The organism is Streptomyces aureoversilis (assembly GCF_042657885.1).
GTDB classification, from domain to species: Bacteria; Actinomycetota; Actinomycetes; order Streptomycetales; family Streptomycetaceae; genus Streptomyces; species Streptomyces aureoversilis.
In genome coordinates, this window is the sequence record NZ_JBHSKJ010000018.1 from 114,165 (window position 1) to 171,019 (window position 56,855).

33 protein-coding genes and 1 tRNA gene (1 of these 34 only partly in view) are annotated in these 56,855 nt (G+C 74.3%); 13 read left to right on the forward strand and 21 right to left on the reverse strand.

Annotated elements, in window-relative coordinates:
- From ACFPP6_RS27565 to ACFPP6_RS27580, 4 genes are all read left to right on the forward strand, one after another.
- Positions 1-910, forward strand: partial view of an MMPL family transporter gene (locus ACFPP6_RS27565; RefSeq protein ID WP_382047755.1) — the 3' portion only. It extends 1,415 nt beyond the left edge of the window; only the last 910 of its 2,325 coding nucleotides appear in the window; the start codon falls outside the window, past its left edge; the stop codon is at positions 908-910.
- A gap of 67 nt (positions 911-977) precedes the next feature.
- Positions 978-1,523, forward strand: coding sequence for a TerD family protein (locus tag ACFPP6_RS27570; RefSeq protein ID WP_382047758.1), 546 nt, complete (start codon positions 978-980; stop codon positions 1,521-1,523).
- A gap of 180 nt (positions 1,524-1,703) precedes the next feature.
- Positions 1,704-2,111, forward strand: a complete 408-nt coding sequence (locus ACFPP6_RS27575; RefSeq protein ID WP_382047761.1) for a septal ring lytic transglycosylase RlpA family protein — start codon at positions 1,704-1,706, stop codon at positions 2,109-2,111.
- Positions 2,112-2,179: 68 nt separating this feature from the next.
- Positions 2,180-2,253: transfer RNA gene (locus ACFPP6_RS27580), tRNA-Lys, on the forward strand.
- A gap of 70 nt (positions 2,254-2,323) precedes the next feature.
- On the opposite strand, the gene ACFPP6_RS27585 is transcribed toward ACFPP6_RS27580, so the two are convergent.
- A complete protein-coding gene (locus tag ACFPP6_RS27585; protein WP_382047764.1) occupies positions 2,324-3,328 on the reverse strand; it encodes a trypsin-like serine peptidase in 1,005 nt (334 codons plus the stop codon).
- A 303-nt stretch (positions 3,329-3,631) separates the two neighbouring features.
- Here ACFPP6_RS27585 and ACFPP6_RS27590 point away from each other — a divergent pair, with 303 nt between their 5' ends.
- The 3 genes from ACFPP6_RS27590 to ACFPP6_RS27600 all read left to right on the forward strand — a co-directional run bounded on the left by ACFPP6_RS27590 (position 3,632) and on the right by ACFPP6_RS27600 (position 7,330).
- Complete coding sequence (locus tag ACFPP6_RS27590) at positions 3,632-5,530, forward strand: ABC transporter ATP-binding protein (RefSeq protein ID WP_382047767.1); 1,899 nt, start codon at positions 3,632-3,634, stop codon at positions 5,528-5,530.
- A gap of 63 nt (positions 5,531-5,593) precedes the next feature.
- A complete protein-coding gene (locus ACFPP6_RS27595; protein ID WP_382047769.1) occupies positions 5,594-6,799 on the forward strand; it encodes a serine hydrolase domain-containing protein in 1,206 nt (401 codons plus the stop codon).
- Positions 6,800-6,826: 27 nt separating this feature from the next.
- The gene (locus ACFPP6_RS27600) at positions 6,827-7,330 is read left to right on the forward strand and encodes a DinB family protein (protein WP_382047772.1); all 504 of its coding nucleotides are present in this window, start codon (positions 6,827-6,829) and stop codon (positions 7,328-7,330) included.
- Positions 7,331-7,384: 54 nt separating this feature from the next.
- On the opposite strand, the gene ACFPP6_RS27605 is transcribed toward ACFPP6_RS27600, so the two are convergent.
- Both ACFPP6_RS27605 and polX read right to left on the reverse strand, forming a co-directional pair.
- Positions 7,385-8,275: a DUF2268 domain-containing putative Zn-dependent protease gene (locus ACFPP6_RS27605; RefSeq protein ID WP_382047774.1), complete on the reverse strand. Its 891-nt coding sequence runs from the start codon at positions 8,273-8,275 to the stop codon at positions 7,385-7,387.
- A gap of 94 nt (positions 8,276-8,369) precedes the next feature.
- Positions 8,370-10,097, reverse strand: coding sequence for a DNA polymerase/3'-5' exonuclease PolX (polX, locus tag ACFPP6_RS27610; RefSeq protein ID WP_382047776.1), 1,728 nt, complete (start codon positions 10,095-10,097; stop codon positions 8,370-8,372).
- Between the two features lie 112 nt (positions 10,098-10,209).
- Here polX and ACFPP6_RS27615 point away from each other — a divergent pair, with 112 nt between their 5' ends.
- Entirely contained in the window at positions 10,210-11,190 is a 981-nt protein-coding gene (locus ACFPP6_RS27615) for a CapA family protein (protein ID WP_382047779.1), read from the forward strand.
- A gap of 77 nt (positions 11,191-11,267) precedes the next feature.
- Here the strand turns inward: ACFPP6_RS27615 and ACFPP6_RS27620 are convergent, their stop codons facing one another.
- A complete protein-coding gene (locus tag ACFPP6_RS27620) occupies positions 11,268-11,801 on the reverse strand; it encodes a hypothetical protein (RefSeq protein ID WP_382047838.1) in 534 nt (177 codons plus the stop codon).
- Positions 11,802-12,008: 207 nt separating this feature from the next.
- Here ACFPP6_RS27620 and ACFPP6_RS27625 point away from each other — a divergent pair, with 207 nt between their 5' ends.
- The 3 genes from ACFPP6_RS27625 to ACFPP6_RS27635 all read left to right on the forward strand — a co-directional run bounded on the left by ACFPP6_RS27625 (position 12,009) and on the right by ACFPP6_RS27635 (position 17,705).
- Positions 12,009-12,473: a hypothetical protein gene (locus ACFPP6_RS27625; RefSeq protein WP_382047781.1), complete on the forward strand. Its 465-nt coding sequence runs from the start codon at positions 12,009-12,011 to the stop codon at positions 12,471-12,473.
- Between the two features lie 278 nt (positions 12,474-12,751).
- Positions 12,752-14,809: a phosphocholine-specific phospholipase C gene (locus ACFPP6_RS27630; protein WP_382047783.1), complete on the forward strand. Its 2,058-nt coding sequence runs from the start codon at positions 12,752-12,754 to the stop codon at positions 14,807-14,809.
- A 298-nt stretch (positions 14,810-15,107) separates the two neighbouring features.
- The gene (locus tag ACFPP6_RS27635) at positions 15,108-17,705 is read left to right on the forward strand and encodes a SpoIIE family protein phosphatase (protein WP_382047840.1); all 2,598 of its coding nucleotides are present in this window, start codon (positions 15,108-15,110) and stop codon (positions 17,703-17,705) included.
- A gap of 78 nt (positions 17,706-17,783) precedes the next feature.
- On the opposite strand, the gene ACFPP6_RS27640 is transcribed toward ACFPP6_RS27635, so the two are convergent.
- Both ACFPP6_RS27640 and ACFPP6_RS27645 read right to left on the reverse strand, forming a co-directional pair.
- Positions 17,784-17,951 (reverse strand): CsbD family protein, encoded by a 168-nt coding sequence (locus ACFPP6_RS27640; RefSeq protein WP_382047786.1) that lies wholly within the window; start codon positions 17,949-17,951, stop codon positions 17,784-17,786.
- An 84-nt stretch (positions 17,952-18,035) separates the two neighbouring features.
- Positions 18,036-18,671 (reverse strand): LysE/ArgO family amino acid transporter, encoded by a 636-nt coding sequence (locus ACFPP6_RS27645; RefSeq protein WP_382047789.1) that lies wholly within the window; start codon positions 18,669-18,671, stop codon positions 18,036-18,038.
- Between the two features lie 259 nt (positions 18,672-18,930).
- Between ACFPP6_RS27645 and ACFPP6_RS27650 the strand changes: the two genes are divergently transcribed.
- Positions 18,931-19,989, forward strand: a complete 1,059-nt coding sequence (locus ACFPP6_RS27650) for an aldo/keto reductase (RefSeq protein ID WP_382047792.1) — start codon at positions 18,931-18,933, stop codon at positions 19,987-19,989.
- A gap of 31 nt (positions 19,990-20,020) precedes the next feature.
- Here the strand turns inward: ACFPP6_RS27650 and ACFPP6_RS27655 are convergent, their stop codons facing one another.
- Positions 20,021-20,233 carry a hypothetical protein gene (locus ACFPP6_RS27655; protein WP_382047794.1) on the reverse strand — a complete coding sequence of 71 codons (213 nt, stop codon included), beginning with the start codon at positions 20,231-20,233 and terminating at the stop codon, positions 20,021-20,023.
- A 155-nt stretch (positions 20,234-20,388) separates the two neighbouring features.
- Here ACFPP6_RS27655 and ACFPP6_RS27660 point away from each other — a divergent pair, with 155 nt between their 5' ends.
- A complete protein-coding gene (locus ACFPP6_RS27660) occupies positions 20,389-20,994 on the forward strand; it encodes a GNAT family N-acetyltransferase (protein WP_382047797.1) in 606 nt (201 codons plus the stop codon).
- Here the strand turns inward: ACFPP6_RS27660 and ACFPP6_RS27665 are convergent.
- The 14 genes from ACFPP6_RS27665 to ACFPP6_RS27730 all read right to left on the reverse strand — a co-directional run.
- Positions 20,946-22,061, reverse strand: coding sequence for a FecCD family ABC transporter permease (locus ACFPP6_RS27665; RefSeq protein ID WP_382047800.1), 1,116 nt, complete (start codon positions 22,059-22,061; stop codon positions 20,946-20,948). The genes ACFPP6_RS27660 and ACFPP6_RS27665 overlap by 49 nt on opposite strands.
- The gene (locus ACFPP6_RS27670) at positions 22,058-23,146 is read right to left on the reverse strand and encodes a FecCD family ABC transporter permease (RefSeq protein WP_382047803.1); all 1,089 of its coding nucleotides are present in this window, start codon (positions 23,144-23,146) and stop codon (positions 22,058-22,060) included. Before ACFPP6_RS27670 ends, ACFPP6_RS27665 begins: the two co-directional genes overlap by 4 nt.
- Entirely contained in the window at positions 23,143-23,976 is an 834-nt protein-coding gene (locus ACFPP6_RS27675) for a siderophore-interacting protein (protein ID WP_382047805.1), read from the reverse strand. Before ACFPP6_RS27675 ends, ACFPP6_RS27670 begins: the two co-directional genes overlap by 4 nt.
- Positions 23,977-24,119: 143 nt before the next feature.
- A complete protein-coding gene (locus tag ACFPP6_RS27680) occupies positions 24,120-25,832 on the reverse strand; it encodes an ABC transporter ATP-binding protein (protein WP_382047808.1) in 1,713 nt (570 codons plus the stop codon).
- The gene (locus ACFPP6_RS27685) at positions 25,825-27,861 is read right to left on the reverse strand and encodes an ABC transporter ATP-binding protein (protein ID WP_382047811.1); all 2,037 of its coding nucleotides are present in this window, start codon (positions 27,859-27,861) and stop codon (positions 25,825-25,827) included. The genes ACFPP6_RS27680 and ACFPP6_RS27685 overlap by 8 nt, the downstream gene beginning before the upstream one ends.
- A 100-nt stretch (positions 27,862-27,961) precedes the next feature.
- Complete coding sequence (locus ACFPP6_RS27690; protein WP_168095428.1) at positions 27,962-28,174, reverse strand: MbtH family protein; 213 nt, start codon at positions 28,172-28,174, stop codon at positions 27,962-27,964.
- Positions 28,175-28,220: 46 nt separating this feature from the next.
- Positions 28,221-37,898, reverse strand: coding sequence for a non-ribosomal peptide synthetase (locus ACFPP6_RS27695; RefSeq protein ID WP_382047814.1), 9,678 nt, complete (start codon positions 37,896-37,898; stop codon positions 28,221-28,223).
- A 56-nt stretch (positions 37,899-37,954) separates the two neighbouring features.
- Positions 37,955-50,917 carry an amino acid adenylation domain-containing protein gene (locus ACFPP6_RS27700; RefSeq protein WP_382047817.1) on the reverse strand — a complete coding sequence of 4,321 codons (12,963 nt, stop codon included), beginning with the start codon at positions 50,915-50,917 and terminating at the stop codon, positions 37,955-37,957.
- Positions 50,918-51,004: 87 nt separating this feature from the next.
- On the reverse strand, positions 51,005-51,988 hold the full coding sequence (locus tag ACFPP6_RS27705; protein ID WP_382047819.1) for an ABC transporter substrate-binding protein: 984 nt from the start codon (positions 51,986-51,988) through the stop codon (positions 51,005-51,007).
- 43 nt (positions 51,989-52,031) lie between these two features.
- Positions 52,032-52,268 (reverse strand): phosphopantetheine-binding protein, encoded by a 237-nt coding sequence (locus ACFPP6_RS27710; protein ID WP_382047822.1) that lies wholly within the window; start codon positions 52,266-52,268, stop codon positions 52,032-52,034.
- A 514-nt stretch (positions 52,269-52,782) separates the two neighbouring features.
- A complete protein-coding gene (locus ACFPP6_RS27715) occupies positions 52,783-54,219 on the reverse strand; it encodes a lysine N(6)-hydroxylase/L-ornithine N(5)-oxygenase family protein (protein WP_382047825.1) in 1,437 nt (478 codons plus the stop codon).
- 161 nt (positions 54,220-54,380) lie between these two features.
- Complete coding sequence (locus ACFPP6_RS27720) at positions 54,381-55,583, reverse strand: acetylornithine transaminase (protein WP_382047828.1); 1,203 nt, start codon at positions 55,581-55,583, stop codon at positions 54,381-54,383.
- Positions 55,580-56,512: an acetylglutamate kinase gene (gene argB, locus ACFPP6_RS27725; protein ID WP_382047831.1), complete on the reverse strand. Its 933-nt coding sequence runs from the start codon at positions 56,510-56,512 to the stop codon at positions 55,580-55,582. The genes ACFPP6_RS27720 and argB overlap by 4 nt, the downstream gene beginning before the upstream one ends.
- Positions 56,509-56,855, reverse strand: a 347-nt coding sequence (locus ACFPP6_RS27730) for a bifunctional ornithine acetyltransferase/N-acetylglutamate synthase (RefSeq protein ID WP_382047833.1), incomplete at its 5' end; no start/stop codon positions are given. The genes argB and ACFPP6_RS27730, both read right to left, overlap by 4 nt.

The following is a 56,855-nucleotide window of genomic DNA, read 5'->3' on the forward strand; positions in this document are numbered from 1 at the left end:
CGTCCTGGGTGTGCGGACCGCGACCGGCTCGTACGTGCTCGGCCGGGACGCCCCTCTGGCCTGCGCGGCCGAGGCCTCCCCCGCGCGCGGCACACTGCCGGGCTGCCCGGCCCTGCGGCACTTCACCTCGCCGGCGGGCACCTGGCTGGCCGTCGGCGGCGAGGCGGACCCGTACGCCCCCGCGTCCACGGCCCTCCTCGCCCGGCTGCAGGAGGCCCGGGCGCCGGCACCGCCGCTCGTCGGCGGCCCGACGGCCCAGTTCCGGGACGCCCGGAACACCCTCGCGCAGCGGCTGCCGTGGGCACTGGGGGCGATGGCCGTCGCCACGTTCGTGCTCCTCCTGGCCTTCACCCGGAGCGTGTTCCTGCCCCTGAAGGCACTCGCGCTCAACCTGCTCAGCCTGACCGCGACCTTCGGCGCGATGGTGTTCATCTTTCAGCAGGGCCATATGAAATGGCTGGTGGGGGACTTCACGGCCACGGGCACGGTCAGCGTCGTCATGCCCGTCGTCGCCTTCTGCCTGGCCTTCGGGCTGTCCCTGGACTACGAGATCCTGCTGCTGGCCCGCATCGGCGAGGCGCACGCCCGCACCGGCGACACCGTGCGGGCGACCGCCGCCGGACTCCAGGCGGCGGCGCCGCTGTTCACCGCGTCCGCGGCGCTCGTCCTGACGGTGCTGCTCGCCCTGGCGACGGCCGAGGTCGCGCTCATGAAGCTCCTCGCCGTCACGACCGCCCTGTCGGTCGTGCTCGACGCCGCGGTCATCCGCCCGCTCCTGGTGCCCGCCGTGATGCGGCTGGCAGGCCGCGCCAACTGGTGGCTGCCGACGCCGCCCCGGCGCGGCGCGCGCACCGTCCTGCCGCAGCCGTCGCCGTCGCCCGAAACGGTCGAGCCCTCCCACCCGGGGTAGCGGCACCGGCGGTTCCGGCGGCAAGGTGGGAGTGCACCAGGAACACGGAAGTGGGAGGGGATGTCAGGTGAGCGGACTCAACAAGGGGGCGGACGGCCTCAGCAAGGGGCTCGGCAAGGTCCAGGTGTCGCTGAGATGGGATCCGAGCGCGATGGGCCTGCCCGACAACGACCTGGACCTCATCGCGGCCACGTACACCGCGGACGAGCCGTACGGCAAGCCCGCGTATCTCGTGCACTTCGACAGCCGTTCGCCCGACGGCACCATTCTCCTCAACCGCGACAGCCGCACCGGCATGGGACTCGGCTCGGACGAGGTCATGACGCTGGAGCTCGACCGGCTGGCGCCCTTGTACGCCCGGGTCGTCGTCGGCGTGGCCATACAGCAGGGCGGCGGGCGCAAGACGTTCGGGGACGTGGCCAACACCGGCGTCCGCGTCACGGAGGGGTACACGGAGCTGGCCGCGGACGACTTCGCGGCGGTCGCCGGGGCCACGGCGGCGACGGTCGTGGAGTTCGTGCGCACCGGGCAGGGCGCGTGGGAGTGCCGCCCCGCCGTCCGCGGGTTCGACACCGACCCGGCGGCCTTCGCGGCGGTGATGGGCAGCGCCTGACCCGGGCGGGAGCGCCGCACGGCACGCGCACCCGCGCGCCCGGGCGGCACTCCCACGCACCTGGTCCTGCCGGCATGCCGCCGATCGGCTGCTCCGTCCTGCCCCGAGGACTGGAATCCGTCCGCAGCGGACACGATCTTCCAGACCCGAGGATCAGAGGAGCGAGGACCGAGGACCCCGATGACGCACCCCAGGACGCCCGGCCGCGCCCCTGTCACGGTGGCGCTGGCGGCGGTCCTGGTCTGTGCCGTCCCCCTCCTCGTCGGCGCGGACGAACGCGGCCCGCGGACGTGCGTCGCCTCGTGGTACGGCGCGCCGGAGGAGATGCTCGACGGCTGGCCCACCGCCAGCGGCGAGCCGTTCGACCCGCAGGCGATGACCGCCGCCAGCCGGGACCTGCCGTTCGGCACCCGCGTACGGGTCACCAACGCCGCCACCGGTGACGAGGTCATGGTCAGGATCAACGACCGGGGCCCGAGGGACACGAGCCGCTGCATCGACCTGTCGCGGGCGGCGTTCGAGGAGATCGCCGACACCGGCCAGGGCCTGGTCCGGGTGAGCCTCGAAACCCTCGGCGGCGTCGCATGAGCCGCGAGGGCCGTGACCGCTCCGGACCGTGGGCGATGCACCGTCATTCGTACGGTAGTATTTATTTCGCGCCGCTAGCTCAGTTGGTCAGAGCGGCTGACTCTTAATCAGCAGGTCCGGGGTTCGAGTCCCTGGTGGCGCACTTGTGAGGGAAGGGCCCCGCCGGAAGGCGGGGCCCTTCGCGTGTCGACGCGTGACGTCGGCGCAACGCGTCAGCTCGTCTGCGCCTGTTCGTACAGGGCCTTGGCCTCGTCGCCGAAGTACGGGCCGAACATCGTGTTCGGCAGGAACGTGTACCCGAAGCTGTTCACCGACGCCTGCAGGCCGGTGCCGGTCGCCTCGTCGAACGACGCGAACCACGGGCCGCCGCTGGAGCCACCCGTCATGTTGCAGCCCAGTCCGTGGTCCTTGGTGAGGAGGAAGTCCTTGGTGGAGTTCCCGCTGCAGTGGATGAGCTTCTTGCCGTCGTACGGGGACGCCGCGGGGTAGCCGAAGGCGTACATGGGCTTGTTGTAGGCGCCGTTGAACTGCAGGCCCTGCGCTCCGACGGTGTCCGCGAGCCGCTTGCCGCCCAGCGGCGCCACGACGGCCGCGCCGATGTCGTGGTTCATGTCCTCACTGGCCGTCCACTGCGGCGTGGCCAGCGTCTTGGTCGCCGCCCAGGTGCCGTAGGGCGTCTTCCCGTCGTCGTAGCCGGGGGCGAAGGTCCAGTTGGTGTGCCAGTTGCCCTGGTACTTGACGCAGTGCCCGGCCGTGATGACGGTGCTGGCGTTGCGGCTGGTGACGGCGTCGGCCGAGCAGGAGGCGTTGCGGCCCTGCATGGTGAAGAACACCCGGCCCGAGGTCTTGGCCACCGCGCCGCCACCGGTCCACGGGCCTCCCGGCTGCGGGAAGGAGGCGAGGGATCCGGCGGCCGGGGCGGTGGCGGCGACGGTGAACGTCTCGCCCCGGGCCACCGGCGCCGCGCCGCGGGCCGCCGCCGGGAGCGTGCCGGGTGCGAGGGAGGTGAGGTCGAGCGGGACGGCCGTGCGCATGCGTTCGGGCGTCCAGTAGTCGGCGACGGCCTGCCGGGCGTCCGGTGAGGCCGCGGCGGTGTGCACGGCCGGGGCCGGGGCTCCGCCCGGAGCGGGGTCGGCCGTCGCGGCCTGTGCGCCTGCGGCGACCAGGGCGCAGGCGGCCAGCAGCACACCTGCGGTCGTACGGCGGGATCGTCTCACGCGTACTCCTTCTGCGGTGCGGATACGGCACGTGCACGTACCGGGCGTGCGTGGTGCATGGTGCGCAGTGCGCATGGTGCGCGGCGCGCAGCGCACGGTGTGAGAGGCAGAGTGCCACGCGGCCCCGTTGATTGACAGGGGCGCGTCAAACGGTGGCGCACTCACCCCGAAGCCGTCGGCCAAAAGGCCCACCTTCGAGTGGATTAAGGGCGTTCAGCCGTAACTCGCCCGCGTCATACGGCATCGTGCAGGCGCTCACCATCGGAACCGGACCGTCGACACCCGCAACCAAGGGGAATCACGTTGCCCGCCGAGACCACCGAGGTACATGAGGAATTACGCTTCCGCTCCCCGACCCTGACCGCCTTCGAGAAGAGCCCGCTCACCGCCCGTGCGATGAGCCGGCGTCTGCCCCAGCTCGTCCGCAAGGCGCTGAACCTGGCCTGGCGCGTGGACAGACGAGCGGTCCTGACGCTCCTGGTCTGCCAGGTGCTGTCCGGGGCGTTCGAGGCCTTCGGCCTGCTGGCCACCAGCAGCACGATCACGGCGCTGATCACCTCCGGCCACATCGAGGACCGGCTCATGGACGCGCTGCCCTCGCTCGCCCTCCTCGCCGGGGCGGCCGGGACCCGGGCCCTGCTCGCCATCGCCGTCGCCAACATCTCCAGCCGGCTGGCCCCCCGGATCTCCCGCGAGGCCGAGCTCCAGATGCTCGACGCGGCGATCAACGCCGAACTCGCCGCCTACGACCACCCCGGCTTCAACGACAAGCGCGAAGCCGCCGACCGCGGCGCGGACGTCGCCCAGGACCTGCTCACCGAATCCCAGGACCTCATGGCCTGCCTGGCGTCGCTGATCGCGGCGGCCGGCGTGGTGACGCTCCTGCACCCGGTCCTGCTGCCGCTGCTCCTGCTGGCCACCCTCCCGCAGGGCATCGCGAGTGTGAAGGGGGCGCGGGTCCACTACCAGACCTCCCGCGCCCTGAGCGGCGACCGCCGCGTGCTCAACCACCTGCGGTGGCACGTCACCGACAAGGTCTTCGCCGACCAGTTGCGCTCGGGCACCATGGCCGAGTTCCTCCTCGGCCGCTACCGCTCGATCAGCAACCGCATCCACACCACCACCGACAAGGCGGTCCACCGGGGCGCGCGGTACGCCCTCGCGGGCGCCGTGGCCGGCGGTCTCGCCTCCGGCCTGGTGTGGGCCGCGCTCGCCCTCCTGCTGGGCACCGGGCACATGTCGCTCGCCTCGGCCGGCACGGCGGTCTTCGCCCTGCGGTCGGTCGGCTCGTCCCTGCGGGGCATGGTCTCCTACGGCGCCCGCCTCTTCCGCACCGGCCTCTACCTCGACGACTGGGCCGAGTTCATCGACGAGGCCGGCGGGCACCGGATGCAGCGCGGCACCCGGATCCCCGCGGCCCCCGCGGCCGTCCGCGCCGAGTCCCTCACCTTCTGCTACCCGGGCTCCGACCGCCCCTCCCTGGAGAAGGTCAGCCTGGAGGTGCGGCGCGGCGAAGTCGTGGCGCTGGTGGGGGAGAACGGTTCGGGGAAGACCACCCTCAGCAAGCTGCTGACCGGCCTGTACGTGCCCACCGAGGGCAGGGTCACCTGGGACGGCGTCGACTCCGGCGAACTCGACCCGCAGGCCATGTGGCGGCAGACCGCCGTCGTCCCGCAGGACTTCGCCCACTGGCCCCTGTCCGTCCGCGACAACATCACCCTCGGACAGGCGCACGACGGGGACGGCCTCGTCCTCCAGGCGGCCGCGCACGCGGGCGCCGACGAAGTCGTCAAGGAGCTCCGCAGCGGGCTCGACACCCTCCTCGCCCGCGAGTGGTACGGCGGGGTGGAGCTCTCCGGCGGCCAGTGGCAGCGCATCGCCATCGCGCGGGCCTTCTACCGCCCGGCGGGCCTGCTCGTCATGGACGAACCCACGAGCGCCCTGGACGCCCGGGCGGAGCACCGGATCTTCGCCGGGCTGCGCAAGATCGCCGAGGAACGGGCCGTCGTCCTCGTCACCCATCGCCTGGCCAACGTCGCGGTCGCCGACCGCATCGTCGTCCTCGACCACGGCCGGGTCATCCAGCTGGGCACCTTCGCCGAACTCGTCGAGGCCCCCGGCCTCTTCCGTGAGCTGTGGTCCCTGCAGAACGACCGGGGGCTCCCCACGACGCCGGAGGAGGTGAGCGGCGCCGTGCGCTGACCGCGCCACCGCCCGGGTCCGCCCTGTTCCCGAACCGCTGACCCCCACTGAAGGAGGGCTGTCATGACGAAGCGTCCGCGTTCACCGAGGACGGTCCGTACGGCACGAGCCGTACTGGCCGCGTTCCTGACGGCCGCCGCGATGGCGGGGGCCGCGCCGGCACCCGCTCCGGCGGGCGCCGCCGTCCACGTCCGGCCCGCCGCGCGCGGCGGAGGACACGAGCGCACCCAGGCCGCCCTGGACGCCGCCGTCAAGGCGGGAGTCCCCGGCGCCCTGGCGCGGGTCCGCGACGCGCACGGCACCTGGAACGGTGCCGCCGGCGTCGCCGACCTGCACGCCAAGCGGCCGAGGCGCGCCGTGGACCGCTTCCGCGCCGGGAGCATCGGCAAGCCCTTCACCGCCACCGTCCTCCTGCAGCTGGAGGCCGAGCACCGGCTCACCCTGGACGACACCGTCGAGAAGTGGCTGCCCGGCATGGTGCGGGGGCACGGGAACGACGGCCGCAGGATCACCCTGCGCCACCTCCTCCAGCAAACCAGCGGGCTCTTCGACTACACCAGGGACCCGGAAGTCCTGAGGAACCTCACCACCACCGCGTTCCTCAAGCACCGCTACGACCGCTGGACACCCCGGCGGATCGTGCGGACCGCGACGGCCCACGCGCCGGACTTCGCACCGGGCACCCGCTACGCGTACACCCCCACGGGCTACGTCCTCGCCGCCCTCGTCGTGGAGAAGGCGACCGGACGGTCCTACGAGGAGGAGGTGGAGCGCCGCATCATCGCACCGCTCGGACTGCGCTCCACCCGCCTGCCGCGCCACGAGCGCACGGTCCCGGCCCCCGCCGGACGCAGCTACAGCTGGTTCACCGACGACCCGGACCGCAGGATGCACGACGTCACCGACTTCGACCCCTCCCTGATCTGGGCCACGGGCGACCTGATCAGCACGGGGGCCGACCTCGACCGCTTCCTCACCGCCCTGCTGCAGGGCAGGCTGCTGCCGCCGGCGCAGCAGCGGGAGCTGAGGACGACCGTCCCCACCGGCGACGGCTCGGGCGCGTCGTACGGCCTGGGGCTGTTCCGCTACACGCTCTGCGGGACGGAAGTGTGGGGGCACACCGGCCTGTTCGTCGGGACGCAGAGCATCGCCTTCGTCTCGGCGGACACCCGGCACAGCCTCGTCCTCAACTTCAACACCGACACCCTGAGCGACACGGACGCCGCGGGGGACGTCTTCCAGGCGGAGTTCTGCCCCGCGTCGAGGTAGTCCGGCCCCTCTTGTCATGATGGCCGGATGAGTGATGATCAGCGCAAGGTACCTTCCAAGGTCGCCGACGACCGTGTGTCGCTGACCTCGTTCCTCGACTACCAGCGCGCCACCTTGGCCCTCAAGTGCCAGGGGCTGACCGGTGAGCAGCTGAAGGAGAAGGCAGTGCCGACATCGGGCCTGTCCCTGCTCGGCCTCGTCCGGCATGCGGCCGAGGTGGAGCGCGGCTGGTTCGGCATGGTGCTCCGCGGGGAGCAGCGCGCGGCTCTGTGGCCCGCGGTCGACGGCGACTTCGGCGAGTTCCACGTGGACGCCGCCGACGTGGAGGAGGCGTTCACTTTCTGGCGTGAGGCATGCGAGGATTCCCGCGCTGTCACGGATGCCTTCGTGTCCCTCGACGACACGGTGGAGTTCCGGGGGGAGACCGTCTCGCTGCGCTACGTCCTCACGCACATGATCGAGGAGTACGCACGCCACAACGGCCACGCGGACCTGCTGCGCGAAGCGATCGACGGCGCGGTCGGCGAGTAGGCGGCCGGGCGGTTCGCAAGGTCCGCCGCCCGGCCGCCTGCTTTTCCGTCGGCGTCACGCCCCGGTCGGCACGCCCGCGTTGGTGAGGATCTCGCGTGCCGGCAGGGCCGTGGAGCGGGCGGCGGTCAGGCCCGAGGCGGCGAGGTGGGCGTCGACGATCCGCAGGCCGACCCCGTACCCGGCGAAGTCCGGCAGCCCCACGGGATCCTGGCCCATGCGCTGCGCGGCGGCGTCGCCCAGCACGTACGCGGCCAGGTTCTGCATCCCCGCCACGTCGATGTCGTCAGTGATCTTCGCGTATGCGCTGTCGAGCCCGGCGCCGGTCAGCGTCTTCGACCACGGGCCCATGGCCTGCTCGCCGGCCAGCTCCCGTACGAAGGCCTCGGCCAGCCCCTCGGCGACGACGTGCTCCCCCACCGTGACGGTCACCGGGTTCCAGGTGACGTTCGCGTAGCGCACGTTGTGGTGGAACTCGTGCGCGGCGCCGTAGCCGATCTTCTCCAGGCTCGTGTCGGTGGGCCACATGATCAGCTCGATGGCTCCCGGGATCCCGCCCACACCGAAGTAGCCGGCGCTACGGCCCATGAGCTGGTCGTCGTCGGGGTTGCCGAGCACCACGACGACGTGGACGGTCTCGGCGTGCTCGATGCCGGGCACCGCGCCGTCGATCCGCTCCCACGCGGCGGCGAGCGTGTCCTCGATGCGGCTCCACACGCCCGCCTCCCGCATCTGCCGTACGGCGGGCAGGTAGCGCGGGTCGTCGCGATCGAGCCGGAAGCCGCTGCTGTGGCGGTGCATCTCGGCCAGGTCCACATCGCCCATCACGGGGGCCATCACGCCCTGGAGCGGGCTGAGCATTTCTCGCAGGGCGCCGGGCCGCTCTTCCAGCGGTCGCTGGAAGAGATCGAGCATGGCGGACGCCGTGTCGTGCACAACAATCTTCATGACTCGGGACCGTAGGCCCTGCCGTTACGGGAGGTTCAAGGCGCAGGGCGGCGGGGCGCGCGCCGAGCGAGGGCGCGACCCGCGGGGCTGTCCCTCATCCGCTCCGCCCAGGGCGCAGGAAGCGCCGTAGCTTCTGCAGCGGCCACGTGTTGATGACGTCGTCCTTCGTCAGCCATCCCCTCTGCGCCGTGCCCACCCCGTAGCGCATGTAGGGCAGATGGGTCACCGAGTGGGCGTCCGTGTTGATCGCGAACTTCACGCCGTAGCGCTTGGCGCGGAGGATGTCCTCGTCGCACAGGTCGAGTCGTTCGGGGTGGGCGTTGATCTCCAGGGCGGTGTTCGTGCGGGCGCAGGCTTCGAAGACCGCGTCGAAGTCGGCGTCGATGCCGCGCCGTTTGCCGATGAGCCGTGTCGTGGGGTGTCCGATGATGTTGACGTGCGGGTTCTCGCAGGCGCGCAGCAGGCGCCGGGTGAGTTCGCCGCGGGTCTGGTTGAAGTGCGAGTGCACCGAGGCGACGCACAGGTCGAAGCCCGCGAGGAAGTCGTCCGGCCAGTCCACTTCGCCGTCGGGGCCGATGTTGAGCTCGGTGCCGTGCAGCAGGTGCATCCTGCGGTGCTTCCCGTCGAGCTCGCGGACCCGCTTTCGCTGCGCGAGGATCTTGGCGTCCGTCATGCGCTGCATGTAAAGGTTCGGGGCGTGGTCCGTCACGGCGTAGTAGGCGTAGCCGCGCCCGGCCGCCGCGGTCACCATGTCCTGCAGCGTCGCCACGCCGTCCGTGAGGTCGGTGTGGGTGTGGAGGTCCCCTCGGATGTCGCCTTCCCCGATCAGCTCGGGCAGCTCGTCGCGCAGGCCGGCGGCGATCTCGCCGCGGTCCTCGCGGAGGGTCGGGGGGATCCAGGGCAGGCCGAGCCGGGCGTAGACCTCCTCCTCGGTCTCCGAGACGATCTTCTTGCCGCTCTTGGCGTGGAAGAGGCCGTACTCGGACAGCTTGTACTTGTGGCGGACCGCGATCTCGCGCACGCGGATGTTGTGCGCCTTGGAGCCGGTGAAGTACAGCAGTCCCGCTCCCCAGGCGTCCGCCGGCAGGACGCGCAGGTCGACCTGGAGGCCCTTCGTCGTACGGATGGAGGTCTTCTTCTCGCCGTGCGCGATGACCTCGGCGGTGATCGGCAGCTCGGTGATCGCCTCCATGAACGGGCCCGACCGCGCGGCCGCGACGAGGATGTCGATGTCCCCGATGGTCTCGCGCATCCGCCGCAGCGACCCCGCGTACGTGCACCGCTCGCACCCGTCGACCCCGGAGAGGTCGGCGACGATCTGTTCGGCGACGTCCATGGCGGCGTTCAGCAGGATGCGGTCGCCCGCCTGCTGCATCAGGGCGATGCCGTGGAGGATGTTCTCCTCGGTCTTGGCGCCGAAGCCCTTGAGGTCGCGGAGCTTCTCGTCGTGGATGGCGTCGAGGAGCTCGTCGACGGAGGAGATGTGGAGTTCCTCGTGGAGGAGCATGGCCTTCTTCGGGCCGAGCATGGGGATGGTGATCAGCTCGCGCACTCCGGCGGGGATGACCGCCCTGGCCTCCTCGACCATGGAGAGCCGGCCGGTCCGCAGGTATTCGAGGACCTTCTCGGCGATCGACTTGCCGACGCCGGGGATGTCGAGCAGCCCCTTGAGGTCGAGGCGGGAGACATCGGCGTGGTGGCCGCCGATCGCGCGGGCGGCCTTCTCGTAGGCGCGCGCCTTGTAGGCGTCGCCGCCGGTGATGGTGACGAGGTCGGCGTACTCCTGCAGCAGCGCCTCGACCTCTTCGTTGGGCCGGGCCATGGGTCTGCTGTTCCCCGCCGGTACGCATACGACACATTTCCGGCCTGAAAGTCACTTTTTCTACAATGAAACGCGTGGGCGTGGGGGCCCGGGGCGAGGAGGTGGTTGAACCATGAAGCTCGCACTCGCCGGCGACACGATGCTCGGCCGCAAAGTCGCCGAGCGCCTCGCCACGGACTCGCCGGAGAGCCTGTTCGCCGACGAGGTCGTGGCCGTGGCGCACGAGGCCGACCTCTTCGTCCTCAACCTGGAGTGCGCGGTCTCCGCGCGCGGCGAGCGCCGGCGCGACCCCTTCAAGCCGTTCTTCTTCCGGGCGCCGCCGGTGGCCACGCAGACGCTGCGGCACCTCGGCGTCGACTGCGTGAACCTGGCCAACAACCACGCCCTGGACTACGGCCCCGAGGCCCTGCTCGACACCGTCCGCCATCTGGCCGACGCCGGGATCGCCTGGGCGGGGGCCGGACGCGACGAGGAGGCGGCGCGGCGGCCCGCCGTCCTGGAGCGCTGCGGGCTGCGGTTCGGCGTCTTCGGGGTCACCGACCACCCGCACGACTTCGCGGCGGGCCCCGACCGGCCGGGAGTCGCCTACGTGCACCTGGAGGCCGGCGCCCCGGCCCGGCTCCTGAGCGCCGTCACCGCCCTCGGCACGGACATCACCCTCGTCACGCCGCACTGGGGCCCGAACATGACCTCCGGCCCGGCCGACTACATCCGCCGGGCCGCGCAGCAGTTCCTCGCCGCGGGCGCCACCCTCGTCGCCGGGCACTCCGCGCACGTCTTCCACGGCGTCCAGGACCGCGTGCTCTACGACCTCGGGGACTTCATCGACGATTACGCCACGGACGACCTGCTGCGCAACGACCTCGGTCTGCTCTTCCTCGTCTCGTTCGACGGCACCCGCCCCGTACGCGTCGAAGCGGTGCCCCTCGCACTCGACTTCTGCCGCACCCGGCTCGCCGACGCGGCCGAGACCCGCTGGATCACCCGGCGGTTCCGGCGGGCTTGCGCGGCCTTCGGCACGGACGTCGCGGAGGAGAACGGCCGCCTGGTGGTGGAGTGGGCCGGGCCGCCGGCGGCGGAACGGGCGGCCTAGGGCTTGCAACGCCGCCCGGCCCGGCCCGGCTGCCCGGCCCACCCCGGCCCTGCCCGGCTCGCCCCGGCCCGTGGAGGCTAGGCCCGCGCCCGGTGCCGCTTCGCGTAGGACCAGGTCACCGCGGTCATCAGGGCGGGGATGGCGAACAGCGGGGCGAAGACGCAGCCCCAGACGATATGCGCCGTGCTTCCCGTCATGTACGTCTGGCTCTCGACGGTGAAGGCGACCACGACCTGCCACAGCGCGACCAGGACCAGGACGCCCGAGACGGTCCAGGACAGCGCGGCGAGGGCCCGGGGGCGCAGCGGCCGCCACCGGTCGCCGACGAGCAGCAGCGGGAACAGCGCGGCCAGCTCGGACAGGACGGAGAGGCCGACGACGTAGGCGATGCCCCAGCCCGGGATGTCGAAGACGTCGCGCAGCACCTGGTCGCTGTAGCCCACGTGGACACCCGATGCCATGGCGATGCGCCACAGGCCGGACGGGAGTGCGCACAGGGCGATGGCGTGGGCGGCACGGCGAGCCCAGACAGGCGCGGGCGTGTGGACGGGTTGGGCGGGGAGCGTGGGGAGGGCGGGGAGGGGAGCGGTCGCTGTCGTCATGACGGACATGCTGGCCCTGAGCATGACAGCCCCGCATCGTCCGCTGCGGCGGTCCTCCTCCGCCTCGTGGAGGAGGACGGATCCACAGAGATCCACCGAGCGGCCACCCGAGGAGGCCTGGGGGCCCGGGAGGCACGGACGGCGCCCGGGAGGCTCGAAGGGCCCGGGAGGCCCGGAGTGCCTGCTTCCGCCGCAGGCGAAGCCCTAGCATCAGGCATGGCCGAACTCCCGCCCATGACCGCACACGTCTACTTCGACGCCGGCACCGGCGAGGCGGAGCGCAAGTCGCTGACCGACGGGCTGGCAGGGCTGGGGCTCGAGACGTACAGCGCGACGCTGGGGGCCCTCAGGGGCGAGACGCTCACCTGGCTCGTGCTCGTCGTACTGCCGCTCAGCGGCTTCCTGCAGAACGTCGGGCAGATCCTCGCCCAGGACGCCTGCACCGCGCTCAAGCGGATCCTGGGAGGTGTGCTGCGCCGCGCCCCGGGCGAGCCGCCCTCGCCGCCGCGCCCGCTCCTGCTGGAGGACACGCACTCGGCCACCCGGATCCTTGTCGAGGCGGACCTGCCCGTCGCCGCCTATCGGCAACTCCTCGAACTGGACCTGCAGTCCTGCACGGGCCGGACGCTCTCCTACGACCGGGAGCGCAACTGCTGGCGTACCGCGGGCGAGCATCCGTAACATCCGCCACCCGGCGCCGCCGTTTCCGGCCCTCATCGCGTCCCTCGCGAGGGCCCTCTTCACAAAGTCCCCTTCTTAAAGCCGCCTTCTCAAAGGCCCCTTCGCAAAGCTCCCTTCACAAAGGGCTCCCCTTCTCCCACGCCGTCCGCTACGTTCCCCTCTACGTTCGCCTCGCGTACCGCGCCCCGTCACACCGGCGACACGGCCCCTTCCCCGGCGCTCGCTGCTCTTGGAACACCCGGCTTCCAGCCCCGACTCCCCAAGAGGTCCTCAGACTCATGCCTGAACTCAACCGGCGGCGATTCCTCCAGATCGCCGGCGCGACCGCGGGCTACGCGGCCCTGTCGAGCAGCATCGACCGTGCCGCCGCCATCCCCGCCCGCCGCAGCGCCGGCACGATCCAGGACGTCGAGCACATCGTCGTCCTGATGCAGGAGAATCGTTCCTTCGATCACTACTTCGGCACGATGAAGGGCGTGCGCGGCTTCGGTGACCCGCGCCCGGTGTCCCTGCCCAGCGGCAAGCCGGTGTGGTACCAGTCGGACGGGTCCAGGGAGGTGCCGCCCTACCACCCGGACGCCGCGAACCTCGGCATGCAGTTCATCGCGGGCCTCAACCACGACTGGGCGGGCGGGCACAAGGCCTGGAACCAGGGCCGGTACGACCAGTGGCTGCCCGCCAAGGGCACCGGCACGATGGCCTACCTGACGCGGCAGGACATCCCGTTCCACTACGCGCTCGCCGACGCGTTCACCGTGTGCGACGCCTACCACTGCTCGTTCATCGGGGCCACCGACCCCAACCGCTACTACCTGTGGACGGGGCACACGGGCAACGACGGCAAGGGCGGCGGGCCGGTCCTCGGCAACGAGGAGGCCGGCTACGACTGGACGACGTACCCCGAGCGCCTGGAGAAGGCCGGCGTCTCGTGGAAGATCTACCAGGACGAGGGCGACGGCCTGGACAAGGCCGGTTCCTGGGGCTGGATCGAGGACGCCTACCGCGGCAACTACGGAGACAACTCCCTCCTCTACTTCAACAACTACCGCAACGCCAAGCCCGGCGACCCCCTCTACGACAAAGCGCGCACGGGCACGAACGTCAAGAAGGGCGACGGCTACTTCGACGTCCTCAAGGCCGACGTCAAGGCCGGCAAGCTGCCGCAGATCTCCTGGATCGCCGCGCCGGAGGCGTTCTCCGAGCACCCGAACTGGCCGGTCAACTACGGCGCCTGGTACATCTCCCGGGTCCTGGACGCCCTGACCTCCGACCCGGAGGTGTGGAGCAGAACGGCGCTGTTCATCACGTACGACGAGAACGACGGCTACTTCGACCACGTCCTGCCGCCGTTCCCGCCCGCCTCCGCCGCCCGGGGCGCCTCCACCGTGGACACCGCGCTCGACGTCTTCGCCGGGAACGCGCGCTACGGCGCCGGTCCCTACGGCCTGGGCCAGCGCGTGCCCATGCTCGTGGTCTCGCCGTGGAGCACGGGCGGCTTCGTGTGCTCGGAGGTCTTCGACCACACCTCCGTCATCCGCTTCATGGAGCGCCGCTTCGGGGTGCGCGAGCCGAACATCTCGCCGTGGCGGCGTGCCGTCTGCGGCGACCTGACCTCGGCCTTCGACTTCCGCCTCGCGGACGCGCGGCCCGCCGCGCTGCCGGACACCGCGGCCTACGAGCCGCCGGACCGCAAGCGGCACCCGGACTACGTGCCGAAGCCGCCGTCCGGCCCCTCCCTGCCCAAGCAGGAGAAGGGCTCGCGGCCCGCGCGCCCGCTGCCGTACGCGCCGCTGGTGGACGGGGCCGCGACCCCGTCGACCGGGCGCTTCACCCTCACCTTCGGCGGCGGCGACGCGGCGGGCGTGTGCTTCACGGTCACGTCCGGCAACCGCACGGACGGCCCTTGGACGTACACGGCCGGAGCCGGCAAGCAGCTCTCCGACACCTGGAACACGGCCTACTCGAAGGGCGTCTACGACCTGTCCGTCTTCGGCCCGAACGGCTTCCTGCGCACCTTCCGCGGGCCCGGCAGGGCGACCGGCCCGGAGGTGACCGCCCGCCACGACCCCCGCACCGGGGGTATCGGCCTGACGATGACGAACGCGGGGAGCACCGACTGCCACCTGACGGTCACCGACGCGTACGGCGGGAAGCGCGAGATCTTCACGGTACGGGCGGGCGGCCGGCTGGTCCACACGGTGGACCTGCGGCGCAGCAAGCGCTGGTACGACCTGACCGTGGTGTCGGACACGGACGGCACCTTCCTGCGCCGCTTCGCCGGGCACGTCGAGACCGGTGAGACGGGGGTGAGCGACCCGGCCATCGCCACGGTCTGAGCCGGGTCCCCGGCCCGGGGGCCCCGCCCCGGGCCGCCCCGGGCCCTCCCCCGGGGTCCCTGTGCGGCGGGTGACGGGGCCGCCACGGCGGCGGCTCCCGTTCGCGCCGCGGATGAGAGCGGGGTAGACATGGGATATGGCCCGAAACCGGGACCGCTCCTCGGGGCCCTCGGGCCGCTGGTTCACCGGTCGGCGCCGAGACAGCAGGCGTGAGCCGGGGCAGTCGCGCAACGGCTCACGGGCGCCGTCGCCCGGACGTCTCCGGTCGGTGGTGCGCAGCCGCAGCGTCGCCGGTCAGATGTTCCTGCTGCAGCTGCTGATCGTTCTGCTGCTCGTCGTCGCCGCGGTGGTCACGCTGGTGCTCCAGGCGCGGAGCGACCGATTCCAGGCGGCGCGCGACCGATCGCTCGCCGCCGCACAGGCGTTCGCCCACAGCCCCGGCCTGGTGGAGACCCTGCGCGGCCCCGACCCCAGCAAGGTGCTCCAGCCGCTGACCGAGGCCGCCCGCCAGGAGGCGGGCGTCGACTTCGTCGTCGTGACCAACCGGGACGGCGTCCGCTACACGCACCCCCGGCCCGAGCTCATCGGCAAGCAGTTCATCGGCACCATCGGCCCCTCGCAGGCCGGCCACGTCACCATCGAGAGCGTCGACGGCCCCCTGGGCGAGGAGGTGCAGGCCGTCGTCCCGGTGCAGGACGACCACGGCACAGTCGTCGGCCTCGTCTCCTCGGGGGTGAAGGTCAGCGCCGTGAGCAGCGCGGTCGACCGGCAGCTGCCGCTCGTGCTCGCCGCCGGCGGCGCCGCGCTGGCCCTCGCCACGGGCGGCGCGGCCCTGGTCAGCCGGCGTTTGCAGCGCCAGACGCACGGCCTCGGCCCGGCCGAGATGACCCGGATGTACGAACACCACGACGCGGTCCTGCACGCGGTGCGCGAGGGCGTGGTGATCGTCGGCGGCGACGGCCGCGTGATGCTCGCCAACGACGAGGCGCGCCGGCTCCTGGGCCTGCCGCAGGACGTGGAGGGCCGGGCCGTGGCCGAGCTCGACCTCGAACCCCGGATGGCCGAGCTGCTGGAGTCCCGGCGCGTCGCCAACGACGTGGTGCTGCCCGTGGGGGACCGGCTGCTGGCCGTGAACAACCGGCCGACGGACCGCCGGGGCGGGCCGCCGGGCAGCGTGGCGACCCTGCGCGACTCCACCGAGCTGCGCGCCCTCGCGGGAAAGGCCGAGGCCGCGCGCGAGCGGCTGAAGCTGCTGTACGACGCGAGCGTGGCCGTCGGGACGACCCTCGACGTCCAGCGCACCGCCGAGGAGCTCACCCAGGTGGCCTCTCCCCGGTTCACCGACTACGCCACCGTCGACCTCGCCGAGCCCGTCCTGCGCGGCGACGAGCCGCGGGCGGGGGTCGGCAGCGACGCCCCCGAGCTGCGGCGGGTGGCACTCAGCGGCATCCGCGACGACCACCCGCTGTACCGGGCGGGCGAGCTCCACCGGTTCGCTGCGCCCACCCCGCAGGCGATGGGCTTCCTCAGCGGGCAGGCCGTCCTCGTGCCCGACCTGGCGGCGTCCTCCGGCTGGCGCACCCAGGACGTCGAGCGCACGCAGGCCATACTGGACTACGGCTTCCACTCCCTCATCACCGTGCCGCTCAAGGCGCGCGGCGTGCTCATGGGCATCGCCAACTTCTGGCGGACCGGGGACAACGCCACCTTCGAGGAGGACGACCTGTCCCTGGCCGAGGAGCTGGCGGCGCGGGCGGCCGTGTGCATCGACAACGCCCGGCGCTTCACGCGCGAGCACGCCATGGCCGTGACCCTGCAGCACAGCCTGCTGCCGCGCGGCCTGCCCGAGCAGAACGCCCTCGACGTCGCCTACCGCTACCTGCCGGCCCAGGCCGGGGTGGGCGGCGACTGGTTCGACGTGATCCCGTTGCCGGGGGCCCGGGTGGCCCTGGTCGTCGGCGACGTCGTCGGCCACGGCCTGCACGCCGCCGCCACCATGGGCCGTCTGCGCACCGCCGTACAGAACTTCTCCGCCCTCGACCTGCCGCCCGACGAGCTGCTCGGGCACCTCGACGAGCTGGTCGGGCGCATCGACATGGAGTCCGCGGGGATGGGCGGGGAGGACGCGATCGCGGGCGCGACCTGCCTGTACGCGATCTACGACCCGGCCACGGGCGTCTGCGCCATGGCCCGGGCCGGCCACCCGCTGCCGGCCGTCGTCCACCCCGAGGGGGCGGTGGAGTTCCCCGAGCTCCCCGCCGGGCCGCCGCTGGGCCTGGGCGGGCTGCCCTTCGAGGCCGGGGAGCTGCGGCTGCGCGAGGGCAGCAGCCTCGTCCTCTACACCGACGGCCTCATCGAGGACCGCAAGCGGGACATCGACGCCGGCCTCGCGATCCTCACCTCCACGCTCGCCCACGCCGGCCGGACGCCGGACGAGGTCTGCGAGGAGGTGCTCAAGGCCCTGCTCCCCGCCCGGCAGCGCGACGACATCGCCCTCCTCGTCGCCCGGACCCGCATCCTGGACCCCGACCGGACCGCCGAGTGGGAGCTGCCCTCCGACCCCGCGGTCGTGGCGCGCGCCCGCGCCGACGTCACCCGGCAGCTGACGGAGTGGGGCCTGGACGAGGCCGCGTTCACCACCGAGCTGATCCTGAGCGAGCTCGTCACCAACGCCATCCGCCACGCCTCGGGCCCGGTCCGCGTCCGCATCGTCCGCGACCGCGCCCTGATCTGCGAGGTCGCCGACGGCAGCAGCACCTCGCCCCACCTGCGCTACGCCGCCGCGGAGGACGAGGGCGGCCGCGGCCTGTTCCTCGTCGCCCAGCTGGCGGAGCGCTGGGGGACGCGCTACACGCCGGAGGGGAAGGTCATCTGGGCGGAGCAGCCGCTGGCGTGAGGGGCCGGCACGGACACGGCGAAGGACGGGCCGGTGGGGCCGGCCCGTCCTTCGCCGTGCTGCCGTTGCCCGTACGGGTCAGCGGCCGCGCAGGTTCTTCTTGGCGTTCTCCGCGGTCTCCTGGACCTTGCCCGTCACCTTCTCGGCGCGGCCCTCGGCCTCCATGCGCCGGTCGCCCGTCACATTGCCGGTGGTCTCCTTGAGCTTGCCCTTGACCTGCTTGGCCTTCGCCTTGCCTTTGCCCATGACCGGGCCTCCCTGTGTGTGCAGTGAAGGGGTTTCTCCCGGAATCCACCCTGTGGCGGGTCCACGGGGTCCGCAACCGCAGTCTCACGGGGCCGTGACCAGCAGGCGCACGGCCAGGGCCGCGATGAGGGCCGTGGACAGCAGGGCCGTGCCGAGCCGCCCGCGCGGGCCGGCCAGGAACCGTCCGAGGACCGTCCCGCCGCCGGCGAGCAGCAGCTGCCAGGTGGCGGACGCGGTGAAGGCGGCGAGGACGAAGACCGCCTCGTCCGGGCGGGTCGCGGCGGCGTCCATGGCGCGGGCGCCGAGGACGAGTGCCGTGAAGTACACGACGGTGGCGGGGTTCAGCAGGGTGATGCCCAGCAGCGTGGCGTACGCGCGGAGCGGGCCGGACGGGGTCCCGTCGGCTCGGCCGAACGGCTGACGTCCCCGGTGGCGGCCGACGGCGGTGACGCCGGTGCGGGCGGCGAGTGCCAGGAGGACGAGCGCGGAGACCCAGCGCAGGGGTGTTTCGGCGGACCGGACGGCCGGGGCGAGTGCCCTGCCGCCCACCACGGCGGTCAGCGCGTACAGGCCGTCGGCCGTCGCGACGCCCAGGGCGGCGCACGCGCCGGTCCGCCACGGCGTCCGGGACGACAGGGCGACCAGGTAGGCCCCGACGGCGCCGACCGGCACGGCGATCCCGTAACCGGCGAGCAGCCCCGCGACCAGCGCCCCGCTCACGTCAGAACGGGCGTCGGCCTCCCCGCGGACCCGGACTGCTGCTGTCGGCCACGCACCGGGAGGGCGGTGACGGACGCAAGCGGCGGGGGGGTGGTGCGTGAGGTCATGGACCCGATCGTGGCGGCGGCGGGGGCGGCCGGGCAACGGGTTTTCGTGCTGAGCGCGCGCCTGCCCTGCGGAGTTTGCGCTCGAGCGCGCTCCAGCTCGTAACGTCGGCCCCGCGACCGGGTCGCACACGACCGGACCGAAGGGGAACTTCGTGCGTTACACACTGTTCGGCAGGACCGGCCTGCGGGTCAGCGAGCTGAGCCTCGGGGCCATGACCATCGGGGACGACCGGGGCTGGGGTGCCGACAAGGACACCAGCCGGCGGATCCTCGACGCCTACGCCGACGCCGGCGGCAACTTCGTCGACACGGCCGACATCTACACCGGGGGCGCCTCGGAGCGCATCCTCGGCGAGCTGCTGGAAGGCCGCCGGGAGCGCTTCGTCCTGGGCACCAAGTACAGCTGCGCCACCGCCGAGGGGGACGTGAACGCCGCGGGCAACCACCGCAAGAACCTGGTGCAGTCGGTGGAGGCGAGCCTGCGCCGGCTGCGCACGGACCACGTGGACGTGCTGTGGGTGCACGCGCGGGACAACTTCACGCCCGTGGAGGAGGTGATGCGCGCCCTGGACGACGTCGTGCGCAGCGGGAAGGTGCTGTACGTCGGCGTCTCCGACTGGCCGGCCTGGGAGATCGCGCAGGCGAACACGCTCGCCGAGCTGCGCGGGTGGACGGCCTTCGCCGGTTCGCAGCTGCGCTACAACCTGCTGGACCGCACGCCCGAGCGCGAACTGCTCCCCCAGGCCCGCGCCTTCGACCAGGCGGTGCTGGCGTGGAGCCCGCTGGCGGCCGGCAAGCTGACGGGCAAGTACCGCCGCGGCGAGACCGGCAGGCTGACCGCGGAGAGCCCGGAGAGCGCGCCGGGAGGCAACGAGGAGGCGATCGTCACCGCCGTCCTGGAGGTCGCCGAGGAGGGCGGCTGGAGCCCGGCGCAGGTGGCGCTCGCGTGGCTGCGCGGCCGGCCGGGCAACGTCGTCCCGATCGTCGCGGCCACCAAGGAGAGCCAGCTGGCCGACAACCTGGCCTCGGTGGACGTCGCCCTCGACGCCGACGCCGTGGCACGGCTGGACGAGGTGAGCGCGGTGCCGCTGGGATTCCCGCACGACTTCCTGCGGGAGCCGGGCATCACGCGGAACGTCTACGGCGACCGCTGGCCCGCCATCGACAACCGCCGCTCCACCTACCGGCGCACGGCGAACGAGGTCCTCTGACCGACTCCGGCAGCGGGGGCCCGGGGAGTCCCTACGACCGGGAGCGGCCGGTCCGGCCCTCTCCTCCGCCCGGGGCGCTCCGCTCCCCCGCCCCGGGCTCCGCGCCCGGCTCCTCCGGGGTCAGGGGTTCCGCGTCGCGCCACTCCTCGGTCCGGGTGGGCCGTCCCGACCGGGTCAGCTCCTCCACTTCCTTCTTCAGCTCGTCGTCCCGCTTGGCGCCGTGCTTGCTGCTGCCCCGGTCCATCGTTCGTGCCTCCTGCTGATCAGAGGTGCTGGAACCCGTCGGGTGCCCGGACTTTTCCTGACTAAACCAGTCGCCCACCCCGCCCCGGGATCAAGATTTAGTTAGGTTAGGCTTACCTCACTTTCTGCAGGTGACGTGAGAACCGGGAGCCCTTTATGAGGCTGGGTCCGCTGACGGTCCGTACAGGAGAGGGCCGTACGGTCCTCCCGGCAGCGGGCGGCGTACGGGCGGCGAGGGCCGCCGACGCGCCCGGGCTGTACGCCCTGTCGGAACCCTTCATGCGGACCGGCGACCTGCGCCGCCGCACACCGCACGTCTACGCGGCACGGTTCGCCGAGTTCTTCGTGGCGGAGGACGCCCAGGAGACCCTCGAAGGATGCGTGGCCCTGCGGACGTTCCCCGGTGACGGCCCGCCGGCCGCCGGGGCGGCGGGCGTGCTGCACAACTTCTGCGTGCGGCCCGGCCGCCAGCGCCGCGGCATCGGCTCGCGGCTGCTGACGGCGCTGCTGCTCCACGCCTCCGACCGGTCGGTGACCGAGGTGTTCGCGGCGACGACCGGCGACGGCGAGGCCTTCCTGCGCAGCGGCTTCCGCGAGACGGACACCTCGCGGGCACCGCGCACGTGGGTGGCCGCCCTCGATCCCGCCCGCGGCTCCCGCATCTTCGCCCGGCCCCTGCCCGGGGCCCCGCTCCCCGAGGGGGACGCTCCCGTTCAGCCCTGGCCGGCGCGCCACTGCCGGGCGAGCACGTACACCAGGTAGCAGCCGCCGACGACCCCGGTCAGGACCCCCACGGGAAGCTGCGTGGGGGCCAGCATGCGCTGTGCGGCGAGGTCACTGGCCGCCAGCAGCAGGGCGCCCAGGACGGCCGACGGCGCGAGGTTGGGGCCCGGGGAGCAGGTGAGCCTGCGCACCACCTGGGGCGCCACCAGGGCGATGAACGGCACGGGGCCCGCGACGGCCGTGGCCAGGGCCGTGAGCCCCACCCCGACGACGAGCGCCACGGCCTTGACCCGCTCGACCCGTACGCCCAGCGCCGACGCCGTGTCCTCGCCCATCTCCAGCATGCGCAGCGGCCGGGCGAGGAGCAGGGCCGCGGGGGCGAGGACGGCGAGTGCGGCGGCCATCGTGCGCGCGTGTTCCCAGCCGCGGCCGTTGAGGCTGCCGGTGAGCCAGACCTGGGCGCTCTGTGCGTCGGTGAAGGACGCCTTCGCGATCAGGTAGGCGTTGGCCGAGGAGAGCAGTGCGCTCACCCCGATGCCGACGAGGACGAGGCGGAACGTGGCCGCGCCGCCCCGCCAGGCGAGCAGGTAGACGGCAGCGCTGGTGACCGCGCAGCCGGTGACCGAACCGGCGGCGACCGAGGCCGTGCCCGCGCTCAGTACGAGGATGGTGACGAGGGCGCCGGTGGCCGAGCCGACGGTGAAGCCGATGACGTCGGGGCTGCCGAGGGGGTTGCGGGCGACGTTCTGGAAGAGCGCTCCGGACAGGCCCAGGGCGGCGCCGACCAGAAGGGCCGTCAGCAGCCGGGGCAGCCTCAGCTCTTGGACGATGTACGTGTACGCGGGGTTGCCGTCTCCGGCGAGGACGCGCAGGACGTCGGGCACGGGGATGCGGAAGTCGCCCGTGGTGAGCGTCCACACGCCCGTGGCGGCCGCCGCCAGGAGCAGGCCCAGGCAGACGGCGGCGGCGCGCGGGTCCCAGCGCACGGAGAGACCGGGACGCCCCGGCCTCGACAGGCGCAGGGCGCGCAGGCGCAGGGGCCGCGGGGACGCGCTCGGCGGCTGCTCCGCCGGACGGGGGCGCGCAAGCGGGGTACGGCTGGTCACAGTTCGCTGATCCTCTTGCGGCGGACGAGTGCGATGAACAGGGGCGCTCCGAGGAACGCGGTGACGACTCCGGCCTCCAGCTCCTGCGGGCGCAGCACGACGCGGCCGAGGATGTCGGCGGCGAGCAGCAGCGCGGCGGCGAGGACGGCGCTGTAGGGCAGGACCCAGCGCTGGTCGGGCCCGGCGATCAGCCGTGCCACGTGCGGAACGGCCAGTCCGACGAAGGCGATCGGGCCGACGGCGGCGGTGGCCGCCCCGCACAGCAGGGTGATGGCGAGCATGGTGGCGAACTGGGTGCGGCCGGGGTGGGCGCCGAGCGCGCGGGCGGTGTCGTCGCCCAGGGCCACGGCGTTGAGCGGCCGGGCCAGCAGCGCGGCCAGCAGCGCGCCCGCGGCCAGGAACGGCAGCACCTGCCGGATCAGGGCGCCGTCCACGCCGCCGAGGGTGCCGATCTGCCAGAACCGGAAGCGGTTGAGGGTGAGCGGGTCGAGCAGGATCAGGCCGTTGACGACCGCCGTGAGGACCGCGGTGACGGCGGTGCCCGCGAGGGCGAGGCGCACGGGGGTGGCCCGGGAGCGGCCGCGGGTGCCCAGCAGGTGGACGGCCGCGGCGGCGACGGCCGCGCCCAGCAGCGCGCACCACACGTAGGCGCTGAAGCTGCCGAGGTCCAGCAGGGCGGTCGCGGCGGCGACGGCGGCAGCGGCGCCGGCGTTGACGCCGAGCAGGCCCGGGTCGGCGAGCGGGTTGCGCGTGAGCGCCTGCATGAGCGCGCCGGACAGGCCGAGGGCGATGCCGACGCCGATGCCGAGGAGGCTGCGCGGCAGCCGGGAGGTGCGCACGACGATCCAGTCGTCGTTGCCGGGGTCCGGGTGCAGGAGGGCGTGCAGGACGTCGCCGGGCGGGATCGTCTTGGCGCCGATGCCGATGCTCAGGACGGCGAGGACGGCGACGAGGACGGTGCAGGCCAGCAGCCCGGCGGCCCGCCGCGCGTGCTGAGCGCGGCGGGCCGGGGGCCGCCCCTCGCCTGCGGCGTTCTGTACGGGGCGGGGGCCGTCGGTGGTGGTGGGAGCGGCAGTGGTGCTCACGCGTGCTCGTGCTCTTCGTCCGAGTGGTGGTCGTGGTTCTCCACGCCGCGCTTCCAGTAACCGTCGATGTCCACCTGCTCCTTGGCCATGCCGAGCTCGCGGCGCAGGTAGCGGCGGATGGGCTTGAGGGTGCCGGCCTCGCCGGCGATCCAGGCGTGGCCGAGCCCGTCGGCGGGCAGTTCGGCGGCACGGATGGCCCGCTCCATCAGGTCGCTCGTACCGGCCGGGGCGTCCCCGCGGTGCAGCCAGGTCAGGGTGCAGTCGGCGGCGGTGGAGAAGTACTGCTCGTCCTGCGGGCCGGGCACCTCGGCGAAGGCGAGGACGCGGACGCCCGCGGGCAGCATCTCCAGCCAGCGGCCGAGCGCGGGCAGGGCGGTCTCCTCGGCGGCCAGCAGGTACCAGTCGTGGACCATCGGCAGGATCTCGGAGCCGCGCGGGCCGAGGACGCCGAGCCGCATGCCCGGCTCCGCCCGCGCGGCCCAGGCGGAGCCCACGCCGTCGCCGTGCAGGACCATGTCGACGTCCAGCTCCTGCGCGTCGGGGCGGTAGTAACGGACGGTGTAGTCCCGGGTGATGGGCTCCACGGGGGCGTCCATCCAGGTGTCGTTGCTGATGACCGGCTCGACGGGCAGCTCGGCGCCCGGCTCGGCGAAGCAGAGCTTCACGTGGTCGGTCGGCGCCTGCTCGCAGAATCCTTCCAGCGCGGGGCCGGCGAACGTCACCCGCACGGTGGAGGGGGTGAGCCGGTCGACCCTGCGCACCTCCAGCAGGCGGTACTTGAGCGGATGGCGGACGATGCGCATGCGCGGCGGGAGCGTCTCAATGGTCATCGATCATCCCAATCTGGCCGGGGTGTGCCGCGGGACCGGCACCGCGTTGCGGTGGCCCCCGCGCGGGCGCGCGAGGGCCACCGGGCGTCACATGTACGGCCGGAGGACCCCTCCGAACCGAAGTTAGGCAACCCTAACCTAACTCATCGTGTAGTCGCCATCGTTCCCGCCACCCGGCCGCCGTCGAGCGCGATCACCCGTGGCAGCCGGGCGATGGTGGCCGGCCGGTGCGCGACCACGATGATCGTGCGGTCGCCGCGCATCCCGTCCAGGGCGTGCTCCAGCCGACCCGCCGTCACCGGGTCGATGTCGGCGGTCGCCTCGTCCAGGACGAGCACCGCCGGATCGGCCAGGGCCGCCCTCAGCAGCCCGACGATCTGCCGCTCCCCCGCCGACAGGCGCGAGCCGCGCACGCCCACCTCGGCGTCGAGGCCGCCCAGATCGCGGAGCCACTCCTGAAGTCCCAGCTCGGCCACGGCCCGTTCCATCTCGGCCCGGCCCGGGGCGCTGTGCACCAGTTCCAGGTTCGCCGCCACCGTGCCCGTCACCATGCGGACCTCCTGCGGCACCAGCACCACGCGGCGGCGCAGCTCCGCCTCCGGGATCTCCCGCAGGTCGACGCCCGCGAAGCGCACCGCGCCCCGGTCGGGCGCGTAGAGGCCGCACAGCAGCTTCGACAGCGTCGTCTTGCCCGAGCCGGTCTCGCCGACCAGGCCGCTGCGGTCGCCCACCGGGAAGCCCAGGGAGACGCCGCTCAGCACCTCCGTGCCGTCGCGGTAGGAGTATCCGAGGTCCTCGCAGGAGAGTTCGCCGCGCAGGGGCAGCTCCGCGGCCTGGCCGCCCTCCCGGGGCTTCTCCTCCGCGGACCGGTCGGTGGCCGCCAGCAGGTCCAGCAGCCGGGCCAGGCCCGTACGCGCCGTCTGCACCTCGCCCACGAGCTGGGAGATGTCCGAGAAGGAGTCGAAGAGGTTGCGGCTCGCCAGGACGAAGACCACGACGGTGCCGACGCCCATCGCGCCGCGCGAGACGGACCAGCCGCCGACGAGCAGCAGCACGACCAGCGCGAACCCCTCGATCAGGCCGACCAGGTCGATGCGGTTCTCCACCCGGATCGCGCGCCGGGCCGCGCCCACGGCCGCGGTGTTCTCCCGGTCGAACCGGCGCAGCCAGCCCGGCAGGCCGCGGGCGCTCTGCAGCGCCTCCCGCACGTTCAGGGTCTCGGTGAACGTCGCCGCGACCGTCGCCTCCGCCGCGGCCTTCCCGCCGAACGCGCGCGGCGCGGACCGCTGGAACCAGCGCATCACCAGCAGCGTCAGCGGCACGAACACGGCGATCTGCACCAGCGCCAGCTGCCACGAATAGCCGAAGAGCACGACGAGGGTGAAGAGGAGCGTGGCCGTCGCCGACACCAGCCTGCGCAGGTGCATGCGCACGAAGGAGGCCAGGGCGGCCACCTCGCCCGTCGTACGGCGCAGCAGGTCGCCCGTGCGGTGCGACTCCAGGAACCGCAGCGGCGCCGACGCCAGGTTCTCCACGCACTTCTCGCGCAGGCTGCGCACGACGTTCTCGCCGGCCTTCGCCAGCAGCAGCTCGCCCGCGCGGGCCAGGCCCAGCTGGAGGGCCGCGAGGACGACGAGGACCACGGCGGCGGTCAGCAGCCCGCCGCGGTCCCGGTCGAGCAGGGCGTCCGTCGCCCGCCCGATCAGCGGGGCGACGGCCACCAGCGCGGCGGAGTCCGCCAGCCCGACCACGAGGGCGACGAGAAGCGCGCGCCGGTGCGGGCGCAGATAGGGGGCGGCGCGACGCAGCACGCGCCGCTCGTCGGGCTGCTCATCGAGCAGAACCGGCTCAGCCACGGGGGCCCTCCGGGGTGGTGACGGATACGGGTGCGGGTGCCGCCTCGGAGGCGGCGGGGCCGTCATCGGCCGGGCCGGAGTCGGACTGAGGCCGAGCGGCTGCGCCGGTGCCGGGCCGGGCACCGGTCTCGGTCTCGGCCTCGGCCGGGTGGGTGTCCTTGCCGGTGGCGCCGGCATCGGCGGCGTCACCCCCACGGCCCGCGGCCGTCAGTGTCACGACGCGGTCCGCCGCCTCCAGCACCGCGGTGCGGTGCGTGGCGAAGACGATGGTGCGGCCTGCGGCCCACGTGTGCAGGCGGTCGAGGATCAGTCGTTCGGTGGTGGTGTCCAGGGCGGACGTGGAGTCGTCCAGGATCAGCACCTCCGGCTCGCCGAGCAGCGCGCGGGCGATGGCGAGCCGTTGCACCTGACCGCCCGACAGGGCCGTGCCGCTCTCGCCGAGTTCGGTGTCGTAGCCGTCGGCCATCGCGGTGATCTGGTCGTGGATGCCGGCGGTTTCACAGGCGGCGTGCAGGGCCTCGTCCGGCAGGTCGCGGCCGAGCCGCAGGTTCTCGGCGACCGTGCCGGACAGCAGCATCGGCCGCTGGGCGACGTACGCGATCCGGCCGCGGATGTCGTCCAGGGCGGCCTCGCGCAGGTCCGTGCCGCCGTAGCGGACGGCCCCCGTGCCGGGGTCGTCGAGCCGCACGGGCAGCCGCAGCAGGGTGCTCTTGCCGGAGCCGGTGGCGCCGTTCACGGCGACGAACTCCCCGGCGCGGACGGTCAGGTCGAGCGGCGCGAGGACGGTGACGCCGTCGCGGACCGCGCTGACGCCGGTCAGCTCCAGGTCGCCGCCGGCGGTGAGTGCGACCGGCTCGGCCGGGTCGGTGACGGTGGCCTCGATGGACAGCGCCTCGTCGATGCGGGAGGCGGCCACGTCGGCCTGCCCGCGGGCGAGGAGCCGGTCGACCAGGACGCGGGTGGCGAGGGTGATGCTGGCCATCCAGGACGTGAAGGCGACCAGGCCGCCGATGGTCAGCCGGCCGTCGAGGACGGCGAGCCCGCCGAAGCCCACGCCGATCGCCACGGCCGTCCGCGGCACGAAGGGTGCGACGGACGCCCAGGAGGCCTCGATCCGGGCCGCCTTGACGGTGCGGTCGGTGACGGCGGCGCTGGCCGCGTCGTGCCGGGCCACGAGCGGCCGGTGGCCGCCCGTGCCACGCAGGCCGGTGCCGAGCTGGAGCAGGTCGGCCACGGCCTCGGCGCGGACGCCGTGCGCCTCGGCCAGCGCGCCGCTGGCCGCGCCGAAGCGGCGCGGGAAGTACAGGTTGACCCAGACCAGGAACGGCAGCATGCCCAGCGTCACGAGCAGCAGCGAGACGTCGAGCACACCCATGCCGGTCAGGACGCCGGCGAAGGTGGTGCCCAGCACGACCCAGATGGCCAGGCCGTGCACCCACTCGCGCACCAGGTCGGTGTCCCGCCCGGCGCGCATGGCCAGGTCGCCGTGGCCGCGGGAGGCGAGCGCGGCGCGGTCCAGGCCCGCCAGGTGCCGCAGCAGCCGGGAGCGCAGGTCGGCTCCCACCTTGGCGTCGGCGGAACCGGCCCAGTACTGCCAGCCGTAGAGCCCGGCGAACTGGACGCCCGCGGCGCACAGGGTGGCGGCGGCCCATACCAGCAGGGCGTGGTTGTCCTTGGCCGTGACGCCGTCGTCCAGCGCCTTCTGGATGCACCACGGGACCGCGAGGAAGGCGATCTGCCGGACTCCGGCGGCGGCCATGGCCGCGCCGACCGTCGCCCAGTGCGGCCGCAGGGCGCCGCGCAGCAGGGCGCGGGCCCGTCGCCGTCGTTCGGGCGAGAGATCCCGCGGGCTCTGCTCTTCCTCCTCCGGAGAGCCCTCCGGGGAGCCCGGGGAGCCCGGGGAGCCCTCCTCCGGGACGTCCTCCTCCGGGGCGTCCCCGGCGGGTGGGACCTCCTCGGCGGTCGGCGGGCCCGGGGGCTCGTCGGCGGTGCCGGGGTGGTGCTCCGGCTTGGCGTGTTGGGTGCTCACGACGTCAGGTATCCGCTCTCAGCAGGTCGGCTCGGCCGCCGCGGGCGGACCGGGTGGGTGCCCGGTCCGCCCGCGGCGGCGGGTCTTCGGGAGGGGCCGGTCAGGACCGGGCGACGAGGCTCGCCGGGCGCATGTCGGTCCAGTGGGCGTCGACGTAGTCGGTGCAGGCCTGCAGGGAGTCCTCGCCGTGGACGGCGGTCCAGCCGTCGGGGACCTCGGCGAAGGCGGGCCACAGGGAGTGCTGGTTCTCGGCGTTGACGAGAACGAAGTAGCGGGCGTCGTTGTCCTCGAACGGGTTGGTGGTGTTGCTCATGACGGGATGCTCCTTATGTGCAGGTGAGGTGAGAGAGTCGGGAGGGTCAGGAGAGGCGGGAAGCCGCGGGTGCGGCCTCCCGGAAGCGGGCGGCGAGTTCGGCGACGGTGGGCCCGGCGAACAGGTCGCCGATGCCCGGTCCGTCCTCCCCGGTGCCGAAGGCCTCGCGGATGCGGTGCAGCAGCGTCATGGCCAGCAGCGAATGGCCGCCGAGCTCGAAGAAGCTGTCGTCGACCGTGACTTCGGGCAGTCCGAGGACGTCGGCGAAGACGTCGCACAGCGTCTTCTCCGCCACGTCGCGCGGGGCGCGGCCCGTGCCGCCGGCGGCCATGTCGGCGGCGGTGGGCGCGGGGAGGGCCTTGCGGTCGAGCTTGCCGTTGACGGTCAGCGGCAGCGCGTCCAGGACGACGAAGGCCGACGGGACCATGTACTCGGGCAGGGTCGCGGCCAGCGAGCGGCGCACGGCGGCGGCGTCGACGTCTCCGGCGGCGGGAGCGTCTCCGGCGGGCACGAGGTACGCGGCCAGGCGCTTGACGCCGGGCGTGTCCTCGCGGACGACCACGGCGGCCTGGGCGACCCGGGGCAGGCCGGTCAGGGCGTCCTCGATCTCCCCGGGCTCCACACGGTAGCCACGGATCTTGACCTGGTCGTCGACGCGGCCGAGGAAGTCCAGCAGCCCGTCCCGGCGCCACCGCACGACGTCGCCCGTGCGGTACATCCGGGCGCCGGGCTCGCCGAAGTCCGCGCCGAAGGGGTCGGCGACGAACCGGCCGGCGGTCAGGCCCGGGCGGTCGAGGTAGCCGCGCGCAAGGCCGACGCCGGACACGTACAGCTCACCGGGGACGCCCACCGGCACCGGCCGCAGCGCCGCGTCCAGCACGTAGGCGCGCGTGTTCCAGATGGGGCGGCCGACGGTGGCGGTGTCGCTGTCGAGCGTGCCGCCGCCGAGCGTGTTGATCGTGTACTCGGTCGGGCCGTAGAGGTTGTAGCCCATGAGGCCGGGCGTCTCGCACAGCCGCGTCCACAGCGACTCGGGGACCGCCTCGCCGCCGAGGAGGACCAGCACCGGACGGTGCCGGTCCTCGTCCAGCAGCCCGCATTCCACCAGCGCCTGGGCGTACGACGGCGTCACGTTGATGACGTCGACGGCCTGCTCGGCACAGTACGCGGCCAAGCCCTCCGCGTCGCGGCGCAGCGACTCGTCCAGCACGTGCACCTCGTGTCCTTCCACGAGCCACAGCAGCTCCTCCCACGACATGTCGAAGGAGAACGAGACGGTGTGGGCGATGCGGAGCGTCCGGCCGCCGGCGGAGGCGACGACGGGGTTGAAGATGGCCTCGCGGTGGTTGAGGAGCATGTTGGTCAGGCCGCGGTAGGGCGTGACCACACCCTTGGGACGGCCCGTCGAGCCGGAGGTGAAGATGACGTACGCGGCAGCGTCCGGATCCACCCGCGCCTCCACCGGCCCGTCCGGCAGACCGGCCAGCTCGGCCACGACAGCGGCGTCGTCCAGCTCCACACGCGGGACCCCGTCGACCTCGGGCATACGGGCGCGCGCCGTGGAATCGGTGAGCAGGACGACGGGTTCCGTCTCCTCGACCATGTAGGCGAGCCGGTCGACCGGGTAGTCCAGCTCCAGCGGCAGATACGCGGCGCCGGTGCGCAGCACCGCGAACAGCGCCGCCACCATCTCCAGCGAACGCGGCAGGCCGAGGGCCACCACCTTCTCCGGGCCCGCGCCCCGTGCCAGCAGCAGACGGGCGAAACGATTCACCCGGGCGTCCAGTTCGGCGAACGACCAGACGCGGTCACCCGCCACCAGGGCCACCGCCTCCGGCGTGCGAGCGGCCTGCTCGGCCAGCAGGTCCGCCACCGAGGCGTCCGGCAGCTCGTGGCCCGTGCGCGCCCACTCCCCCAGGACCGCGTCCCGCTCCTCCTGCGTGAGCACGTCGAGGGCGCCGATGCGGCGGTCGGGGTTCTCGGCCACCTGGGCGAGGAGGGACAGGAGACGTTCCACGAGGGCCTCGGCGGTGGAGCGGTCGTAGAGGTCGGCCGCGTACTCGAAGGCGATGTCGATCTCTTCGGCGCTGGGCGTCTCCTCGAAGTTGAAGTCGAGCTCGAACTTCACGGCGCCCAGTTCGAACGGGAGGATGCGGCTCTCCAGCCCGAGGAGCCGGCGGGCCTCGCCGTCGCTGTTCCGGTACCCGAGCATCACCTGGAACAGCGGGTGACGGCCGGGGACGCGCGGCGGGTTGACGGCCTCGACCAGGCTGTCGAAGGGCAGGTCCTGGTGGGCGAAGGCCGCCAGGTCGTGCTCCCGGACGCGGCCGAGCAACTCGGTGAACGCCGGGTCGCCGGACAGGTCGTTGCGCAGCACGAGCGTGTTGACGAAGAAGCCGACGAGCCCGTCGAGCGCGGCGTCCGAGCGGCCCGCGACCGGGGCGCCGAGGGGGATGTCGTCGCCGGCGCCGAGCCGGTGGAGCAGGGTGGCGACGGCCGCCTGCAGGACCATGAACGTCGTCGTGCCCGTGGCGGCTGCGGCGTCGCGCAGCCCGCGGTAGACGGCCCGCGGCACCTGGGCCCGTACGGTGTCGCCGCGGAGGCCGGTGGCCGGGGTGCGCGGGCGGTCGGTGGGCAGGGCCAGCTCCTCCGGGAGCCCGGCGAGCGCCTGCTTCCAGTACGCGGCCTCGCGACCGTGCAGGCTCTGCTCGTCGGCGGGGTCGCCCAGCAGGTCGCGCTGCCACAGCGTGTAGTCCGCGTACTGGACGGGCAGCGGCTGCCAGGCGGGGGCGGTGCCGCCGGTGCGGCTGGTGTACGCCGTGGTGAGGTCGTCCACGAAGGGCAGCATCGACCACTCGTCGCCGGCGATGTGGTGGAAGAGCAGCACCAGGACGTGGTCCATGGGGCCGATGTCCAGCACGGTGACGCGCAGGGGCAGTTCGCGCGTCAGGTCGAAGCCGTGCCGGACGGCCGCCTGTACGTCGGCCTCCAGGGCCGCCTCCGTGGTGGTGACGACGTGCAGCGCGTCGGCGGGGGCGGGCGCGTCGACGATGCGCTGGACGACGCGGCCCTCGTGCTCGGCCACGACGGTGCGCAGGCTCTCGTGGCGGTCGGTCACGTCGGCCACGGCGAGCCGCAGCGCGTCCGTGTCGAGCGCGCCGCTCACCCGGACGACGAGCGGGACGTTGTACGTGGCGCCGGAGGCGTCGAGGTTCTGCAGGAACCACATGCGGCGCTGGGCGTGCGAGAGGGGCAGCTCGGCCGGGCGCTCGCGGCGGACGAGTGCGGGGCGCTCGTCCGCCGCCCCGGCGGTGCGCTCGGCGAGGGCGGCCGGCGTCGGCGCCTCGAAGAGGTCGCGGATGGCGAGGTCGGTGCCGAGGGCCGTACGGATCCGGCTGACGAGGCGGGTGGCCAGCAGGGAGTGGCCGCCGAGGTCGAGGAAGTGGTCGTCGGGGCCGACGGGGCCGGTCCCGAGCACCTCGCCGAACAGGGCGCACAGCTGCTCTTCGCGGGGGGTGGCGGGGGCGCGTCCGGTGGCCGTCGCGCCGAGGTCCGGTGCGGGGAGGGCCTTGCGGTCGAGCTTGCCGTTGACGGTCAGCGGCAGCGCGTCCAGGACGACGAACGCGGACGGGACCATGTACTCCGGCAGGGACTCCGCCAGCGAACGGCGGACGGCGGCGGCGTCGATGCCGCTCGCGGTGGCGGGCACGAGGTAGGCGGCCAGGCGCTTGACGCCGGGGGCGTCCTCGCGCACCACGACCGCGGCCTGCGCCACGGAGGACAGCTGGGTCAGGGCGTCCTCGATCTCGCCGGGCTCGACGCGGTAGCCGCGGATCTTGACCTGGTCGTCGACGCGGCCGAGGAAGTCCAGCAGGCCGTCGCGGCGCCACCGTACGACGTCGCCCGTGCGGTACATCCGCCCGCCCGGCTCGCCGAAGGGGTCCGCGACGAAGCGGCCCGCCGACAGGCCCGGACGGTTCAGATAGCCGCGGGCCAGGCCGACGCCGGACACGTACAGCTCGCCCGGGACGCCGACCGGGACCGGGCGCAGCCACGCGTCCAGCACATGGGCCCGCGTGTTCCAGATGGGGCGGCCGACGGTGGCGGTGTCGCTGTCGAGCGTGCCGCCGCCGAGCGTGTTGATCGTGTACTCGGTCGGGCCGTAGAGGTTGTAGCCGATCAGGCCGGGCGTGTCCTTCAGCCGCTGCCACAGCGACTCCGGCACGGCCTCGCCGCCGAGGAGGACCAGGACGGGGCGGTGCCGGTCCTCGTCCAGCAGGCCGCATTCGACGAGCGCCTGGGCGTAGGAGGGCGTCACGTTGATGACGTCGACGGCCTGCTCGGCGCAGTACGCGGCCAGGCCCTCGGCGTCGCGGCGCAGCGACTCGTCCAGCACGTGCACCTCATGGCCCTCGACGAGCCACAGCAGCTCCTCCCACGACATGTCGAAGGAGAACGAGACGGTGTGCGCGATCCGCAGGCACCGGCCGCCGGCCGCCTCCACCACGGGGTTGAAGATGGCCTCGCGGTGGTTCAGCTGCATGTTGGTCAGGCCGCGGTAGGGCGTGACCACACCCTTGGGACGGCCGGTCGAGCCGGAGGTGAAGATGACGTACGCGGCGGCGCCGGGATCCACCCGCGCCTCCACCGGCCCGTCCGGCAGGCCCGCGAGCTCGGCCACGACAGCGGCGTCGTCCAGCTCAACGCGGGGAACGCCGTCGACGTCCGGCATGCGGTCGCGGACGGAGGAGTCCGTGATCAGGACGACGGGTGCGGTCTCCTCGACCATGTAGGCGAGCCGGTCGACCGGGTAGTCCAGCTCCAGCGGCAGATACGCGGCGCCGGTGCGCAGCACCGCGAACAGTGCCGCCACCATCTCCAGCGAACGCGGCAGGCCGAGGGCCACCACCCGGTCCGGTCCGGCGCCGCGGGCGAGGAACAGCCGGGCCAGGCGGTTCACCCGGGCGTCCAGTTCGGCGAAGGTCCACACGCGCTCGCCCGCGACCAGCGCCACCGCGTCCGGCACGGCCGCGGCCCGTTCGGCCAGCAGGTCCGCCACCGAGGCGTCCGGCAGCTCGCGTGCCGTGGCGGCCCACTCGCCGAGGACCGTGCCGCGTTCCGTCTCCGTCAGCACGTCGAGGTGCCGGACGAGCACGCCGGCGTCCGAGGTGATCTGTTCCAGGAGGGAGACGAAGCGGTCCGCGTGCTCCTCGACCGCCGCGCGGCCGAAGACGTCGGGGCGGAACTTCCATTCGAAGCTCAGCCGGTCGCCCGGGTTGGCCGCGAAGATCAGCGGGAAGTGGGTGGCGTCCACGTCGGTGACGTCGTCCACGCCGAGGGCCTGTCCGATGCGGTCGCGCTCGTCCTGGTCGACGGGGGTGTTGCGCAGCACCTGGAGCGTGTCGAAGAGGCGGCCCGTTCCGGCGGCGCGCTGGATGGTGCCGAGGCTGAGCTGGTGGTGCGGCAGGAGGGCCGCCTGCTCGCCCTGGAGGCGGGCCAGGTAGGCGGTGACCGTCTCGTGCCGGTCGAGCCGGGCGCGGACCGGGACGGTGTTGAGGAACATGCCGATGGTGCGGTCGATGCCCGTCAGCTCCGCCGGGCGGCCGGAGACGGTGGTGCCGAAGACCACGTCCTGGCGCCCGGTCAGTCCGGCCAGGAGCAGGCTCCAGACGCCCGAGAGGACGGTGTTGAGCGTCAGGCCGTGGGTCCTGGCGTAGCCGGTGATGCGGGAGCTGAGGGCGGCGGTCAGCTCGGTGACGTGCTCCTCGGGCAGCAGGGCGGCGCGCTCGCGGGCCTGCGGGGCGATGAGCGTGGGCTCGTCGACGCCCGCGAGGGCGGAGCGCCAGGCCTCTTCGCCGGCGGCGGTGTCCTGGGTGTGGAGCCAGGCGAGGAAGTCGCGGTAGGCCAGGGGCCGGTCATCGTCGGCCGGGCCGGGTTGCGGGAGGGTGCCGCCTTCCACCAGGGCGTGGCAGCAGGCCAGGAGCTCCTGCAGGAACAGGCCGGTGGACCAGCCGTCCCACAGCAGGGTGTGGTGGGTGACGAGGACGTGCTGGCGGCCGTCGGGGGTGAGGACGGAGGACAGGCGCACCAGGGGCGGGGCGGCGAGGTCGAAGCGGGTGCGGGCCTCGGCGTCCTGCCGCCGCCGCAGCTCGGCGCCGGCGGCCTCGGGGGCGAGGGCGCGCAGGTCGGTCTCGGTGACGGGCACGGTGGTGCCGGCCGGGATGAACTGGACGGGCCGGTCGAGTCCGTCGTGGAGGAATCCGGCGCGCAGGTTGGGGTGCCGGTCGAGGACGGCGGTCACCGCGGTGCGCAGGGTCTCCACGGGGACCGGGCGGCGCAGGGTGACGACGTCGCGGGAGGTGTAGACGTCGAGGGCGTCCTCGTCGTAGAGGGCCTCGAAGAGCAGGCCCTGCTGGAGCGGGGAGAGCGGCCAGATCTCGGTGACGCCGGGGACGGCGGCTCGGACGGCCGCCGCGTCCTGCGCACTGGGCTCGGGCAGTTCGGCGGCGGCCGCCGGGCCGGTGGTGGTGGCGGGCGCGCCGTGGCCGGCCCGCTCCGCCAGTCCGGCGGGGGTACGGCCTTCGAAGACGTCGCGCGGGCTGAGGGTGAGCCCCGCGGCGCGCGCGGCTCCGACGAGGCGGATGGAGACGATGCTGTCGCCGCCGAGGCGGAAGAAGTCGTCGTGGACGCCGACGCCGGGGAGTTCGAGGACCTCGGCGAAGAGGGCGCACAGCGCGGCCTCGGTCTCGGTGGCAGGCTCGCGGTCGCCGCCGGCCGTGGTGAGTTCGGGGGTGCCGTCGGGCAGGGCCTTGCGGTCGATCTTGCCGTTGACGCTCAGCGGCAGCGCGTCGAGCGTCACGAAGGCGGACGGGACCATGTACTCCGGCAGCCGGGCGGCGCAGGCCTCGCGCAGGGCGTCAAGGTCGGTGTCGGCACCGGGGGCGGGGACGACGTAGGCGACGACGTGCTGGGCGCCGGCCGCGGTGGTGCGGACGAGGACGGCGGTGTGCCGGACGGACGGGTGGGCGGCCAGGACGGCCTCGATCTCGCCGAGTTCGATGCGGAAGCCGCGGACCTTGACCTGGTCGTCGGTGCGGCCCAGGTACTCGACGGCGCCGTCGGCGCGTCGGCGGACCAGGTCGCCCGTGCGGTACATGCGGGTCCCGGCCGGGCCCTGCGGGTCGGCCACGAAGCGTGCCGCCGTCAGCCCCGGGCGGTTGAGGTAGCCGCGGGCCAGCTGGACGCCGGCGAGGTAGAGCTCGCCCGGCACGCCCACCGGTACGGGGCGCAGGGCCGCGTCCAGCACGTGCAGGCGGGTGTTCCACACGGGGCGGCCGATGGGGACGACCTCGGCGCCGGGCTCGGTGCGGTGGTACGTCACGTCCACGGCCGCTTCGGTCGGCCCGTACAGGTTGTGCAGCTCGGTGTCCGGCCACAGGGCCGCGAAGCGGTCCACGGCCGCGGCGGGCAGGGCCTCGCCCGAGCAGAAGACGCGGCGGACGCCCCGGAAGCCGCTGCGGATCGTCTCGTCCTGCTCCGCGGCGGCGGTGAAGGCGGTGAGCATCGACGGGACGAAGTGCGCGGTGGTGACGGAGGCCCGCCCGGCCAGCGCGGCCAGGTGGTCCGGCTCGCGGTGGCCGCCGGGCCGGGCCAGGACCACGGCCGCGCCGCTGACGAGCGGCAGGAAGAACTCCCAGACCGACACGTCGAAGCTCGCGGGGGTCTTCTGCAGGATCCGGTCCCCGGCGCCGATCCCGTAGGCGTCGCGCATCCAGTCCAGGCGGTTGACGATCGCCTCGTGCGTGACCACCACGCCCTTGGGCCGGCCGGTGGAGCCGGAGGTGTAGATGACGTAGGCGGCGTGCTGCGGGCCCGCCGCGGGCTGCGTCGGCGCGGCGGCGGTACGGGCGCGGGGTGCGTCGGCGAGCAGGACGGGGACGTCCTGCAGCCAGGAGAGCCGGGGATGTTCGGCCCCGGTGGTCAGTACGCACACGGGCGCGGCGTCCTCCACCATCCCGGCCAGGCGTTCCGCGGGGTGGTCGGGGTCCAGCGGGAGGTAGGCGGCGCCGGACTTCAGCACGCCCAGCAGGGACACCATCAGCTCGGCGGAGCGCGGCACGGCCACGGCGACGATCCGGTCCGGTCCGGCGCCGGCTGCGGCCAGTTCGCCGGCCAGGCCGTCGGACAGCTCGTCGAGCTGCCGGTACGTCAGTTCGCGGTCCTCGTACACCACGGCCGTCGCGTCCGGCGTCGCCGCCAGCCGCTCGGCGAACCGCGTGACCAGCGTGCCGCCGGGCACCGGCCGGTCCGTGGCGTTCCACTCCCCCGCCAGCGTGCGGCTCTCGTCGGGCAGCAGCAGGTCGAGGCGGGCCAGCGGCGTCTCGGGGGCGTCGGCGAACAGGGTGAGCAGGTGCAGGAAGCGGTCGGCGATGCGCTCGGCGGCCGCGCGGTCGAAGACGTCCGGGCGGTAGCCGAGCTCCAGGCGCAGGGTGTCGCCGGGCAGGACGCGCATGGTCAGCGGGTAGTGGGTGGCGTCGCGGGCGCCGAGGCCGGTGACGCGCAGGCCGCCGGCGGCCGCGGCCGTGCCGAGGATGCCGGGGACGTCGTCGCTGCCGGCGTAGTTCTCCACCACGAGCAGGGTGTCGAAGAGGGGGCCTTCGACGGGGGTCAGGCGCTGGATGCCGCCGAGGCCGAGGTGCTGGTGGTCCATCAGGGCGGCCTGCTCGGCCTGGACGGCGGCGGCGGTCGCGGCGAGCGTGGCGCCGGGTGCCAGGCGGACGCGCACGGGCAGGGTGTTGATGAACAGGCCGACCATGGTGTCGGCGCCGGGGAGGTCCGCGGGGCGGCCGGAGACGGTGGTGCCGCTGACGACGTCGGAGGCGCCGGTGAGGGAGCCCACGAGGACGCCCCACAGCGTGTGCAGGACGTTGCCGAGGGTCAGGCCGCGGGTGCGGGCGGCGACGGTGAGGGCCGCGGTGAGGTCCGGGTCGGCCTCGGCCTCGACGTCCGCCGGTTCGACGGGGCTGCCGAGGCCTGCGCCGGGGGCGACCGGGTGGGCCTCGGTGATGCCGTCGAGGGCGGCGGTCCAGGCGCGGCGGGCGGCGTCGGTGTCGCGGCCGGCGAGCAGTTCGAGGTGGTCGCGGTAGGGGCGCACGGGCGGCAGGGCGGCGAGGTCGCCGCGGGAGCCGACGAGGGTGAGCAGCTCCCGGACGAGGATCGGCATGGACCAGCCGTCGAGGAGCAGGTGGTGGCAGGTGACGACGAGCCGGGCGGTGTCCGGGCCGAGCCGCAGCAGGGTCAGCCGCAGCAGCGGCGGTTCGGCGAGGTCGAAGCGGTGGTTCCAGTCCTGCTCCATGGCGGCGCGGACCGCTTCCTCCTGGACCGGCCGGTCGGCGGCGAGCGCGGTGAGGTCGAGTTCGCGCAGCGGGGTGCCGACGTGGCGCTGGACGAACTGGACGGGGTCCTCGCCGTCGTCGTACCAGAATCCGGCGCGCAGGTTGGCGTGGCGCTGCAGCAGCGCGTCCGTGGCGGCGGCGAGGTCGGCGGTGACGAGGGGGCCGTCGAGGTCGAGGTGGGACTGCACGACGTAGACGTCGCGGGAGCCGTCGTCGTATACGGCGTGGAAGAGCAGGCCCTCCTGCAGGGAGGACAGGGGGTAGACGTCCTCGAGCGCGGATCCGGCGCCGGAGTCGTCTGCCGGGTTCAGGTCGGTGGAGTCAGTCATGGTGGCGCTCTCGGTCGGGGAGTCGGCAGGGGTCGGTTCGTGGGTGCGGCGGCCGGTCATCGGCGCCTGCGCAGGCGCGATTCCAGGCGGTCGATGCGGGCCTGGTCCAGGGAGACGAGGCGGACGTCGGAGGGTGTGATGCCGCCCGCGCCGGGGTCCTCGGTGTGCCGGGCGAGGGCGTCGAGGGCGTCGAACCAGCGCGTGGCGAGGGCGGCGACCTGCTCCTCGGTGAACAGGGCGGCCGGCCAGCTCCATTCGACGGCCAGCTCGGGCCGGCCGCCGGCGCCGGGGACGACGGCGGCGTCGATCTCCAGCGGGTAGGGGGCGGGCATGGCGGCGTCGGGGGCGGCGCCCTCGGCGACGGCGGCCCGTTCCGCGTCCGGGGCGAAGGCCCAGTGGCGGGAGCCGGCCGGTCCGGCCTGGTGGTCGGTGCGGCCGCGGTAGTTGAACAGCAGCTGCGAGCCGGGCAGGGCCGCCAGGGCGGGTGCGGTCTGGGCGTTGAGGTGGCGCAGGAGGCCGTGGCCGAGGCCGCGGTCGGGGACCGCCCGCAGCTGTTCCTTGACCTGCTTGAGGGCGGCCCCGGCCTGCCGGCCGCCGGCCAGGGCGTCGGCGAGGTCCACGGCGCTGACGTCCAGGCGGACGGGGTGGACGGTGGTGAACCAGCCGACGGTGCGCGACAGGTCCGGGGTGAGGCCCGCCGTGTCGCTGCCTCCGCGCCCGTGGCCCTCCAGGTCGATCTGCAGGGCGCCGGTGTACGCGGCGGGCAGGGCGGGGTTGCCGGTGCGGCGCCAGTCGGCGGCGGCCAGGGCGAGGGCGGCGAGGAGCACGTCGTCCACTCCGGCCGAGAAGGCCTGCGGTACGGCGGTCAGCAGCGGCCTGGTGCGGTCGGCGGGCAGGGTCCGGCGCAGGGTGCGCAGGGTGGCCGTGGTGTCGCGGCGCGGGTCGGCGGCGGTGCGGGAGAGCGGGGCCTGCGGTCCGGCCAGCGCGGTGCGCCAGTAGGCGGCTTCGGCCGTGCGGGTGCGGGTGTGGGCGTGCTGCAGGAGCTGGGCAGCCCAGGCGCGCGGCCCGGTGGCCTCGGGTTCGAGGGCGGGTGCGCGGCCCGCGGCGCGGGCGGCGTAGGCGTCGGCGAGCCCGGGGATCAGGATGCGCCAGGAGACGCCGTCGACGGCCAGGTGGTGGACGGTCAGGAGCAGCCGTCCGTCCGCCGCGGGCCCCGCGTCGCACCACAGGACGCGCAGGACGGTTCCGGTGTCCGGGTCGAGGGCGGCTGCTGAGGCGTCCGCCTCCTTGGTGAGCAGGTCGTGCAGAGCGGTCGTGTCCAGGCCGGTGATGTCGGCGCGGCGCAGCGTCGCCGGGTCGGTGACGGCGGGGGCCTGGGCGGCGGGCAGGACCTCCTGGGTCCACAGGCCGCCGGTCCGGTCCAGGCGCAGGCGCAGGGCGGGGTGGTTGCGGGCGAGGTCGGCGAGCGCCTCGCGGAGCGGCCCGGGCCGGAGCCCGGCGGGGACGGTGAGGAGGACGGACTGGTTGAACCGGTCGACCGGGCCGCCGCGCTCGCGCAGCCAGTGCACGACGGGCAGGGGCGGCAGTTCGCCGTCCTCGTCGGCCGCGGGAGCTGCCGGGGCGCCGGCCGGCTCCTCGTCCGCGCGGCGGCCCGCGGCGGCCAGGGCGGCCGGGGTGGGGTGCTGGAAGACGTCCTTGGCGGCGACGGTGAAGCCGGCCTTGCGGGCGGCGCTGACGAGCTGGATGGAGACGATGCTGTCGCCGCCCAGGGCGAAGAAGTTGTCGTCCTCGCCGACCTCGGGCAGGCCGAGGATTCCGGCGAACACCTCGGCCATGGCGGCGGCCGGGCTGCCGCTGCGCCGCGCGGGGGCGGCCGGGCGGGCGGTGACGCGGGCGGGCTCGGGCAGAGCCTTGCGGTCGAGCTTGCCGTTGACGCTCAGCGGCAGCGCGTCCAGGAGGGTGACGGCGGCGGGGACCATGTGATCGGGCAGGCGTTCGGCGAGGGCGTCGCGCAGGTGCTGCGGCTCGGGGGACGCGCCCGGGGCGGGGACGGCGTACGCGACGAGCTGCGGGGCGCCGCCGGGTGCCAGGGGGCTGGCGGTGACGGCCGCCTGGGCGACGGCGGGCAGGGCGCTCAGGGCGGCCTCGATCTCGCCGAGTTCGATGCGGAAGCCGCGGACCTTGACCTGGTCGTCGGTGCGGCCCAGGTACTCGACGGCGCCGTCGGCGCGTCGGCGGACCAGGTCGCCGGTGCGGTACATGCGCTCGCCGCTGCCGGAGGGGTCGGCGACGAAGCGGGAGGCGGTCAGGCCGGGGCGGCCGAGGTAGCCGCGGGCCAGCTGGTCCCCGGCGAGGTACAGCTCGCCGGGCACGCCCACGGGGACGGGGCGCAGGGCCGCGTCCAGCACGTGCAGGCGGGTGTTCCACACGGGGCGGCCGATGGGGACGACGCCGGCGCCGGGCTCGGCCCGGTGGTGGGTGACGTCGACGGCGGCCTCGGTGGGCCCGTACAGGTTGTGCAGTTCGATGTGCGGCCACAGGGCGGCGAAGCGGTCGACGGCGGCGGCGGGCAGGGCCTCGCCGGAGCAGAAGACGCGGCGGACGCCGGCGAAGCCCGTCCGGACGGTCTCGTCCTGCTCGGCGGCCGCGGTGAACGCGGTGAGCATGGAGGGGACGAAGTGCGCCGTGGTGACGGCGGTGCGCGCGGCGACCTCCGCGAGGTGGTCGGGCTCGCGGTGCCCGCCGGGCCGGGCGAGGACGACGGCGGCGCCGCTGACCAGCGGCAGGAAGAACTCCCAGACGGAGACGTCGAAGCTGGCCGGGGTCTTCTGCAGGATCCGGTCCCCGGCGCCGATGCCGTAGGTCTCCCGCATCCAGTCCAGGCGGTTGACGACGGCGTGGTGGGTGACGACGACGCCCTTGGGGCGGCCGGTGGAACCCGAGGTGTAGATGACGTACGCGGCGTGCTGCGGCCCGGCCGCGGCCGGTGCGCAGGCCGGTTCGGGGGCGGGTGCCGTGCGGGGCCGGCCGGCGAGGACGACGGGCACGCCGTCCAGGTGCGGGAGCCGTCCGCGCTCGCCCTCGACGGTGACCACGCACACCGGTGCGGCGTCCTCGGCCATCATGGTCAGGCGCTCGGCGGGGTAGTCGAGGTCCAGCGGCAGGTAGGCGGCGCCGGACTTCAGGACGCCGAGGAGGGCGACCATCAGCTCGGCGGAGCGCGGCACGGCCACGGCGACGATGCGGTCGGGTCCGGCCCCGGCCGCGGCGAGCTCGGCGGCCAGCGCGCCCGCCTGCTCGTCGAGCTGACGGTAGGTCAGGGTGTGGTCGGCGTAGAGGACGGCGGTGGCGTCGGGCGTGGCGGCCAGGTGCTCGGCGAACCGGGTGACGAGCGTGCCGGCCGGCACCTCCCGCGCGGTGGCGTTCCACTCCCCCGCCAGGGCCCGGCTCTCGCCCGGGCTCATCACCTCGACGCGGTCCACGGGCCGGCCCGGCGCGGCGAGGGCCTGGTCGAGCACGTGCAGCAGCCGGTCGGCGAGCAGCTCGGCGGTGCCGCGGTCGTACAGGTCGGCGGCGTGGATGACGGTGAGGTCGGTGTGCGCGCCGTCGGCGGACTCGACGAAGGTGAACGCCAGGTCGAAGCGGGCGGCGTGCAGCGGGTCGGGCAGCAGCTCGGTGCGGGCGCCGAGCAGGGCGTCCAGGCCCGCGGCCTCCTTGCGGTGCTGGACCATCACCTGGAACAGCGGGTGGCGGCCCAGCGAGCGCTCGGGGCCGGCGATCTCGACGAGGCGGTCGAACGGCAGGTCCTGGTGGGCGAGCGCGCCGAGCACGGTCTCCCGGGCGCGCTCCACCAGCTGGTCGAAGGTGGGCGCGGCGCCGCCTTCGGGAGCGCTCAGGTCGTGGCGGACGACCAGGGTGTTGACGAAGAAGCCGACGACGTTCTCCACGGCCTCGTCGGCGCGTCCGGCGACCGGGGTGCCGAGGGCGACGTCGGTGCTGCCGGCCAGGGCGCCCAGCAGCAGGGCTCCGGCCGCCTGGGTGACCATGAACGGGGTGACGCCGGTGCGGTGCGCGTAGTCGCGCAGCGCACCGTGCAGGGCGTCGGGCAGGCGGAGCCGGACGGCGCCGCCGCGGCCGCTCGGCTCGGCCGGGCGCGGGCGGTCGGCGGGCAGGGACAGCTCGTCGGGCAGGCCGGCGAGGCGCTCCGTCCAGTACGCGGTGAGGCGCCCGGCGCCCGCGGGGTCGTCCAGCAGGTCCTGCTGCCAGAGGGTGTGGTCGGCGAACTGCACCGGCAGCGACGGCCAGGCGGGGGCGGTTCCGCGGCGGCGGGCCGCGTAGGCGGTGTCGAGGTCGCGCAGCAGCACCCCTTCGGACCACTCGTCGCCGACGATGTGGTGCAGGGCCACGCACAGGACGTGGGTGGTGGCACCCGCGGTCAGCAGGGTGGCGTGGACCGGCGGTGCGGCGGCGAGGTCGAAGGCGCGGGCGCCGGCCTCGGCGACGGCCTCCTCCAGCCGCTCCGGGGCCACCTCGCGCACCTCGAACGGGACGTGGGCCTCCTCGGGCGTCAGCACCTTCTGCCGGGGGCGGCCGTCGGTTGCGGGGAAGGCCGTGCGCAGCGCCTCGTGGCGGGCGACGACGTCGGCGAAGGCGGCGCGCAGCGCCCCGGTGTCGAGGGCCCCGTCGATGCGCAGCGAGCAGGGGATGGTGTACGCGGTGCTCGGGCCCTGCAGCTGGTGGAGGAACCACAGGCGGGCCTGGGCGGGCGACAGCGGCACCTCCTGCGGGCGGGTCCGGGGGGCGGGGCCGGGACGGTCGGCGCCGGTGGCGTCGAGGCGGCGGGCGAGGGCCGCGGGGGTGCGGGCCTCGAACAGGTCGCGGACCGTGGTGTGGCGCTGCAGGGCGGTGCGGATGCGGCCGACGAGGCGGGTGGCGAGCAGCGAGTGGCCGCCGAGGGCGAAGAAGTCGTCGTCGGCGCCGACGGCGGGCAGGCCGAGGACGCTCGCGAACGCGCCGCACAACAGGGCCTCGCGCTCGTCGCGCGGTGCGCGCCCGCCGGTGCCGCCGGCGGCGAAGTCGGCGGCTCCGGGCTCGGGCAGGGCCCGGCGGTCGAGCTTGCCGTTGACGTTGAGGGGCAGGGCGTCGAGGACGACGACGGCCGACGGGACCATGTACTCGGGCAGGCGCGCGGCGAGCGCGGCCCGCAGCGCGGCGGGGTCGGCGCAGGCGCCGGGCGCGGGGGCGACGTAGGCCACGAGGCGCTTGACGCCGCCGTCGGCCGACCGGGCCAGCACGGCCGCCTGGGCGACGGCATCCTGGTCGTTCAGGGCGGCTTCGATCTCGCCGGTCTCGACGCGGAAGCCGCGGATCTTGACCTGGTCGTCGTCGCGGCCGAGGTAGTCCAAGGTGCCGTCCGCGCGCCACCGGACGACGTCGCCGGTGCGGTACATGCGCTCGCCGCTGCCGGTGAACGGGTCGGCGACGAAGCGGGCGGCGGTCAGCGCGGGGCGGTTGCCGTAGCCGCGGGCCAGGCCGGGGCCGGCGATGTACAGCTCGCCGGGGACGCCGGCCGGGACGGGCCGCAGGCGGGCGTCGAGGACATAGACGCGGGTGTTGGCGATGGGGCGGCCCACGGACGGGGCGGGGCTGTCGTCCAGTGCGGCGCCGAGGGTGTCGACGGTGTATTCGGTGGGGCCGTAGAAGTTGTGGCCGATGACGCCCTCCGTCCCGCGGATGCGGGTCCACAGGGCGTCGTCGACGGCTTCGCCGCCGAGGAGGAAGAGGACGGGGCGGTGGCCGTCGCCCGCGTCACCGTCGCCGTGACCGTCGCCGTCGAGCAGGCCCCATTCGACGAGCTGCCGGCCGAAGGACGGGGTGACGTCGAGGGTGTCGATGCGGTCGGCGCGCAGCCGGGCGGCCAGCGCCTGCGGGTCGCGGCGCAGCTCCTCGTCGTAGACGTGGAGTTCGTGGCCGCAGATGAGCCAGAGCAGCTGCTCCCAGGAGGAGTCGAAGGAGAACGAGGCCGTGTGCGCGGCGCGCAGACGGCGGCCTCCGGCGGCCTCGACGGCGCGGGCGAAGACGGTGGAGCGGTGGTGGTCGAGCATGTTGACCAGGCCGCGGTGCGGCACCTGGACGCCCTTGGGGCGGCCCGTGGAGCCGGAGGTGTGGATGACGTAGGCGAGGTCGCCGGGGGCGGGCCGGTGCGGCGTGACGCCGGCGGTGTCGTTCGCGGCGCCGGCCGTGGTGCCGTCTGCGGCGCCGTCTGCCACGTCCTCCGCGTACAGCGTCGTGAAGCCGTCCCCGGTCAGGACGGGCAGGCGCCCTGCGGTCGGGCGGGTCGTCAGGACCGCGAGGGGCGCGGCGTCCTCCAGCATCAGGGCGACGCGCTCGGCCGGGTGGTCGAGGTCCACGGGCAGGTAGGCGGCGCCGGACTTGAGCGTGCCGAGGACGGCGGCGACGAGCTCCGCCGAGCGGGGCAGGGCCAGGGCCACGACCCTGTCCGGGCCTGCGCCCAGGGCGGCGAGGAGGCGGGCGAACGCGTCGGCGCGGGCGTCGAGTTCGGCGTAGGTCCGGCGCTCGTCGCCGCAGACGACGGCCGTCTCGCCGGGGGTCGCGGCCACCTGGGCCTCGAAGGCGTCGACGACGGTGCCCTCGGGCACGGCGCGCGCGGTGGCGTTCCAGGTGTGCAGGAGGGTGTGCCGCTCGTCCGGGGCGAGGACGTCGAGGGAGCCGACGGTGGCCGCCGGGCGGTCCGCCATGGCGGCGAGCAGGCGCAGCAGGCGCCGGCCGAGGTCGGCGGCCCGGTCGGCGGTGAAGGCGTCCGGGCGGTACTCGACGGTGATGCGCGGCGCGTCGCCGGGGAGGGTGAGGACGGTCAGCGGGTAGTGGGTGGCGCCGCGGTTGCCGATGCCGGTGACGCGCAGGCGGCCCGGGCGGCCGGACGGGTCGGCGGCGGTGAGCTCGTCGGGGTCGACGGGGTAGTTCTCGAAGACGAGCAGGGTGTCGAAGAGCGTGCCGAGCCCGGCCTGCGCCTGGATCCCGGCGAGGCCCGCGTACTGGTGGTCGAGCAGCCGCGACTGCTGCTCCTGGAGGCGGGCGAGCGCGGCGGCGACGGTCTCGCCCTCGTCGAGGGTGAAGCGGACGGGGACGGTGTTGCTGAACAGGCCGACGATCGACTCGACGCCGGGCACGTCGGCGGGGCGGCCGGAGACGGTGGCCCCGAAGACGACGTCCGTGCGGCCGGTGAGGCGGCTGAGCAGGACGGCCCAGGCGCCCTGCACGAGGGTGTTGAGGGTCAGGCCGTGGCTGCGGGCGAGCGCGGTCAGCGCGGCGGCGGTCTCCGCGGGCAGCGGCAGGTCAACTTCGCCGGCGCGCGTGCCGGCGTCCGCGGTGGCCTCGGCGGCCAGGGTCTCGGCGAGCAGGGTGGGCGCGGTCAGGCCGTCGAGGGCCTCCGCCCAGGCGGTGGCGTGCCCGGTGTCGTCCTGGCGGTTCAGCCAGGCCAGGTGGTCGGCGTAGGAGGCGGCGGGCGGCAGGGCGGAGGCGTCGCCGCCGGCCGCGTAGGCGCTGATGATCTCGCGCAGCATGACGGGCGTGGACCAGCCGTCCATCACGATGTGATGGCGGGTCAGGACGAGGCGGTGCCGTTCGTCGCCCGTGCGCAGCAGGGCGCAGCGCAGCAGGGGCGGCCGGGTGAGGTCGAAGGGCGCGGTGGCCTCGGCGGTCTCGACGGCGTCCACGGCGGCGGCAAGGGCACCTGCCGGGGTGCCGGTGAGGTCGTGCACGGTCCACGGGACGGTGACCTGACCGGCGACGGTCTGCAGCGGGCGGTCGGCGCTGGTGTGGTCGAAGCCGGCGCGCAGGGCGGGGTGGCGCTCCACCACGGCGTCGACGGCGCGGCGCAGGGCGGCTTCGTCCAGCGGGCCGGTGAGGTCCAGGCCGGTGACCGAGGTGTACAGGTCGTCGGCGGCGGTCTCGTAGAGGGAGTGGAAGAGGAGCCCGTCCTGGAGCGGGGAGAGCGGCAGGACGTCCTCGGTGCCGGGGCGGGCGGCCAGGACGCGGTCGAGGGCGTCCTGGCCGATGCCGGCGAGCGGCACGTCGGAGGGGGTGAGCCCGCCGGCGCCGGGGCGTGCGGCGTAGGCGGTCAGGGCGTCGAGGGCGCGGAACCAGCGGTCGGCGATCTCTCGCACGTCGTCCTCGGCGAGGACGCCCTCCGGCCAGGTCAGGACGGCGGTCAGCTCGGGGCCCGCGGGCCGGTCGTGGACGAACGCGCCGATCTCCAGGGCGTGGAGGGCGGGCAGCTCCGGGTCGGCGCTCGCGGCGAAGGCGTCGCCCGCGGTGCTCCAGGGGCTGTCGTCGGTGGTGAACCGGCCGAGGTAGTTGAAGAGCAGCTGCGGGGCGGGGTACGCGGCGAGCACGGTGCGTGCGGCGGGGTCGAGGTGGCGCAGCAGGCCGTAGCCGGTGCCGTCGTCGGGCAGCGCGCGCAGCTGTTCCTTGACGAGGGCGAGCGCCCGCCCCGCGGCCTCGCCGCCGGCGGCGGCGTCGGCGAGGTCGACGCCGTCGAGGCTCAGGCGTACGGGGAACTCGCTGGTGAGCCAGCCGACGGTGCGGGCGGTGTCCGCGCCGGGCACCAGGTGGTCCTGGCGGCCGTGGCCCTCCATGCGGATCAGCAGGTCGCGCTGCCGGCCGGCGAACGCGAGGGCCAGTCCGGCGAGCAGCACGTGGTCGACGCCCGCACGCCGGGTGGCGGGCACCCGGTCGAGGAGCGGCGCGGTGCGCTCGGCGGGCAGGGTCAGGCGGAGGGTGCGGCTGGTGCCGACGGTGTCCCGGGCCGGGTCGACGGCCCGCTTGCCGAGCAGGGGCCCGGCGCCCGGGGCGAGGATCTCCTGCCAGAGCGGCAACTGGGCGCGGACGGCGTCGCCGGTGGCGGCGGCGTTCAGGCCGTGCGCCCAGCGGCGCAACGGAGTGCTCGCGGGGGCGAGTTCGCGCCCCTCGTAGGCGTCGCGCAGGTCGGGCAGCAGGATGCGCCAGGAGACGCCGTCGACGGCGAGGTGATGCACGGCGAGCACGAGCCGCCCGGGGCTTTCCGGGCCCAGGTCGCACCAGGTGGCGGCGAGGACGATGCCGGCGGCGGGATCGAGCCGGCCGGCCGCGGCGTCCCGCTCACGGCCCAGGACGTCGTCGATCCCGTCGGCGGGCGTGCCGGTGAGGTCGACACGACGCAGGACGACGTCGGGGGCGGCGGCGAGGGGGAGGATCTCGGTGGCCCAGTCCCCGGAGCCGGGGGCTCCGTCGATACCGCCGTAGCCACCGGAGCCGGGACGGCCCTCGGCGGCGACCGGGGCTGACTGCGGCCCGGCGGCGTGGCTGCGGCGGGCGTCGGCGGAAACGGCCCCTGCGGGGGCGGAAGCGGCTCCGGCGCCCTGAGCGTCGTCGACGCCACCGTAGCCACCGGAGCCGGGACAGCCCTCGACGGCGACCGGGGCAGGCGGCGACCCGGCGGCGGACCGGCTACAGCGGGCCTCTGCGGAAGCGGCCCCTGCGGGGGCAGTGACGGAGGTCGATCCGGGCAGGTCACCGCGTACGGCGGTGTCGCCTGCGGGAGTGGACTCCGGCGCGGCGTCGTCACCGGCGCCGCCCGGCACCAGCCGTATCCGCAGCGCGTCATGACGTTCCGTCAATGCTGCGAAGGCCTTCGTGAGGCGCCCGGGGTCGAGGTCGGCCGGGACCGTGATGGCCGTGGTCTGGGCGAAGCGGCGGATCGGGCCGCCGCGGTCGCGCAGCCACTCCGTGATGGGGGTCGCCGGCATCGGCCCGGTCGCGTCCTCGCGCAGGTCGGCGGGGGCGGCGGCGCCGTCGAGCCGCTCGGCGGCGGCCGCCACCGCGGCGATCGTCTTGCGTTCGAAGACCACGCGGGGCGTGATGCCCCAGCCGGCCTGCCGGGCGCGGCTGCCCAGCTGGATGGCGGAGATGCTGTCGCCGCCGAGGGAGAAGAAGTTGTCGTCGGCGCCGGCGGCGTCCAGGCCGAGGATCTCGGCGACGAGGGCGGCGAGCACCCGCTCGGCCTCGGTGCGCGGCGGGCGCGACGCCGCGGGCGCGGCGGGGGCGGGCTCGGGCAGGGCCTTGCGGTCGAGCTTGCCGTTGAGGCTCAGGGGGAGCGAGTCCAGGAGCATCACGACGGGGGGCACCATGTGCTCGGGCAGGGTGGCGGCCAGGCCGGTGCGCAGGGCCTCGGGGTCGAGGCCGGCGCCGGCGGCCGGGACGGCGTAGCCGACGAGGCGGCGCGCGCCGCCGGGGGTGACTTCGCGGGCGGTGACGGCGGCCTGGGCGACGCCGGGGAGCGCCTCCAGGGCGGCTTCGACCTCGCCGAGTTCGATGCGGAAGCCGCGGATCTTGACCTGGTCGTCGGTGCGGCCGAGGTATTCGACGACGCCGCCGGGGGCCCACCGGACGAGGTCGCCGGTGCGGTACATGCGTTCGCCGTCGCCGCCGTGGGGGTCGGCGACGAAGCGGGAGGCGGTCAGGCCGGGCCGGCCGAGGTAGCCGCGGGCGAGCTGGTCGCCCGCCAGGTACAGCTCGCCCGGGACGCCGACCGGCACCGGCCGCAGGGCCGCGTCCAGGACGTACAGGCGCGTGTTCCACACGGGCCGGCCGATGGGGACGACGCCCGAACCGGCCTCGGTGCGGTGGTAGGTGACGTCGACGGCAGCCTCGGTGGGCCCGTACAGGTTGTGCAGGGGCACGTCGGGCAGCGCGGCGTACCAGCGGTCGACGACGTCGCCGGGCAGCGCCTCGCCGGAGCAGAAGACCCGCCGCAGTCCCCCGCAGGCCGCGGCCGCGGCGGGCTCCTCCAGGAAGGCGCGGAGCATGGACGGGACGAAGTGCAGGGTGGTGATGCGCCGGTCGGCGATGAGCCGGGCCAGGTAGGCGGGGTCCTTGTGACCCTCGGGGCGGGCGAGGACGACGGTGGCGCCCTCGCACAGGGCCCAGAAGAACTCCCAGACGGAGACGTCGAAGCTGGCGGGGGTCTTCTGCAGGACGCGGTCGTCGCGGCGCAGCCGGTAGGCGTGCTGCATCCAGGCGAGCCGGTTGACGATGGCGCGGTGGGTGACGACGACGCCCTTGGGGCGGCCGGTGGAGCCGGAGGTGTAGATGACGTAGGCGGCGTCGTCCGGCCCGGGGGCCGTGACCTCCGTGCGGGAGGCCGCGCCGGCCGCGCCGGCCGCGTCCGCCACGTCGGCCGTGTCGTCCAGCAGCAGCGCGGCTTCACGGGCGGACTGCGGGAGGCGGTCGAGGACGGCGGGAACGGTGACGACACGGACGGGCGCCGCGTCCTCGACCATGGCGGCGAGCCGCTCGGCGGGGTAGTCGGTGTCCAGCGGCAGGTAGGCGGCGCCGGACTTCAGGACGCCGAGGAGGGCGGTCATCAGCTCGGCCGAGCGCGGCACGGCGACGGCGACGACCGTGCCGCGGCCCGCGCCGGCGGCGGTGAGCGTACGGGCCAGCGCGTCGGCCCGCGCGTCGAGTTCGCGGTAGGTGAGGTGTTCGCCCTCGAAGACGACGGCGGTCGCGTCAGGGGCGGCGGCGGCCCGCTCGGCGATGAGCCCCGGGAGGGTGGCCGGGGTGACGGCGTGGCCGGTGGCGTTCCAGGTGCGCAGGACGTTCTCGTACTCGCCGTCGGCGAGGAGCCGCGCCCGGTCGAGGGTGAGGGCGGGGTCGGCGGCGAGGCGCCCCATGAGGTCGGTGCAGCGCTCGGCGTGCGCGGCGAGGGAGGCGGCGTCGTAGAGCGCGGGGTTGGCGTCGAACTCCAGGTGGAGGACGTCGTCGGGGCTCTTGCTGACCGACACCGACAGGTCTTCGACGGGCCCGGAGGCGAGGTTGACGGCGTGTCCGGGAATGCCGGCGAAGTCCAGGTCGAGGTCGAAGGGCTTGAGGTTGAGCATCGGCCCGTGGAGCCGCTCGTCGCTGCCGACGAGGCCGAGGTCGCGCCGGATGTCCTCGCCGCGGTAGTGCTGGTGGCGGCGGGCGTCCTTGAGTTCGCCCGCGGCGCGCCGGATCAGGTCCGGGAAGGTGTCGGTGCCTTCGACGGCGAGGCGGACGGGCAGCACGTTGACGGCCATGCCCGGCACGCGCATGGTCCCCGGGGCGCTGCGGGCCATGAAGTGCATGCCGAGGACGGCATCGGTGGTGCCGGTCATCCGGTGCAGGTAGGCGGCGACGGCGGCCGTGGCGGCCTCCGCCCAGGTGCCGCGGACGGCGGCGGCGCAGTCCAGGACGGCGGCGGACCGCTCGGCCCCGAGGCTGGTGCGGTGGCGCAGGGACGTCCGGGAGGCCTGCGCGGTCTGCTCGGCCAGGCCGGTCACGCGGGGGCGGCCGGCGTGCCGGGCCGTCCAGTGGGCGCGGTCGTCCTCCGGCTTGCCGGAGGCGAGGTAGGCGGCGTCGGCCTCGGCGAGCCGGGCCACGGGCTCGAACGGGGAGGCGGGCACCTCCTCGCCGCGGACGAGGGCGGTGTAGACGGCGGCGACGCGCCGGGTGAAGAGGGCGACGCTGTAGCCGTCGATGACGAGGTGGTGGAAGTACTGGAACCACAGGTGGTGGCCGGGGGCGACGGTCACCAGCAGGGAGCCGGTCAGGGCCGGCGCCGCGCCGGAGCCGTCGGTGGGCTCCAGGCGCGGCGGGCAGGCGAGCTGGTCGCGGACGAGTTCCACGGCGGCGTCGACCGGGGAGGCCGCGCCGGTGGTGTCGAGGCGGGGCAGGTGCCAGGCGGCGGCGTCGAAGGGGACCGGGAGCGCGACGGTGCGCCCGTCGCGCTCGGCGAGCCGGACGTGCAGGCCGTCGGCCTCGGCGAGGGTGCGGCGGATGGCCTCCTCCAGGGCGGCGGTGTCCACCGCGCCCCGGAGTTCCACGTACTGGCCGACGTTGTAGCTGGGGTTGTCGGGGTCGATCCGCTGCGCCGCCAGCACTCCCTCCTGGGCTCGCGTGAGCTCCAGGAACCGTCCTGCGTCGCTGGTCACCTCTGACATGCCGGCCTTCCGGGTCGTTCGTGGTACGGGGAGGTTGGGGGGTGGTGGTACGGGGATGAGGCGGGGGGCTGGGGGGACCCGGGAGGGTCAGAGACCCTTGAGGATCTTCTCGATCTGGTCGAGGACGTCGATCGAGGTCCCGTAGCGGTCGGCGGTGGCGTAGGTGACCGGCAGGACGCGGTTGTCCTTCGACGCCTTCAGCAGCTTCCAGGAGGGCTTGTCCTGGAGCTCCTTGACCTCCTTGGACACCTCGCCGGTGGCGGCCGCGCGCGGTACGAGGATCACGTCGGCGTCCGACAGGACGTCGATCTTCTCCTGGGAGTAGGTCACCTCGTGCTCCTTGCCGTCGTCGGCCGCCTTGGCGAACTTGGCGCCGGCGTCGGCGAGGATGCGGCCCACCCAGGACGTACGGGTGTCGACGATGAACTCGCCGTTGCCGTAGGAGGAGGCGACGGCCCAGTTCACGGACTTGAGCTTGTCCCCGTAGGTGTTCTTGATCTTGTCGGCCTTCTGCCGGTAGTCCGTCTTCAGCTTGGTGAAGACGTCCTCCTTGCCTACGGCCTGCGCGATCTTCTCCTGCGCGTTGAGCAGGTCGACGGGCGTCTTGATGCCGAAGTAGAGCGTGGGCGCGATGCCTTCGAGCTTCCTGACGTTCCAGTCGAAGGCGGTGGCGCCCTCGACGACGATCAGGTCGGGCTTGAGCGAGGCGACCTTCTCGATGTTCGTCTCGATGCCCGAGCCGATCGAGGTGATCTTCTTGGCCCGCTCGCTCTGCGAAGGCAGCAGCTCCACGGGGTTGTTCTCGTCGATGGCGCTGGTGCCGACGGGCTCGACGCCGAGGTCCAGCAGGGCGCCGGTGGCGTAGGAGATGCCGACGACGCGCTTGGGCGCGGCGGGCACGGTCACCTTGCCGTTGGTCGCCTCGATCACCCGGCCCTTGCCGTCCCCCTTGCCCCCGCCCCCGGCCCCGGAGGCGCTCGAACTGTTGCCGCCGCACGCGGTCAGGGTCAGCAGGGCGGCGGCCCCGGCGAGGGCGACGGCGGAACGGCCGCGGGCGGCACGGGGGTTCATGGTTCTCCTAGGGCGGTGCGGGGGCGAGAGGGCGGGCGGGAGGTCAGGAGGCGGACAGGTGCTCGTACCAGCCGCGGACGGTGGGAGTGGCCTCGATGAGCTCGGCGAACTCGACGGCGTTGCCGTGGGCCCGCCACCGCTCGACGAGGGTCATGACACGGATCGAGTCGAGGCCGAGGTCCTGCAGGTTCTCGTCGACGGGAACGTCCGCCGGCTCCTCGCCGAGCACGGCGGCGACATCAAGGCGAACGGAGTCGAGGGAAAGGGTCGGGGAGGGCACGGGGATCCCTTCGGGAGAGGCGGGAAGCGGGGCGAGGGACGTACGGGCGGCTTTCACGCAGGGGGTACGGGGTGAGCCGGGTGGGGGCCGAACAGGTTCGGCGGGGCGGACGGGCGGCTTTCGCGGAGGGGGTACGGAGGCGAGCCGGGTGGGTGCGGCGCGGACGCGGTAGGGCGAACGGGCTCGGCGAGGCCGGGGACGGATGTGGCGGCGGTCCGGTCGGGCCGGGCCTCGGGCCGGCCCAGGCGGCGGCGGTGGCGGTGGCGGACCAGGTGGTTCGAAGCCACCTGGGCCTTCCCCTCCGCCGCAGCGGCGCGCGACCACGACGGCGGATCCCGGCGGTGCCACACAGGCCCCGGCCGGTCCGGCACCGCCGATCGGCGCCGCGCGGGCTGATCGCCGCCACGGCGGAGGCGGACGCCTCGGCCGGGCCGCCCGGACCGCCGGGGCCGGATGGGGGACGGCCCCGACGCACCGGTCCGCACCGCCCCACCAGCCTCACCGACCCGGCGGCTCAGCCGACTTGGACCGCCAGCTCGTCGGCGGCCGCCCCGTCCGCCCGGGCACCCCCGTCCGCCAGGACACCGGCACCGGAGCCCGCGAGGGCACCGGCACCGCCGCCCGCGAGGGCCCCCGCACCGCGCAACAGCGACTCGCGGATCTCCCCGGAGCGGACGGCGAGCGTGGACAGCAGGGTCGACGTGATGCCGTGCGTGTGCTCGGTGCTGCCGCCCTGGAGGTAGATGCCGGCGCGGATCCGCCCGGTGGTCATCACGCGGTGGTCGCGGTCGATGCGGAGCCGGCCGTGCTCGTCGGTGAGGCATTCCCCGGCGAGCTCGCCGAGGAGTTCGCGCGGGTCGGCGGGCCGGTAGCCGGTGGCGAGGACCACGGCGTCGCAGTCGAGGGTGAAGTCCTCGCCGGACGCGAGCGAGCGGATCACTGCGCGCGCTCCGCCGCCGCGGACGTCCTCGACGGCGGTGAGCCGGCTGGTGTTGAGGATGCGCAGCCGCTCGCGCCCCTGGACCTTCTCCTGGTACGCGGTGCGGTAGAGCTGTTCGATCAGCTCGCCGTCGACGACGGAGTAGTTGGTGTTGCCGTGGTAGTCCAGCAGCGCCTGCTTGACGTCCTCGGGGGCGTCGTAGAAGTGGTCGACGGCGGCGGGGTCGAAGATGCGGTTGGCGAAGGGGCTGTCGTCGGCGGGGCTGTAGCCGTAGCGCGAGAAGACGGCACAGACCTCGGCGTCGGGGAAGGTGCGGTGCAGGTATTCGGCGCTCTCGGCGGCGGACTGGCCGGCGCCGACGACGACGAAGCGGCGGTGCGGCCGGTCGGCGAGCTCCGCGGCGCGGAAGAGCAGGTCGCGGTTGTGCCAGACGTGCGGCCCGAGGGAGACCCCTTCGGGGACGCGCGGGGTGAGGCCGGTGCCGAGGACGATGTTGCGGGTGCGGCGGACGCTCTCGTCGGCCGGGTCCTGCACGCTGCGGGAGACGACGTCCACGTACTCGGTGACGCCGTCGTTCCGTACGGGCCGCAGGGCGACGGCCGCCCGGCCGTAGTCGACGGCGGAGGCGAACTCCCCCGCGCACCACTCGAAGTAGTCGTGGAACTCGACGCGGGTGGGGAAGAACGTCTTCTGGTTGATGAAGTCGGCGAGCCGGCCGCGCTCCTGCAGGTAGTGCAGGAAGGAGAAGCGGCTGCCGGGGTCCCGCATGGTGACGAGGTCCTTGAGGAAGGACACCTGCATGGTGGCGCCCTCGATGAGCATGCCCTGATGCCAGCCGAACCGCTGCTGGCGCTCGAGGAAGCCCGCGTGGATCGCGCTGCCGGGGTTACGGCGGTTGTGCTCGTCGATCGCGATGGCGAGGGCGAGGTTGGCGGGGCCGAAGCCTATGCCGACCAGGTCCTCGATGGGGCCGCACCCCGTGTGTGCGGTGTCCCCGCGCCGTACCGACATGCTCATCCTTTCGTTGTGTTGCTCGTTCCCACGAGGCCGACACCCGCCTGCTGTGCAGGTCAGGGGCGTGGTGGGGGCAACCCAAGAACTTGAAGCTTAGGTTAGCCTAACCTAACTTTCCGGCCAGGTGGAGTGTCAAGTCGAGGCGTCAAGCCGGGGCGTCAGGAGCCCAGAATCCCCGGTAGTGCCGCCACGAAGGCGTCCGCCTGCTCCTCGGTGAGGATGAGCGGCGGGGCGAGCCGCAGGGTGTCCGGGACCGGCGCGTTCACCAGGAACCCGGCTTCCTGGGCGGCGAGTTGGGCGCGCGCCGCCACCGGCTCGGTGAGGACCACGCCCAGGAGCAGACCCGCTCCCCGCACCTCGCGCAGCAGCGGATGGCCCGTCGCCTCGATGCCGGCCCGCAGCCGCTCGCCCACGCGCCGTACGTGCTCCAGCAGGCCGTCGGCCTCGATGGTGGCCAGCACGGCGAGCGCAGCCGCACACGTCACCGGGTTCCCGCCGAACGTGGAGCCGTGCTGACCGGGCGTCAGCAGCCCGGCGGCCCGCCCGAAGGCGAGGGTGGCCCCGATCGGCAGCCCGCCGCCCAGCCCCTTCGCGAGGGTCACGACGTCCGGCTCGACTTCCGCGGCCCGGTGGGCGAACCAGTGCCCGGTGCGCCCCATGCCCGTCTGGATCTCGTCCAGCACCAGCAGCGCCCCGGCGGCCTCGGTGATCTCCCGGGCGGCCCGCAGGTATCCGGGTGGCGCCGGCACGACGCCGTTCTCCCCCTGTACGGGCTCCAGGACCACCGCCGCGGTCCGCTCGCTCACCGCGGCCCGCAGCGCCGCCACGTCCCCGTACGGGACGTGACTCACCTCGCCGGGCAGCGGCAGGAAGGGTTCCTGCTTGGCGGGTTGGCCCGTGAGCGCCAGGGCCCCCATCGTGCGGCCGTGGAAGCCGCCGACGGCGGTGACCATGTGGGTGCGCCCCGTCCGCCGCGCGATCTTGAACGCGGCCTCGACGGCCTCCGCCCCCGAGTTGGAGAGGAACACCCGCCCCTCGCGGCCGGCCAGTTCCAGCAGCCGCTCGGCCAGCCGTACGGGCGGCTCGGCCACGTACAGGTTGGACACGTGGCCGAGGAGGGCGAGCTGCCGGCCGACCGCCTCCACCACCGCCGGGTGCCCGTGGCCCAGCGCGTTGACGGCGATGCCGCCGATGAAGTCGAGGTACGTGCGGCCGTCCGCGTCCTCGACGGTCACGCCCCGGCCGCGCACCAGCGCCAGCGGCGGCGTGCCGTACGTGTCCATCAGCGCGCCCTTCCACCGGCCCGCCAGTGCGGCGCCGCGTCGCCCGGGGGCCGGGGCCGGGGCCCGTCGCACGCTCATGCCGGCACCCTCTCCCGGACGGTACCGGCAGGCCCGGCGACGACGGCCGTCGCGGGCGGTGGCGGTGGCGGATCGGGGACGACGGCCGTGCCGACGCCCTCGCCCGTGAAGACCTCCAGCAGCAGGGAGTGCGGTACCCGCCCGTCCAGGACGTGCGCCGTGCCCACCCCGGCGCGCACGGCCCGCAGGCAGCCCTCCATCTTCGGCACCATCCCGCTGGCCAGGCCGGGCAGCAGGGCCTCCAGCTCACCGGCCGTCAGACTGCGGATGACGTCCGTGCTGCGCGGCCAGTCCGCGTAGAGGCCCTCGACGTCGGTGAGGACGATCAGCTTCTCGGCGCCCAGGGCCTCCGCGAGGGCGGCCGCGGCCAGGTCGGCGTTGATGTTGTAGACCTCGCCGTCCGTACCGCGCGCGACGGGCGAGACGACGGGGATGCGGCCGCAGGCCAGGAGCGCCTCCAGGGTCTCCGGCTCCACCGCCACGACCTCGCCGACGAGCCCGATGTCGACGCGTTCGCCGTCGACGTCGGCGTAGCGCTTGGTGGCCGTCATAGTGTGGGCGTCCTCGCCCGTCAGGCCCACGGCGAAGGGCCCGTGACGGTTGATCAGTCCGACGAGTTCGCGCTGCACCTGCCCGGCGAGCACCATGCGGACGACGTCCATGGCCTCCGGGGTGGTCACCCGCAGGCCGGCCTTGAACTCCGACTCCAGGCCCAGCCGGTCGAGCTGCGCACTGATCTGCGGGCCGCCGCCGTGCACGACGACCGGGCGCAGCCCGGCGTAGCGCAGCGAGACGACGTCCTGGGCGAAGGCTGCCTTCAGGTCCTCGTCGACCATGGCGTTGCCGCCGAACTTGATGACGACGGTCTTGCCGTGGAAGCGCCGGAGCCAGGGCAGGGCTTCGATGACGGTACGGGCTTTGTTGTTCATGAGGAGTACGCGCTGTTCTCGTGGACGTAGTCGGCGGTGAGGTCGTTGGCCCAGATGACGGCGGACTCGCCGCCCTCGGCCAGGTCTGCGGTGATGCGCACCTCGCGGGGGCTCATGTCGACGAGGTCGCGGTCGTCGCCGACGGAGCCGTTCCGGCAGACCCAGACGTCGTTGATGGCGACGTTGAGCTTGTCGGGGTCGAAGGCGGCGGACGTCGTACCGATCGCGGAGAGCACCCGGCCCCAGTTGGGATCCTCACCGTGGAGAGCGCACTTGAGGAGGTTGTTACGGGCGATGGAACGCCCGACCTCAACAGCGTCGTCCTCGGTGGCGGCGTTGATCA

What these genes read in the sequence shown, in the direction of transcription:
- ACFPP6_RS27575 (WP_382047761.1), top strand. Translation starts at nt 1,704, where the DNA reads ATGACGCACCCCAGGACGCCCGGCCGCGCCCCTGTCACGGTGGCGCTG.
- ACFPP6_RS27595 (WP_382047769.1), top strand. Translation starts at nt 5,594, where the DNA reads ATGACGAAGCGTCCGCGTTCACCGAGGACGGTCCGTACGGCACGAGCC.
- ACFPP6_RS27600 (WP_382047772.1), top strand. Translation starts at nt 6,827, where the DNA reads ATGAGTGATGATCAGCGCAAGGTACCTTCCAAGGTCGCCGACGACCGT.
- ACFPP6_RS27605 (WP_382047774.1), bottom strand. Translation starts at nt 8,275, where the DNA reads ATGAAGATTGTTGTGCACGACACGGCGTCCGCCATGCTCGATCTCTTC.
- polX (WP_382047776.1), bottom strand. Translation starts at nt 10,097, where the DNA reads ATGGCCCGGCCCAACGAAGAGGTCGAGGCGCTGCTGCAGGAGTACGCC.
- ACFPP6_RS27615 (WP_382047779.1), top strand. Translation starts at nt 10,210, where the DNA reads ATGAAGCTCGCACTCGCCGGCGACACGATGCTCGGCCGCAAAGTCGCC.
- ACFPP6_RS27620 (WP_382047838.1), bottom strand. Translation starts at nt 11,801, where the DNA reads ATGTCCGTCATGACGACAGCGACCGCTCCCCTCCCCGCCCTCCCCACG.
- ACFPP6_RS27625 (WP_382047781.1), top strand. Translation starts at nt 12,009, where the DNA reads ATGGCCGAACTCCCGCCCATGACCGCACACGTCTACTTCGACGCCGGC.
- ACFPP6_RS27630 (WP_382047783.1), top strand. Translation starts at nt 12,752, where the DNA reads ATGCCTGAACTCAACCGGCGGCGATTCCTCCAGATCGCCGGCGCGACC.
- ACFPP6_RS27635 (WP_382047840.1), top strand. Translation starts at nt 15,108, where the DNA reads ATGTTCCTGCTGCAGCTGCTGATCGTTCTGCTGCTCGTCGTCGCCGCG.
- ACFPP6_RS27640 (WP_382047786.1), bottom strand. Translation starts at nt 17,951, where the DNA reads ATGGGCAAAGGCAAGGCGAAGGCCAAGCAGGTCAAGGGCAAGCTCAAG.
- ACFPP6_RS27655 (WP_382047794.1), bottom strand. Translation starts at nt 20,233, where the DNA reads ATGGACCGGGGCAGCAGCAAGCACGGCGCCAAGCGGGACGACGAGCTG.
- ACFPP6_RS27660 (WP_382047797.1), top strand. Translation starts at nt 20,389, where the DNA reads ATGAGGCTGGGTCCGCTGACGGTCCGTACAGGAGAGGGCCGTACGGTC.
- ACFPP6_RS27675 (WP_382047805.1), bottom strand. Translation starts at nt 23,976, where the DNA reads ATGACCATTGAGACGCTCCCGCCGCGCATGCGCATCGTCCGCCATCCG.
- ACFPP6_RS27690 (WP_168095428.1), bottom strand. Translation starts at nt 28,174, where the DNA reads ATGAGCAACACCACCAACCCGTTCGAGGACAACGACGCCCGCTACTTC.
- ACFPP6_RS27695 (WP_382047814.1), bottom strand. Translation starts at nt 37,898, where the DNA reads ATGACTGACTCCACCGACCTGAACCCGGCAGACGACTCCGGCGCCGGA.
- ACFPP6_RS27700 (WP_382047817.1), bottom strand. Translation starts at nt 50,917, where the DNA reads ATGTCAGAGGTGACCAGCGACGCAGGACGGTTCCTGGAGCTCACGCGA.
- ACFPP6_RS27705 (WP_382047819.1), bottom strand. Translation starts at nt 51,988, where the DNA reads ATGAACCCCCGTGCCGCCCGCGGCCGTTCCGCCGTCGCCCTCGCCGGG.
- ACFPP6_RS27715 (WP_382047825.1), bottom strand. Translation starts at nt 54,219, where the DNA reads ATGTCGGTACGGCGCGGGGACACCGCACACACGGGGTGCGGCCCCATC.
- ACFPP6_RS27720 (WP_382047828.1), bottom strand. Translation starts at nt 55,583, where the DNA reads ATGAGCGTGCGACGGGCCCCGGCCCCGGCCCCCGGGCGACGCGGCGCC.
- argB (WP_382047831.1), bottom strand. Translation starts at nt 56,512, where the DNA reads ATGAACAACAAAGCCCGTACCGTCATCGAAGCCCTGCCCTGGCTCCGG.